This window comes from Thermomicrobiales bacterium (assembly GCA_023954495.1).
Classification (GTDB): domain Bacteria; phylum Chloroflexota; class Chloroflexia; order Thermomicrobiales; family CFX8; genus JAMLIA01.
Genome location: JAMLIA010000021.1, coordinates 1 through 46,950 on the forward strand (window position 1 = coordinate 1; position 46,950 = coordinate 46,950).

Sequence of the window (46,950 nt, forward strand, 5' to 3'; positions counted from 1 at the left end):
GAGCCGCCAACACCCTCGATCGGCACCCGTCCGACGTAGCTTGTGCCCGGCTGTCGTGCCGTTGCCAACCCGACCGGCAGATGAATGCCTGCATGCTGGTGGTCTGGGCGGGCGTATGCAATACGCCCCTACAGCGGCTGGGCCACCTCGCCTGTGTGTTCCGCCGACCGATCAGCTCTCCAGCCGGTCGGTGGGCATGTATCCGGTAGTCCCTCACTACCGTCCTTTGAAATTCGCCTCTCTGCGCTCCAGCGTCGCAGCGAGCCCCTCTTTGGCGTCCTCGGATTTGCCGCAGATCTCGCCGCTGCGGCGTTCGTTGCGCAGGGCGTCCTCGATGGAGAGCTGGGCGTTCTGGCGGATGTTCTCCTTGGCCAGGCCGATGGCGAGCGTCGGGCCTTTGGCGAGGCGTTCGGCCAGCTCCAGCGCGGTCGGCAGGAGGTCGTCCGGCTCGACGAGGCGGTTGAGCAGGCCGTAGCTGTTGGCTTCGTCGGCTTCGATGATGCGGCCGGTGTAGATCATCTCCATCGCGCGGGCTTCGCCGATGAGACGCGGCAGCAGGTAGGAGCCGCCGGCGTCCGGGCAGTAGCCGAGGCGGATGTAGGCTTGGCCGAAGCGTGCCTTGGTCGATGCGATGCGCAGATCGGCGGCGAGGGTCATGTCGCAGCCGGCCCCGACCGCGACGCCGTTTACTGCCGCAACGACCGGCTTCGGCAGGCGGTAGATGCGGCTGATGAGCGCGTGGGCCAGGTCGATCCAGCTGGCGGATGGCTCGTCGTCTTCATGGCCCGCGCCCCACTCCTTGACATCCGCGCCGGAGCAGAAGCCCCGACCCGAGCCGGTGATGACCAGGCAGCGGACGCTGTCGTCGTACCTGGCGCGCTCGACGGCATGGTTCAGCTCGATCAGGTGGGGAGAGTTGAGCGCATTGAGCGCGTCGGGACGATTGAGTGTCAGGATAGCGACCCCGCCCTGCTGTTCCCAGAGGATGTGCTGGTAGTCCATCGTCGGCCTCGTTTCCTGTCGCGTCCGGTTGTTCGGCGTTGGTTGTTGCTGGCGGACACTAGCGCAGCGATGGCGGCGCGGTCAAGCGGTTGGTCTGCCTGTATGCGCATCTGCCGATTGACAGGCTTTCGTCATCCGCACTAGAGTGGTCACCTTGCCGCTACCGGGAGTCTGCGTCCGAAGCCTGCGTCGGAGGAGGGTGCAATGACCGACCCGCACACCGCGTCCAGCCGGAACACCGACGTCGATGTAATCGTCGTCGGTGCCGGGTTCGCCGGGATGTACATGCTGCACCGTCTGCGCGAGCTGGGGCTGACGATGCGCGTCTTCGAGGCGGGTGGCGACGTTGGTGGCACCTGGTACTGGAATCGCTACCCCGGCGCGCGCTGCGACATCGAGAGTCTGGACTACTCGTACTCCTTCTCCGACGCGCTGCAACAGGAGTGGGACTGGAGCGAGCGCTACGCCGCCCAGCCGGAGATCCTGCGTTATGCGAATCACGTCGCTGACCGCTTCGATCTGCGGCGCGACATCATGTTCAACACGCGGGTGACGGCCGCGCACTACGACGAGGCCGGGCGGCGCTGGGCCGTCCAGACGGACACCGGCGAGCGGGTGACGGCGCGCTTCTGCATTATGGCGCTGGGCTGCCTGTCTGCCGCGCAGATACCGCAGTTTCCGGGGCGCGAGTCGTTTCGTGGGCGGACGTACCACACCGGCGCGTGGCCGCATGAGGCGGTCGATTTCAGTGGTCAGCGTGTTGGCGTGATCGGCACCGGCTCGTCGGCGATCCAGATGATCCCGCTCGTGGCGCGGCAGGCGGCGCACCTGACTATCTTCCAGCGCACACCGAACTTCAGCGCCCCGGCGCAGAATCACCCGCTCGATCCCGAGGTGGTGCGCGAGCTGAAGTCGCGCTACCCGGAGTACCGGCAGCAGTTGCGGAAGTCGCGCTCCGGCTATAACGCCTGGCTGTCGGCAAACAGCGAGCGTTCGGCGCTGGCGGTGTCGCCGGAGGAGCGCGAGCGAGAATACATGACGCGCTGGCAGCGGGGTGGCTTCGGCCTGCTGGCGGGCTTCTCAGATCTGTACACCAGCCGGGAGGCGAACGAGACGGCGGTCCAGTTCGTCCACGAGCGCATTCGCGAGATCGTCGACGACCCGGCTGTTGCCGAGGAGTTGCTGCCGCGTACCTACCCGATTGGCACGAAACGGCTCTGCTTCGACACTGGCTATTACGAGACCTACAACCAACCCAACGTCACGCTGGTGAACATCGCGCAGGCACCGATTGAGGCGCTGACGCCGACCGGCCTGCGGACGAGCGCGGCGGACTACGAGCTGGACAGCATCGTCTTCGCGACCGGCTACGACGCAATGACCGGCGCGCTGAGGAAGATCGACATCCGTGGGCGCGGCGGGCTGCGGCTGGCAGAGGTCTGGGAGGACGGGCCGCGCAGCTATCTCGGTCTCGCCGTCTCTGGCTTCCCCAACCTGTTCACGATCACCGGACCCGGCAGCCCGTCGGTGCTGTCGAATATGCTGGTGTCGATCGAGCAGCACGTCGACTGGATCGCCGGCTGCCTCGACTACCTGCACGAGCGCGAAATCGCGGAGATCGAGCCGCAGCCCGAGGCGCAGGATGCCTGGTGCGCGCATGTCGATGAGGTGGCTGCGGCGACGCTCTACCCGTACGCGAACTCGTGGTACATGGGTGCAAACATCCCCGGCAAACCGCTGGGCTTCATGCCCTACGTCGGCGGCGTCGGGCGGTATCGCAGCCGCTGCGACGAGATTGCGGCGGCGGAGTATGAAGGATTCGCGCTATCCAGATGAGCGACCGTTGAGGAGGTTCGATGCGCATTGATGCCCACACGCATTTCCAGCCCGCGGGGTTCCTGCGGGCGCTGCTCGATGCAGGGCGCTACGAGGTCGTGCCGGGCGTCGGCGATCAGCTCATTGTCAAGGAACGCGGCGCACGGTTCCTGACGATCGTGCCGGAGATGGCTGATCCGGCTGAGCGCGTTGCGGCGATGGACGCCGACGGCATCGACGTGCAGGTCCTCACCGTGAGCGTGCCGCAGGTCTACTTCGTGCGCGATCTGGCAGCGGTCGAGCTGGCGCGGGAGTGTAACGATGCGCTGGCCGATGTCGTCGCGCAGCATCCCGATCGGTTCCGCGCGCTGGCCAGCATCCCGCTGACCGCGTCGGCGCACGATGCGACTGAGGAGCTGGTGCGCTGCATGGACGATCTGGCGATGCCCGGCTTCCTGATCGGCGCGAACATCGACGGCACGCCGCTGAACGATCCGAAGCTGGATGATTTCTACGCTGAGGCCAGCCGGCGCGGCGCGGTGATGCACATTCACCCGATGCCGCCGGCCGGGATCGAAACGCTGGATCGCTACGCGCTGGCCCCGCTGGTGGGCTACATGTTCGACACGACGCAGGCGCTGGCGCGGCTGATCTTCTCCGGCTTCTTCGAGCGCTACCCCGGCATCCGTGTTATCGGCTCGCACCTCGGCGGGGCGCTGCCGTTCCTGATGGCGCGGCTGGACGCCGGATACCGCAGCTACCCGGATTGTCAGGGCATCGACGAACCGCCCAGCACGATCGCCCGCCGTCTCTACCTCGACACGACCAACGCCTCCCCGGCTGCGATTGCGCTGGCCGCGCAGGTCGTCGGCGAGGACCACCTGCTGTTCGGCTCTGACTACCCGCACGTGGTGGGCGATCTGGCGAACGGCGTCGCCGCTGTCCAGCAGGCCATCTCCCCGGAGCACGCAAACGCGGTGCTGGGTGACACCGCCGCTGCGCTGTTCGGGTTGGTGACGTAAGGGGACGTCTACATGACGTTGCCGCCGTTGGGACCGAGCATCTGGCCGGTCAGGAAGGCCGACGCGTCCGACGCGAGGAAGAGCGCGCTTTCGGCGACATCACGCGGCGTGCCGAGGCGGCGCAGCGGGAGCTCCCGGGCGCGCTGTTGACGTGACTCCTCGTCGGGATAGATGCCCGTGTTCATGTCGGTAGGGATCGAGCCGGGGCCGATGGCGTTGACATTGATGCCGTGCTCGCCCAGCTCGCGCGCGAGACTCCGCGTCCAGGTCAGCAGGAATCCTTTCGTCCCGCTATAGACCGAGCCGCGGTTCCAGCCGATCAGGGCGAGCTGGGATGATAGATTGATGATCTTGCCGGAGCGCTGCGCGATCATGTGCGGCACGACGGCGCGGGTGACCCGCAGCGGGCCGATAATGTTGACTTCGATCTCGTCGCGCCAGTGCTCCTCGGTCGATTCAGCGAACGGCTCGACAAGCATGATGCCCGCGTTGTTGACCAGGATGTCGATCCGGCCGTATGCGTCGATCGCCTGCTGCACCATCGCGTCGACTGCCGGTCCGTCGGTAACGTCGGCCCGGATCGCCAGCGCCTCGCCGCCGCGCGCTTGCGCCTGCGTGGCGATCTCATCGCAGCCTTGGCGACTGTCCCGGTAGTTCAGGACCAGCGTCGCGCCGGCCTCGGCGAAGCGCTCGGCGATTGCGCGTCCGAACCCGCGCCCAGCGCCGGTGATCAGCGCGACCTTGTTCTCCAGTGCGTCCACGACCGCTCCTCGTCGTTATCGTGTCAAGCTGACTACAGCCGGGGAGCGTCGTCGCCGCTTCCTCCACGCTGCTGTTTGATCGGGCAGTGTCGCACAGGGCGTCAGCGTCGGCGTTGCCACTCGTCCCATGCCTCACGGAGTGCGGCGATGGCGAGGCTGCTCGCCTGGACCGATTCGAGATAGACGCGTGCTGTCGCGTAGGTCGTCGCTTCCGACGGCCATTCCGGGTCGTCCAGCATGTCGCGAGCGCAATCACCGACCGGGTCATCGCGCTGCGCCTGGAGCGCAAGCCAGGTCAGGAATGAGCCGTTCCCAGTCATCCTCCGTCACTCTCCTGCCACATTGGTTCGTCCATGGTCATTGCCCGCCAACTACACAGCGAAACGAAACCTCTGTCAATGCGCGGCGGCGTGATCCGGGTGACGTGGAATTGAACGCGGCGCGGCATCCAGCCGCCCTGCCTGTGAGTATGTGGCTCTGGCAATGGGAACCTCTCAAAGAGAAGAATGAGAGCCACTTCACTGGCGAAAGCGCCACAGGTGGCGCTTTCCGAAGGTGGCACTGCATGCTACGTTGTCGATGGATCAGGAGTGAGACTGACACGGCAGGCAAGGTGATGGCGATGTATAACCCGGCGCACTTCGAGGAATCGCGAGTCGAGATGATGCATCAGCTTATCGCGGACTATCCGCTCGGCACGGTTGTGACGAACGGGCCGGACGGGCTGGTTGCCAACCACATCCCGTTCCTCGTGGACATGCGTGACGGCGGTCGCGGGACGCTGATCGGGCACGTCGCGCGGAACAACGATATGTGGCGCGAGGTGGCGCGGACGCCGGAGGCGCTGGTCGTCTTCCAGGCGGTCGATGGCTACATCACGCCGAACTGGTATCCGAGCAAGCAGGAGACGCACGAGGTCGCCCCGACCTGGAACTACGCCGTCGTGCATGTGTACGGGCCGATCATTGTGCATGAGGAACCGAAGTGGCTGCGCGGCATCGTTGGTCGGCTGACCAAGCACTTTGAGGCCGATGAGCCGATCCCGTGGAAGATGGCCGACGCGCCGTCCTCGTATATCAACACCCTGCTGGAATCGATCGTCGGTATCGAGATCCCGATCAACCGCATCGTCGGCAAGTGGAAGACGAATCAGAACCGGTCCGTCGCCGATCGCGAAGGTGTCATCGCCGGGCTCACCGAGCGCGGCAATGTGGGAGACGCCGAGATGGCCGAAATAGTGCGGGCGACGCTGCCGTCGTAGCGCTGCGCGGTTCGGTCAGGACGGCAGCCGCTCCCTCGCTATGTGTCATCGCGTGTCCGCAGCTGAGAACCTCGCTGGCGTTGGGCTGGGTCTGGCGGGTGGGAGATCTTTCGGTTGCGACCTCAAGATGACAGGAGGCGGGGGTGGCTGTCGGGCCGGGCTGCTCGCCTTTGCTGGTAATGATGGCTCGCTGGATTGGGCTATTCATCGGCTCACCCCGTTGGGTACGAAGCAGCATTGTAGCGGCGGGCGTAGAAGCCGGTGGCGCGGGAGAGGTCGAGGTCGGCGACGAGCAGGCGCGTTTCACCGTAGGGGACGTGCGCGATGCGGTCACCGTCTGGTCCAACGACTGATGTAGCCGATTCCTGGTAGCGCACCGCGTAGTTGACGCTGGCGAAATAGACGGTGTTCTCCAGCGCCCGCACGACCATCGCCTTCTCGTAGTACGGCGCGTCCGGGTCTCCCCAGTAGGCTGGGACGTGGCCGGCGTTGTCGCTGCCGGTCACGTGCGGGTGGAAGACGACGCGCGCGCCGCGTGCTGTCGGCCAGCGGGTTGCCTCGCTGTAGCGCCAGCCTTCGTGGCAGATGGTGACGCCGAACGGCACGCCATCGACCTCGAACAGCCGTCGGCTGCCTTCGGCGACGTAGTACGGCTCCTCCTCTGGTGGGATCTGATTCTTGGGCTGATACCCGTCCACCTCGCCGTCCCGGCCGATGACGAAGGCGACGTTATGCAGACCGATGGCGGTCCCCCACTCCATGCCGACGACGGCAGCCACGCCGTGCCGCCGTGCCGCGTCCTGGATCGTCGCGAGCGCTGCTTCCTGACGCGCCTGATCTGGTGGTGGGACGGGGAAGTCCATGCCGCGCAGACCGGGGATGTACGCCTCGGGGAAGCAGACGATGGCGACCTGCTGCGCTGCTGCTTCGGCGAGCATGCGGTCGATCCACTGCAGCCGTTCGTCGATGGCCGGGACATTCGGGACGGCCGCAAGACCGATGCGCAGCGTCTCGTCACTCACCGTTGGCTCCTCACCTCGGGGCAAATGTGATCAGATGGAGTGAGAGGCCCCGACCAACTTCTGGATTGCCCAGCGCCGAAAGGCTGCCTGTAACCATCGATCGATCGGGACCCGAGTGCATACTAGAGTGCCTGTGACTTCGTATCTAGAGGTGCTGGAGTTGGCTCACCGTGGCCGTCGGGTGATGCTGCCTGCCGTTGCGCCGAGAAGGCTTGTGCCTGCATGGCGTATTCCTCCAGCCGCGCTGCAACCTTGCCGTGGACGCTCTCGGGCGGGTAGTTGCCGTCGGCGTCCATCTCGCCGGCTGGCAGACCGGTGAGCAGCTCGATACCCTCGTCAATTGACTGGACCGCCCAGATGTGGAACTGACCGGCCTCGACCGCCTCGACGACTTCGGGGAAGAGCATCAGGCTGGGCACGTTCGTCGCCGGCACGATCACGCCCTGTTGCCCGGTCAGGCCGCGAGCCTGGCAGACCTTGAAAAAGCCCTCGATTTTGTCGGTGACGCCACCGACCGCCTGCACTGTGCCGTACTGATCGACCGAGCCGGTGACCGCAATGTCCTGCCGCAGCGGGATTTCGCCGATCGCCGAAAGCAGCGCGTAGAGCTCGGTCGATGAGGCCGAGTCGCCATCGACCCCGTTGTAGGACTGCTCGAAGGTGATCGTCGCCCGGATCGCCAGCGGTGCCTTCTTGCCGTACTGGCCGCGCAGGTAGCCGGACAGAATCAGGAAGCCTTTGCCGTGGCTCGGCCCCGACTGGTTGATTTCGCGCTCGATGCTGTCGATATCGCCGGAGCCGAGCGCGACGCGCGCACTGATCCGGCTCGGCTGGCCGAAGGTGTAGTCGCCGATGCTGATGACTGAGAGGCCGTTGATCTGGCCGACCCGGCTGCCGTCGGTTTCCACGTCAATCGTGCCGTCGATCAGGCGTTCCTGGACGCGCTCCTCGATCAGGTTGGCTCGGTGGATCTTCTGCAGAATCGCCTGGGCAACGTCATCGACCGTCACGATCTCGTGCCCGGCATTGCCGGCCCAGTAGCTCGCCTCGGTGATGACGTTGGCGATGTCCTGCATGCGGGTTGAGAGCTTGCGCTGGTCCTCGCGGAGGCGCGCGCTGTATTCGAGCACCCGCGCGACCGCGCTGCGATCGAAGTGGCGCAGGCCGTTGTCGCGGATCTGGCGGCTGATGAACGCAACGTAGTCGGTGGTGTTCTGGTCGTCCCACTGCATGTCGGGCGCGAACTCGGCCTTCACCTTGAACAGTTCCGCGAACTCTTCATCAGTTGCGTAGAGCGTCTGATAGAGCAGCGACGTGCCGATCAGGATGACCTTGATGTCGAGTGGGATTGGCTCGGGCCGCAGCGTGGCCGTTGGCACCATGCTCGTCTGCTCGCCCATGTGCTCAATCCGGATTTCCTTGCCGACCAGTGCACGCTTGAGCGCGTCCCATGCGAACGGCTGGCGCAAGATGTCGGTGATGTGCAGGACGAGGAAGCCGCCGTTCGCGCGATGCAGCGCGCCCGGCTTGATCTCGCGGAAATCGGTCACCATTGAGCCGAACAGCGAGCGGTACTCCATCCGGCCGATCAGGTTGTAGTAGCTGGGGTTGCGCTCGCTGACCACCGGCGCGCCGTGGGTGCCGCCGTTGTCGATCAGGACGTTGACGTTGTAGCGGGCAGCGAACTCGACCCGCCGTGCTGCCTGGACTTGCTGAGCAGGGTCGGCGCTCTGCTGTTGCTCCGCAGGGCGAAACTCGGCGTAGTGAGTCAGGACATCCTCCTGGACCTGGTCGATGAAATGCAGGACCTCGCGATAGTCGTGATAGCGCTCGCGGAGCTCATCGAGCAGCGGGCCGATGGCAAAGAGCGCTACCTCGCGGTTCAGCTCGGAGACGCGCTCGCCAGCCTCGCGATCGAGCTCGCGGGCCTTGCGCATCGTCGATCCAAGCTGCTCCTGCACCAGCTGCCCGCGCTCGTCGATCGCCTTGCGCTCGTCTTCCGGCAGTTGTGCGTACGCCTCGTTCGACAACGGCTGGTCGTTCGCCACCGGGATGGTGGCGATGCCGGTCGGTGTCATCTGGATCGTGAAGCTGTTGGTCGCGGCGAACTGCTGGAGCTCCTCGAAGAGCTGGTCGCGGCGCTGGCCAACGGCCGACAGCGCGTTGCGTTGGCGGCGAGCGTAGTCCTCGCTATCGAACGCGCGCGGGATCTCGCGCTGGGCATCGGCGACGAAGCGCTGCATGTCGGCGGCCAGCGTCGTGCCGCGCCCGGCCGGCAGCCGGATTGCGGTCGGGCGGTCGGAGTCCTCGAAGTTGTGGACATAGGCCCAGTCGTCCGGTGTCGGCATGCGCGGCGCGAACTCGGCGAGCATGTCGATGATGCTCGTCTCACGCCCGGACCCCGGCTGACCGGAGACATAGATGTTGTAGCCGGTGGCGCGAATTTCCAGCCCGAAGGTGATTGCGTCGATTGCTCGTGGTTGGCCGATCGTGCCACGTCCGGGAGGAACATCGGCGGTCGTTTCAAATGGGAGCGACGCGGGATCGACGCGACGGCGCAGAGCGTCCGGCGGAAGCTCACCCGTCACCAATCTGATCTCATTCGACATACTGCAAGCCTTCCCTCACTGTTTCTTGATTTTGAATGCAGGATACGACACACAGATGCCCCATCCGTCGAACGGCATCGCGAATGCGATGCCGCAAGCAGGCTTTTGTGTGATGGTCGGCGTTGTCGTGCCTGCGGGGAACGTTCAATACTGACTTCGTGCCTGTGGTAGTTACGTGGAGGATTCATGCCCAACCGACGATTGCCGATTCCTGCTCGTCTGCGTCTGGGCATCAGCTTGTTGGCCGTTGTGCTGGTACTGGCCGGTTGCGCCTCGATCGGCGCGCCCGACCCGACGGCGACACCGCTGCCCTCCCCGACGCCGACCGCGACACCGATCCCCACTGCCACACCATCGCCGACGCCGTTCGTCCCACCGACCGTTGCCGTGCAGGATGACGACTCGATCCGGCCCTGCCTGGAGCGCAACCTGACGCCGGAGCTGCTCATCAGCCTGTCGATGGACGACACGACGCTGACGAAGGACATCATGCGTACCTGCCTGGAGACGCAGATCCCCGGCCCGCTCGTGTCCCTGATCGATCCGATCATCGAGGACGCCTCCGAGTGTGCGCTGGATGTCAGCAAAACGCTCTCGAACGATGACCTGATCATCCTCAGCGGCGATAACACGACCAGCAAGGACGCCGTTGTCTCACGCGTCGCGAACGGCATTGTTGACTGTCTGGCGAGTAAGTATCACCTCGACTTCTTGCGCTAAGGGCGCGAGACTTGCGTTTGCACAGACGGTCGTCTACGAGACGACGCGAAATCCCATAAGTGGCGTTGAACAGACGCCCAACAATCAAAGGGGGTGACAGGTGGGTAGTCCACGAACTCGTGGTCGGCGTCGCAGTACCGTATTTGTCGTCGCGCTCATCACCATGCTCCTGGGGTCGATGGCCGGGGTGGCGACTGCTGCTGACCCGTCCGAACAGACACTGGTTCCGATCGGCGGCGGATATACAACGACGTCACTCGAAGGCTTTGCCGAGGTCGTCGCGGACCACGCGACCGGCGATACGGTCGACATCCTGGTCGAGCCGTCGTCGTACGGCAATGACCCGGCCGATCTCGATGACAACACTGAGCTGGCGCAGGATCGCACCGATCAGGTCGAGGATGCCTGTAACTCGGTCGTGGATACGGCGGAGTTCCCGGGCGGATGCGTCGCGACACTCCTGCATCTGTTTATGCGCAGCCAGACCGACGGGCCGGAAGGCGAGGCAGCGATTGCCCTGCTGACAGACTCCGAGACGGACGGCGTCTACATCCTCGGTGGCGATCAGACGATCGCGATGGAGGTGCTGGCCAACAGCGACGTTGAGGATGCGATGGAGGCCGCCTATCTCGCTGGTGTGGTCTACGGCGGAACCAGCGCCGGTGCCGCGGTCCAGTCGACGACGATGATCGGTGGCTATACCGATCCGGGTTGGCCGTATAACGCGATGGAGAAGGACAAGGTCATCGTCTGGTGGTCGAACGATCAGACTGGTCCGGATGACTTCACCCGTGGCCTGAGCTTCTCGTCAGATACGGCCATCACCGACCAGCACTTCTACCAGCGCGGACGCTTCGCGCGACTGCTGAATGTGGTCATGCAGTCCGACGAGCAGTTCGCCGGGCAGAGCAAGGTCGGCATCGGTGTTGATTACGCGACCGGTGTCCAGATCACGGACGATCAGTTCGTGCACGGTGTCTTCGGCGACTCGTCGGTTGCCGTCATCGATGCCGAAGCACTGAACGCGACCCATCAGTGGGTTGGCCCGGACGGGACGCTGTCGGTGCGCAACATGCTGACGCACATCATCGGCGCAGACCCGGACATCACCTACGACACGGTGAACCGCACGATCTCCGACGCCAGCGGCGTCCAGTCGATCAACGAGTGGGCGATGATGGAGCCCGAGTTCGACCAGATGCGCATGCGTGCGACGCTGATGCTCGGCGGCGATCTGTCAGATAGCTGGGACGGACCGGCGATGGCCGAGTTCATCCAGCGCATCGAGGCGGCCCGCATGGCGAAGATGATGGTCGTCGCGGTCGGCGCGACCTACGCGGACGGCCAGGCGCTCGCCCGTGAGTATGTCGCCGGCCTGCGGGAGGCGGGGCTGCCGTGGTGGTATCAGGTGCAGACGTTCGTCTACGACCAGAGCACGCTGCGCTACGTCAACTCGATCTCGTTCAACCGCACTGCCGGTGTCGTCTTCGTCGGCGATGATCAGGCGTCGATGACCGCTGCGATGAGCAACCATCTCTTCGGTCGGCTGGTTGAGCGCGCGCTGGACAGCGTGCCGGTTGTCCTGACCGACCAGGCAGTGACGGCGGTCATGGGCGAACGCTACGTCACTAACCCTGACCCGACCGATGACGACGTGCAGGATGTGGCAATCGCCTCGTTCCAGGCCGGCAACATCCAGATCGCCAACGGGCTTGGCATCGTCGCTGGTTCGTTGCAGGGTACCCTGACGTACGACCAGCAATGGGGCCGCCTCTACAGTCTGGCGATGGATTCCCCGGACGCGTTGGTCTACGGCATCAGCGAGATGACCGCACTCGTCATCAGTCACCGTGAGGCGACTGTCGTCGGCGAGCGCTCGGTGGTCACGCTCGATGGCAGCCAGGGCACCTGGTCCGTCGGCACAAACGGCGCGTTCTCGGCGCTGAATGTTGTCCTGAATGCCTATGGTCCTGGTGACGCTGTCGAATAGATACAACGTCTCGACACGACGTCCCCGCTGCTTTTCGAGGCAGCGGGGGCGTTTTCGTGTGCCGTCGCCCACCGATCCCTTCGTAGGGACAGCGCTGGCGCTGTCATCGCCGTGAGGCGACCCTCCCCCGTTGTCATTTCGAGCGCGCACGCGAGAAATCTCTCCTGCGTTTGACTGCGTCGAATGGGTGGGAGATCTCTCACTGCGGTTCGAGATGACAGGTGAAAAGGTAGGCTACCGATCAGACAACTTGACATTGACAACGCACTCAAAGTGTCGGGGCGTATCGCACACGTCCGGCCAGATACGCGACCACCCAACAAGGGCACCCGGACACCGTGGTTGCCGATCTGAGTGGGTTGGGGGCCAAACGGGCGTATGCGATACGCCCCTACATTTCGGGGCCGACACGGTGGGCGATTCTCCAAGGCCGCAATGATCTGCGCGGGAGGGTCGCCTCACGGCGATGACAGCGCCAGCGCTGTCCCTACGAAGGGATTGGCGGCACGTTCCTGTCAAGGGGTTGCCAGATAGTCAATGCGTAGGTACGATGTGTACGTACACTGTTTGGTGCGCCGCGGTGTGGCCGCGATCGGGGGTGATGGGCACGGCCTGTCTGCCCGATGCACGACGACGAAGGAGCAGGCAGCAGTGTCGAGTCGTACGAGCTATCTGCGCGGCCCCCGGGCCGTCATTGTGGCAGTTGTCTGTTTGATGCTGGCGAGCGCCGTCATGTGGATTCCGGCACTCGCCGAGGATGATCCCGTGGTTGGGAGCGCCATGGTGGTGAACACCGATGGCGAGGGCGTGAATCTGCGCGAATTCCCGTGGTTGGAAGCTGACGCGATTATGGCCGTGCCGGAGGGCATGGTCGTTGACGTGTTGAAGACCGCGCTGTTCGACGATAGTGGCACGGAGTGGTGGAAGATTCGGGTTGACGGGCAGGACGGATACAGCGTTGCCCAGTATCTCAATCTGTCCGGCAGCGCTCCACCGACGACCGGAGCCGGGGCAGTCGGCGCTGTCGCCGGGCAGGTGGCAACCGTCACCGCCACCGATGGCCAGGGGCTGAATCTGCGGGAGAACCCGTGGGTCGAGTCGCCGGTGATCACCTCCATTCCGGAGGGTGCCATTGTCACCGTGCTCAAGACCGCGCTCTACGATGACAGCGGCATGGAGTGGTGGAAGGTCAGCTTTGACGGGACCGAGGGCTACAGCGTCGCGCAGTACCTCGCGGTCACTGGCCAGCGGGCCGGCTCGTCTGCGACGCCGGCACCGGCGGTCGGGCTGCGGGTGGGCCAGTCCGTCATGATCAGTGCGACCGGCGATGATGGCGTGAATGTCCGCACTGGAGCGGGCGTCGGGAATGCAGTTGTTGGACACCTCGCCGAGGGCACGATTCTGACAATCGCGGCCGGTCCTGTTTACGACAGCACTGATGTCGGCTGGTATCAGCTGACTGGCGCGGGCGTGGATGGCTGGGTACATGGCGGCTACGTTGCCGCCGCTCCGCCGACTGGTGTCGTGACGATCAGCGCCTCCGGCGTGTCCAGCTCGGATGACTGGCTCGACGCGGGTGATGCGATCGTTAGCGAGGCGATGTCGCACCTCGGCGCCCCGTACCTGTGGGCGGGCACGACGCCGTCCGGCTTCGATTGTTCGGGCTTCGTCTACTACGTCGTCAACCGCGTCCTCACCAACGACTTCCCTCGCGCCATCGAACAGCAGATGGCGCAGGGCACAGCCGTTGACATGCCCGACCTGCGCCCTGGCGACCTCGTCTTCTTCGAGAACACCTACAAAGAGGGCCTGTCGCACGTCGGCATCTATCTCGGCGAGGGCCAGTTCGTCAGCGCTGGTGGTGAAGAGGTCGTGGTCGGCGTCGATAATCTGAACGACACCTACTGGGCGACCCGCTACGTCACCGCCCGCCGTGTTGGTGGGTGATCTGCAGCGCCTGAATCGCAAGCAAGCACGAGCCGCGTCGGTAATCCGACGCGGCTCGTGTAGTGCGTCGAACAGCGCGACGAACGCCTCCGTGTCCGTACGGACAGGACCCGGCCTGTCCTCGCCGTGAGGCGACCTTCCCGGCTTGATCGCCATGTTTTCGGCATCCAATGGCGCGGCGTGGGATCGGCATCGCAAAGCGCGTCCGGCGTGCCAACGCGGGTTTTGCACGTCGATTGCGCAGATTCGAGACGCGAGCGCTCGGCGCGGGAAAGTCGCCTCACGGCGAGGACAGGCCGGGTCCGTGTCCGTACGGAGGTGGAGGCGTTCGTCGCGCTGTTCGACAAGCTGCGCGGTCGCGCGGGAGGGTCGCTTCACGCGCCGAACTGGCGGCTCATCCAGACGAAGAACGTCGCCCAGCTACGCCAGGGACGCCAGCGCTCGGCGATGGCGCGGAGCTCCGGTTCGGTGGCGCGAGCGCCGGTGGCGGCGGTGCCGATCAGGAGTTGCAGGCTGACGTCGCCGGCCGGGATGATGTCCCGGCGGCCCATCCCGCGCATCAGCACATATTCCGCCGTCCAGCGTCCGACGCCGCGCAGGCGCACCAACTCGTCGATTGCCTCGTCGTCGGGAAGCGTTGCCAACTCGTGCAGGTCGAGGCGGCCGGACGTGATCTCTTCCGAGACGCCGATGACATAGGCGGCCTTCTGGCGGCTGAACTGCTGGCCAAGCAGGACGGCGGGATCGAGCGCGGCGACAACCTCGGGACGTGGCAGCAGCGGATAGCGTACGTCGTCGATGACGAGTTCGTGGCCACAGGTCTCGACGAGCCGGTCTTTGAGACGTCTGGCAAAGCCGACGTTGATCTGCTGTCCGAGGATGGCCCAGACGAGCGATTCATACAGATCGGCGACGACGATCGGCCGCATGCCCTCGTAGGACGTGACGATCGGACGGAGGATGTCGTCGGCGTCGGCGAGCGCTGCGAACGCGGCCGGGTCGGTATCGAGCGCGAAGATGCGACGCACCTCGCGTTCGGCGCGGTCGAGCAACTCCGGTGAGACGTGCGGCCCGGCGATTCCCACCGTGAGCGTATCTGGCGTTGTCGACTCCCGGAGCGTCACCAGCAGGTCGTGGCCATCGAGCATGAGTGCCCGCTGCCAGGTGCCGTTCTCCAGATCGACGCGCTCCAGCGTCGAGGCTGTCCAACTGTTGATATAGGTCAGCGCGAGCGGGAAATTGAGCACGCCGGTCGGTCGGATCTCGCGAACCAACCGGCGTGTCACTTGTCCTTCGCCCGTCGTCATGCGTCGGCAGCCACCATTGTGCCCTCGCGTTCGGCAGTCAGGAGTGCCTTCTTGCGATCCACGCCCCAGCGGTAGCCGGAGAGCGTGCCGTCGCTGCGGACGACGCGGTGGCACGGCACGGTGATCGCGGTCGGGTTCTTTGCGCAGGCCTGTGCAACTGCGCGGACTGCCTTCGGCTCGCCGATCATGTCGGCGACCTCCGCATACGAGCGCGTGGTGCCGAGCGGGATCGTGCGCAGCGCTTCCCAGACGCGGCGCTGGAACGCGGTGCCGACGACGTCGACCGGCAGGTCGAGCGATTCGCGTTTGCCGGAGACGTGTTCGAGGACGCGAGCCATCCAGTCGCCAATGCGGGCGTCGTCGCGCTCGAGCTCGGCGGCGGGATACTCGTGATGCAGCGCCGCTTCGAGCGCGTCGTCGTCATCGCCGAGGTAGATCGCCGAGACGCCGCGCTCGGTGGCACCGACCAGCAGGCGACCCAACGGACAATCGCGGATGCTCCACTGAATTTGCATGCCTCGCCCACCCCGCTGATACGCGCGGGGCGTCATGCCGAGCTGACCGGGCGCGCGCTCGTAGACGCGGCTGCTCGATCCGTAGCCGGCGTCGTAGAGGGCGGTCGTCACGTCGTCGCGCTCGCGCAGCTGCGACTTGAGGGTCTCCAATCGGCGCGCATCGGCCCAGGCGCGTGGTGACACACCGGCGACGCGGGTGAACGTGCGCTGCAGGTGGTGCGGGCTCAGCCCGACCGCCCTCCCCAACTCGGCCAGCGTCACCGTACGATCGAGGTTCTCGGTGAGGTAGGCGCAGGCACGCTCGACAATCGTCGCGGCTGGTGCGCGCTCGTCGCGCGGCTTGCAGCGCAGGCAGGCACGGAATCCGGCTGCCTCAGCCTCGTCTGGACCATCGAAGAAGGTCACATTGCGGCGATAGGGACGGCGCGACGGGCAGGTCGGGCGGCAGTAAATGCCGGTCGTCTTGACGGCGACGATGAATGTGCCGTCGAACAGCGGATCACGATCCACCAGGGCCTGCCAGCGCGTTTCGTCAGTCATCACGATAGAGTTGGTTGTTGTCTGCGTCATCTTCATTACCTCCGATCGTATCGTAGATCGGCGGTTCTGTCGTCGCTATCCGAAGGTTGCGCTCAGAGTCGAGCTGCTATTGCGTCGCCGGTACTGGCTCCGGACTGAGCGATTCCACGGGCATCGCCGCCATCTTCATTTCGGCATCGCGCACCAGCCCGATCGCAGCAACGGTTATGACAACCAGAATACCGCCAGCGACCGCGAAGGGTAGCAGTTGCGAGTGTTGATAGAGCACGGTGCCGAGGAAGGCGCTGACCGCCGCTCCGGCTGTGCCGATCGTCGCGTAGGTGCCCTGAATGCGGCCCTGGATGCGCGGGTCGGCGACCGACGCAAGGTAGGCGTCCAGCGCCGGGACAGTGATCGTCGCGACCGCCCCCTCGATCATGCCCATAAACAGGATCAGCGGCACGACGTGAATCAGTCCGTAGCTGAGGATGAGCGCCGCGAGGACGAAGTTTCCAATCAGCAGCTTCCGCCAGCGAAGCCCACGGTCGGCCATGCGACCGCCAATCGGTGTGAACAGCATGAAGGCGACTGAATAGGTCGCGAACGACAGGCCGATCTCCATGTCGCTGGCACCGAGATCGTCCATATAGATCGACCAGACTCCGGCGAACATGCCCTCCAGAATGCGAGCGCCGAAGCCGAGCACGAACGCGCCGATCAGCGCGCTGGTGAAGATCGCCGAAGCCGGTATCTTGACGGCGGCATGGTCGTACGGCTTTCGTCCACCGATGCCGCGTAGCCAGCCAATGGCGAAGACTGCGATGACCAGGTTCAGGACACCAGCGATGACGAAGAGCGGGCTGCGGCCCAGCGGCCCGGCCAGGAACCCACCGACCGGCGGTCCCAGCAGCATGCCGCCGCTGAAGGCGGCAAACATCCAGGCATAGGACTGGCCGCGCCGATGCACAGGCGTGACATCGGCGATCAGGGCTCGCAAGGCAGGCATGATCATCGCGAGGCTGATGCCCTGCAGCACACGCAGTGCGATGAACGTCAGCGCCGAATCGGCGAAGACGAAACCGAACGACGCCAGCGCCTCGACTACGAAGCCGGCCGCGATTGGCGGCGTGCGGCCGATGCGGTCCGAGAGCGACCCGAACGGCAGTTGCAAGACCGTCTGCGCCACCAGGTAGCTGGAGGCCATGATCCCGATGGCGGACAGCGACACGCCGCGCTCGCGAGCGACAAGCGTCAGGAACGGAATGGTCAGGCCGAACGCGCCCCCGGCGAGGCCGGCGAGGATCAGAATCGCGCGCATTGCCGGGTCGCGCATCATCGCTGGCATCGGAATTCTGGACATACTGGATCGTCTTTCTGGTGCGCACGTGCCGCAGTCCATCGATCGCCGGTGGTCGTGTCAATTCTCGCAACGAGTCGACACGTTCGCCAAACCGACCTATTATGCTCGCGCCGAATGAAGGTTCGATGACCCCGTCACGACCAATTTGAAGGAGGAGTCAGGCGTATGGACGAACTCGTACAACGGCTGAACGCGATCTGCGACGACCAGCCGTACTGGACCGGCTGGTATCTCAAGGACCTGCGCACCGGCGCGGAAGCCAACCGCAACGGTGATACCGTCGTGCCGTCGGCCAGCACGCGCAAGATCGCGATTCTGATGACGGCGCTGAAACAAGTGAACGAGGGCATTCTCAGCCTCGATCAACCGCTTGAGCTGACGACGAAGTATCAGTACACCAATTCCGGCGTGTATCAGCATCTGACTGCCCCGACGAAGATCCCGTTCCGCGATGCGCTGGTGCTGATGATCATCGTCTCCGACAACGTCTGCACAGGCACCGTCGCGGACACAGTCGGGCTGGACAAGATCAACGAGCTGAGCCATTCGATCGGCATGGTCGGCACGACGCATCGCCATTCGATCCCGGACGGCATCGCCCGCGATCACGCCGTTGATGCGACCAACGCGACGACAGCCAACGACGTCGGCCTGATTCTCGATCGCATTCTGAAGGGCACGACCGACGCGGAAGCCGCCGCGACGATGGGCTGCACGCCCGAGCTGTGCCAGCTGGCGATGAACATCCTGAGCTGGCAGAAGTTGCGCCAGCGCCTGCCGGCCAAACTGCCACACGGCACCAAGGTCGCCCACAAGACCGGCACCGGCGCGCGGAACAACAACGACGCCGGCATCATCTTTGCCCCGGATGGCAGCCCGGCCTACATCCTGACCGTCTATACCGACGAGCGCCGTTCGTATGCTGACGCCCTGCAACTTCTCCGGCTTCGGCAACGCCGGCCAGACAGATCAGCGCGAAGATGAGTCGCGCATCTTGCTGGGACGCGCTCATTGAGCCGGCGAGGGGAGTCAACGAGCGGCGGCCCTCACCCCCCTGCCCTGTCCCAATCGCTATTTGGGGTTCACTCCAGGTCTCTACCTTCTCTCCCGGACAGTTTGAGAAAAGGGTCTGCTAGGAATCCAATGTGCTGAGTGACTGGTGTTGACCACAGCGCTCATCACGAAAGGACATCCCATGCAGACCCGCCTCAAACTGTTGCACATCTGGACCATCCAACTCCACCAACTCCTGCCCGATCTGCGCGTGACCCGCGTCCGGGTCCTGGCCTTACTGACCCTCGGCCTGATCTGGGCGGAATCGACCACCTTGATCCGCATCGCGGCCGCGCTGCCCCTTGCCGTCCAGGATCTGTCAACCGAACGGCGTCTGCGCCGCTGGCTCGCCAATCGTCAGATGGTCGTTGCCCCCACCTGGCAGGTGTTGCTCGGTGCGTTGCTGGCCCGCCTCGGGCAACGTGACGTCACGCTGGTCTTTGATCCAACGCCCTACGACACCCGGCAGACACTGCTCGTCCTGGGGATCGTCGTCCACCGGCGCGTGCTGCCCGTCGCCTGGCACATCGTGCCCGCGCAGACGACCTGGCCACAGTCGAACCAGCGCTATCTGCGCCGCTTGTGCAGTCGGGTCGCGGCCGTCATGCCGCCCGACACGACCGTCACTCTGCTGGTCGATCGCGGCCTGACCAGCGTGGCGATCATCGATCTGTGTCGGGATCTGGGATGGCACTATGTCATGCGCCTGAGTGTCGATGCGCATCAGGGCGTCCATGTCCGACTAGCCGACGGCACCATCTGTCCGGCATGGGATCTGGTGGCCGGACGTGGGCAGCGTTGGCAGGGAACCGTCGCCGTCTTCCGGGATCACGGTTGGCGGGAGGCTGCGTTGACCATCGTCTGGCCGCACCGCTATCAGGCACCCTGGCTCCTGCTGTCCGATCGGGAGGCGGGTCCGGCACGGGTGGCGGAGTATCGGCGTCGGACGCAGGTCGAAGCGTTCTACGAGGACTGCAAATCGCGTGGCTGGCGGCTCGAAGGGAGTCGGGTGGGTGAGCGCAACCGTCTCAACCGGCTGCTACTGGCCGTCTTCCTGGCAGCCTGGTGGTGTCATCTGCTCGGGCAACAGGTGATTCGTGCTGGCAAGCGTCGCCAGTTCGATCGGGCCGATCGCCGCGATCTGAGCGTGGTGCGGCTGGGTCGCCGCTGGATGCGCGATCGGCTCGATCATCTCCTCCTCCCCGCGCTCCCCTTCCGCTTCCTTGCCGGACGCTGGGTCTGTCGATGGCAATTCTGAAACTGTCCGGGAGAGAAGAGGGCCGCCCCGTCACCCCAGCCGTGCCACCACCCCTTCGTGCCCCCGCAACTCCACTTCTCCCCTATCAACCCGCCCGTCGCGGTCCATGCTGGTCGATAGCATGATCTTTGCATCGTGGAGGTCGGGTAGGTGAATGGCCGTTGGCTGGTCGATGAAGCTGAGCAGGATCAGGTAGCGGTCGTCGCCGGACGAGCGGCGGTAGGCGTAGACGCCGTCTGGTACGTCGTCGGCTGGCTGGTAGGTCCCGACGTTCAGTGCCGGGCTGGAGCGACGGATCTGTAGCAGCGTGCGGGTCAGGTGCAGTATCGAGCGCGGATCGGCCATCTGGGCGGCGACGTTGGTTGTGTCGAGGTCGGGTGCGAAGGGCAGCCACGGCTTGACACCGACCGGGCAGAAGCCGCCGTTCGGGCTTGCATCCCAGGACATCGGTGCACGCGCCGGGTCGCGGCTGAACTGCGCGTCGTTCATGCGGATGCCCCATGGGTCCTGCATGCGATCGGGCGGCACGATGGCGTCGCGCATGCCGAGCTCGTCGCCGTAGTAGAGCGTCGGCGTGCCGCGCAGCGTCAGGAGCAGCATCATCGCCACCCGCGCCTGAGCTGCGCCGATGCGTGACACGATCCGTGGCTCGTCGTGGTTGCCCATGACGTAGTTCGGCCAGCCGCCAGTCGGGATCGCCGCCTCGATCGCATCGACAAGCGCGCGCACGGCGGCTGCGTTCCAGGGCGTGTTCAGCAGGCCGAAGTTGAACGGCAATTGCAGCTCGTCGAGCGCGTCGCCGTAGTAGCGCACCCAGCGCTGCAGATCGAAGATGTGCAGTTCGCCGATCGCCACGCGCGGACTGATCGCCTCGTACTCGTCCAGCACGGAGCGCATGGCGCGGACAGGCTCGTGGATGTCGTCCAGATCGAACTCGTAGATGTGCTGCTGGCGATCGAACTCCTCGCCGTGCGTGCGGTGGGTCGCCAGTGTGCCCTCGTGGGGCGGGTTGTCGCGCAGCTCAGGGTCCTTCATCAGGTTGTGGAGCGCATCGATCCGGAAGCCATCGACGCCGCGCTCCAGCCAGAAGCGCAGGACATTCAGCATGGCGTCGCGCACTTCCGGGTTGCGCCAGTTCAGATCCGGCTGTTCGGTCAGGAAGATGTGCAGGTAGTACTGGCCGGTCGCCTCGTCCCACGTCCACGTCGAGCCGCCGAACGGCCCGATCCAGTTGGTCGGCGGGGAGCCGTCTGGCCGCGCATCGGCCCAGATGAACCAGTCGCGCTTCGAGTTTGTGCGCGACGAGCGGGACTCGATGAACCACGGGTGCTGATCGGAGCAGTGGTTCGGTACGTAGTCGATGATGATCTGCATGCAGCGCGCGTGCGCCTCGCTGACCAGCTCATCGAACGTAGCGAGATCGCCGAAGAGCGGGTCGACGTCGGTGTAGTTCGACACGTCGTAGCCGAAATCGGCCATCGGTGATGGGTAGAAGGGCGAGAGCCAGATCGCGTCGATGCCGAGCGTCTCGTGCAAGTAGTCGAGGCGCTGAACGACGCCGCGCAAATCGCCGACGCCATCGCCGTTGCTATCCTGGAAGCTGCGTGGATAGACCTGATAGACGACGCCAGTCTGCCACCAATGTGGCTCGCCGTGTCTCATCCGCTGGGACCCTTTCGCGCTCGCCAACCTTGTCGGTGTGATAGATGGCCTTTTGCGCTGACCGTCTAGCCCTGTTCGACCGCGTACGTGACAACGACCGACGCCTGGATCGCCATCTCGCCGGCGCTGACTTCCAGCTCAGGTGCGTCCGACATCGTGCGTGCCATCGCGTACGCCTTCATCGGGCGCTCGACTGGCTCGTAGGACAGGCCCGGCTCGGCGATGCTGATGATGACGCCGAGCCGGGCACCCAGCGCTGTGGCGTACGCGTCGGCGCGTGCCTGTGCATTCTGGGCGGCCAGCCGGCAGGCTTCGAGTCGGGCAGGATTGTCGAGCGCAATGCTCCAGTTCGGTCCCTGGATCGTCGCACCAGATCGCGCGACCGCGTCACTCATCAGCTTGCCGATCGGCGCGGGATCGTTCAGCCGCAGTTGGATGCGGTTGGTGGCGTCGTAGCCACGGTGAACCTGCTTGCGGGACGTTTCGTCCCACTCCGTTGCTTCGCTGACGGTCGCGCCGGTCGTCGTGCGGCGTTCTGGCGCGATGGCGAGATCGTCGAGAATCGCGTTGAGCTCTGTCGATCGCTCAGCAACGGTTGCCAGCGCGTTGGCTGCCGCTCTATCCCGATATCCGATGACGATGGTCAGCGTCACTTCGTCGGGTTGGGTGTAGGTGACGGCTGTGCCGCGAACGATTACGGTTGCAGGCATGTTGGGTTCCTTTCGCATTGGCTATCCACACCGCGTGTCTTGCGGAAGATCCTACGACTTCACCACGCTGTCATGTATCACAGGTACCGTTGGCTGCGGCTTGCGCGAGTGTCGCGTCAAGTCGATCTTCCAGGAAAGGATTACTGTCGTCGTGATCTCCCCAACGCACCCACTTGCCCGCTGGTCGCGGATTGGCTTTGTCATTACGGCCTGGCTCTATGCTCTGGCGGTCGTTGGTCAGGTGTTTCTTGCAGGCATCAGTGTATTTGATGATCCTACGCGCTGGCCGGACCATGTTTCGTTCGGCCAGATGATTGGTTCACTGACCGTCCTGCTTGTGATCTTCGCCGTCCTTGGCCGTCTGCCCTGGCTGCTTGTTGGCCTCGCGTTTGTCGTATTCATGTTGTATGGCATGCAGTATCCATTCGCGCTGTCCGACATCGGTACGATGGCAGCGCTGCACGCTGTCAACGCGCTGGTCATGTTCTGGTTGACCGTGACGCTTGCCCAGCGCGCTCAGCCGCTCGCGTTCGGCTCAGCCCGCGCCTGACCTGAGCAGCGCCGGTCCATTGACAGCCGCCCTGCTCTCCTTCACGATGCATGTATCGAGCAACTGAATGGGAATGGAGCGCCCCGATGCGGACGATCATGGCCGGTGTTCTCTACGAACCGAACCAGCCGATCCGTGTTGAGCAGGTCGACCTCGACGATCCGCGGGACAGCGAGGTACTCGTCCGGATCGCCGCCAGCGGCGTCTGCCGCAGTGATCTGCACGCGATCAACGGCGAATGGCGCATGCCGCTGCCGATGGTGCTCGGGCACGAGGCGTCCGGTACGGTCGAGGCCGTCGGCCCCGGAGTGACTCGGGTCGCGCCGGGCGATCCGGTCATCCTCTCCTTTGCGCCGAACTGCGGCCAGTGTCGCTACTGCGTCGCCGGACAGCCGCATCTCTGCGAGACGATGCGCGGCTATCCAGCCGGAACGCTGCCGGGTGGCGGCACGCGTCTCTCCAGCGGCGGGCAGCCCGTCTATCATTTCGCCCGCACCGCCACGATGGCCGAGTATGCGGTCGTTCACGAGAGCGCGGCGATACCGATTCCGTCCGATGTCTCGCTGGAGATGGCAGCGTTGGTCGGCTGCTCGGTGACGACCGGAATCGGCGCGGTGATCAATACTGCCGGTGTTGAGCCGGGCAGCACCGTCGCCGTCATCGGCTGCGGTGGCGTTGGGCTGAACATCGTCCAGGGTGCCAGGCTGGCGAACGCGTCCCAGATCATCGCGGTCGACATCAGCGAGCCGAAGCTGGAGCTGGCGCGACGATTTGGCGCGACCGATGATGTCGACGCCCGCGAAGCCGATCCGGTTCGGCGCATTCGTGAGCTGACCGGCGGTGGTGTCGACTACGCCTTCGAGGCGCTTGGGACCGGGCCGACCGTCAGGGTGGCGTTCGACTGCCTCCGCCCGGGCGGCACGGCGGTGGTTGCCGGCATGGCTCCAGATGGCGTCGTGGCCGAGATCGATGCCCGTATGATCGCCCTGACCGAGAAGAAGTTGAAGGGCAGCTTCTACGGCTCGGCGCGCGTCTCGATTGACATGCCGCGCCTTCTGACGCTGGCCAAAGCCGGCAAGGTCGACCTCGAGAGCCTGGTGACCCGCCGCTATCCGCTCGACGAGATCAACGAAGCCTACGCCGCGCTCGACCGTGGCGATGCCGGCCGTGGCCTGATTGTGTTCGACTGAGGCGACCCTCCGTTGTGGATGTGCAGAACGCCGCAGAATAGACGGCCCGCAAACCCATCGTAGAGACATGACCCGGCTTGTCCATCGTCGTGAGGCGATCCCTCCCGTACAGGGGGACAACGATCTCGGCGAATTGACACCAGGTCGGCCTCAAAATGTAGGGGCGTATGCAATACGCCCCTACATTTCCACGTGCGCAATGTGCGTGGATCGTGCGCAAATATCTCCGGGTCATTTCCCTACGAACGTATCGGTAGCGGCTCACTCGCCTGACAGATTCACTGAAATGCTGCCACTTGGAAACATTGGTGCTGACGACTTACTCAGGGCAGACTACTCACCACCGCGTCACTTCACCACCCCGAGCGCAGTTCCGGCCTGTTCCAGCTCCAGCGCACGCTCCCTGTCTTCGGCGATTCTGCCCGGCGATTTCTGGGAGATCGGATCGAGCCGCAGGGTCAGGAAGAAGGTGAAGATGGCGAAGCCGCAGGCGATCAGGAATGGCACCTGATAGCCGACATAGTTCAGGATGAAACCGGTTGAGACCGGCACGATGATCGCGGCGGTGTGTTGCAGCGTGACACCCATCGCCAGCGACGGCGCGATCTCGTTGGTCACGGCAATCTTGCGCAGGTAGGTCGCCGAGCCGATCGACGAGAGCGGCATGATGAATGAGTAGGCGACGTATGACAGGCTGGCGATGTAGACGTTGTCGACCAGCGCGTAGCCGCCGAGCGCCAGCACGTAGGCGATGTTGACCATCGAGAGCATGCGCTTCTCGCCGAAGGTGTCGATCATCCGACCGATCGCCGGGCTGGCAAACATCCCACCGGTTCGTACGGCGATCAGCAGCGCCGAAATCTCCGGCACACCGAGATGGTATTGGTGGACGAGTACCCAGAGGCCGAACGAGAAGAAGATCTGCTGCCGACCGCCGTCGAGCATACAGAGGTAGTAGTACATCTTGTATGGCTTGCGGAAGACGATTGGGTCGCGTCTGCCAAGGAATGCGCGCTCCTCGCCGTCATGCAGATTGGGGAAGTTGTAGATCGCAATGGCGGCGAGGATGCCGAAGATGCCGGCGATGATGAACATGGGCCGGAACGAGAGCAGATCGAAGTAGAAGACCAGAAAGACCATCACCATTGCAATCAACGCGCCGGCGCTATTGATCGCGCCCATCTTGCCCAGGATGCTGCCGCTGCGACGCTCGGTCGTCAGGCTCATGCCCAGCGCGTATTGGGTCTGCAGGACGGTGTGATAGCCCATCGACGAGATGATGACCCACGGCGCGACGGTCCAGAACGAGTTCGACAGACCGAAGAGCATGTAGCCGACGCCCATCACGACCAGCATCATTGAGGTCAGGCGTGGAACTGACATGCGATAGAAGATGGCGGTCAGGAAGATGAGCAGGAAGCCTGGCACTTCGCGAATGGCAGTGATATAACCAAATTGTGGCCCTTGGAGATTGAGAACGTCCTCGAAATAATTGGTTACTATGTTTTCTTGAATAGACATCGCCAGCCCGAAGCAGAGCGTCATGATCGCCATGAGGAAGAATCCGCGATGCGCTGCTGGTGATGAAAGTTCTGAAAAACGCTTGATCTGCTGCACGTTACCCCCGCTGCCCGAGTAACCCTGACTGACCACCCCGCCCCCACGGCACGGCGGTCAAGATCGCAATCATACGCCCATTCTCGGTAACTGTTGACGATGCGTTGCCCAACTGCGACGATCTGCGCACTGAAACAGGCGAAGGGAGCGCGCGAGCATGGCGTCATGTCGTCGGGCTGTGGTCGGTCTGTTGTTGCTGGCAATCACCGTGTTGCTCGTGCCCAGCGCCGCGGCTGCGCCAATCGAGCACACTGCCTTCAACCGCACCTGGGCACGCACCGACATGCCGCTGGTCACCTACCAGACATCGCGCACCTGGATGTGGGGTCCGCTGGCCGCGTCGGAATTGCTGACTGAGCCGTACGCTGAGGCTCCCGGCGGGCATCGCCTCGTCCAGTACTTCGACAAATCCCGCATGGAGATCAACGACCGCAACGCCGATCGCTCGTCGCCGTGGTACGTGACGAACGGGCTGCTGGCCAGCGAACTGATCTCGGGCCACATGGCGGTCGGCGACCGCGCCTGGCTGGTGCGTGATCCGGCTGTCGTGAACGTCGCTGGCGATGCCGATGACCCGAACGGGCCGACCTACGCGACCTTCGCAACGCTGCTCGATGTTCGCCGGACTGAGGCTGGTGCGTCGATCGTCGCGACGCTTACCCGCGATGGTCAGGTCGGCGCGGATCCGGCGCTGGCGCAGTGGGGCGCGACAGATGCCGAGTGGGTTGCGCAGACTGCTCACTGGGTCGCGAGCCCCTTCTGGGCGTTTATGCAGAGCGAAGGCGTTATCTATGAGGATGGCGTCTACGCGCAGGAAGCGCTCTTCGAGAACCCGTTCTACGCGACCGGCTACCCGATCAGCGATGCGTACTGGAGCCAGGTGCTGGTCGGCGGTGTTCAGCAGAATGTGCTGATGCAGTGCTTCGAGCGGCGCTGCCTGACCTACACACCGCTGAACGCGCCGGAGTGGCAGGTCGAAGCCGGTAACATCGGCCTGCATTACCTCACCTGGCGCTACGGGCAGGCAGGAGAGACGCCGGAGCCGGCCAAGGTCAGCACCGGCGATCTGCGCATCGACTACATCCTGCCGGACCCGAGTTGGGAAGCAGGTGCGGAGTATGAGTACGTCCTGATCCGCAACTACGATGAGGTCACGATCCATCTGGAAGGCTGGCAGGTGCGCGACGAGTCCGGCACCACCTTCACCTTCCCGGATGTCGTGCTGCTGCCCGGGGCGTCTCTCCGACTCCACGTCGCCAAGGGCTTGAACACCGGAACGGACATCTTTTGGGGTCGGACGGGAGCGGTCTGGAACAACGGCGGTGACTCCGGCTACCTGATTGATCCAACTGGCAAGATCGTCGCGGGCTATTTCTATTGAGCGAGATGAGCGCGCCGTTGCGCTCTGGCCACACCCGTCGCCGTTGACGGGCGCAGCCGATCGCTATACCCGACGTTGCCGTGGGTCCAGAGCGTAGCGGAGGCCATCACCGATCAGGTTGAAGCACAGTGCAGTGATGGCGATGATGACGCCCGGCAGCGACGAGACGTGCGGCGCGACGCTGAGTACGCGGCGGCCCTCGTCAACCATCAGGCCCCACTCGGCCGTCGGTGGCGACACACCCAGCCCGAGAAAGCTCAGGCTGGCGGTGAACACGACGAGCAGACCGATGATTGTGGTGGCATAGACCAGCACGGGTGCCATCACGTTCGGCAGCATGTGCCGGCCAATGATGCTGGTAAACGGCGCACCGATCGCGCGGGCGGCAGTGACGTACTCCGAGTGGGCCTGCTCGCGCGTCGCCGTGTACGTCATCCGGGTGAGCGGCGCGATCGTTACCAGCGTCGTAGCCAGAATCACCGAGCGTGATCCCGGGCCCATCGCGGCGGCGATCGCAATCGCGAGGATCACGCTCGGCAGGGCGAAGAGCACGTCCATCAAGCGCATGATGATCGTATCGATGAATCCGCCGAGATACCCGGCGGTCAGGCCGAGGAACAGGCTGATGACCGATGCGATCGCGACCGGGATCAGCGCGTTCGGCAGCGAGACACGCCCGCCCCAGATCAGGCGGCTCAGCATGTCGCGTCCCTGAAAGTCCAGCCCGAGGATGTGGCCCTCGGTGCCCATCGACTTGAGCCGCATCGTCGAGTCGCTGGTGATCGGGTTATAGGGACTGATGATTGGTGCGAAGATCGCCGCCAGTGCAATCAAGAGGATGACGATTGCCCCAGCCACTGCGGCCTTGTCCTGCGAAAACCCGCGCAGCGCGGCGCGCCAGCCGGACTGCGAGGGTCGAAGAGTGTCGGAGACGAGCGCGCGCGCGTCGCGATCATCATCCTCGATGGTTGCGCTACGACTAGAGCTAATGCTCACGCATGTCCTCCTCCTACATCAATCGGATGCGCGGATCGATGACCCCCTGGAGGACATCGGCGAGCAAGTTCAGGGACGTGAAGACGAGCGCGATGAGGACAGTGATCGTCATGATGACCGGCACATCCCGCGCGCCGATGCTCGTGTAGAGCTGCTGGCCCATCCCCGGCCAGGAGAAGACCACCTCAGTGATGAGCGACCCGCCCAGCAGATACCCGGCCTGCAGCGCAACGATCGTGATGAACGTCGGCATCGCGTTGCGCAGTGCGTGGCGCAGGACGACGACGTGCTCGGCCAGCCCCTTCGCGCGTGCCGTCCGCACAAAATCGAGATTCATGATCTCCAGGATCGACGAGCGCACCTGCCGTGCGATGACGGCCGCCGGTACTGCCGCTGTCGCGACGGTGGGCAGCACCAGGTGGCGGGCGAGATCTCCCAATCCGCCGTCACCACGAACGTCGTACATGCCAACTGCCGGGAACCAGCCCAGCTTCAGCGAGAAGATGATCAGCAGCATGATCGCCAGCCAGAACGACGGCAGGCTGGCACCGATGATCCCGAGGATCGTCGCTGTCCGATCGGTCCGTGAGTTCGGTCTCGTGCCGGCGATGACACCGACTGTCAGGCCGATGACGACTGCAACGACCAGTGATGATCCGGCGAGGATGACCGTATTCGGGAAGCGATCCTTCACGATGCCGAACGCGCTGATGCGATGCTGGTACGAGCGCCCGAAGTCACCCTGCACCGCGTTGCGCAGCCAGTAGAAGTACTGGACCGGCATCGGCTTGTCGAGGCCCATGGCCCGACGAATCTGCTGAATCTGATCTTCCGGCGCGTTAGACGGCAACTGTGCCCGCGCCGCGTCTCCGGGTGTGAGATGGACGATCGTGAAGATCAGGATGGAGACGCCGAACAGGACGGCGACCGTTGCGATGAGTCGACGAATGATGTATCTGCCCATACGTCACACGACCTTTCCGTCTGGATGTTCGGTGCGCACCGCATCTGCGATGCGCACCGGCATGGCTATTCGTCGATCCAGAGCTTGGTCAGGTCATAGTTGACGTTGACCGAGTGGACGAATCCCTTCAACGAGGGCTTCATCAGATGCGGCAGCTTGTCGTGGGTGATGGCCACGAAGGCACAGTCTTCGACCATGGCCTTCTCGTTGGCCTTGCGATACAGCTCGTTCGACGTGGCGGTATCCGTGGCCTCCGAGCCGGCGACGAGGAACTCGTCCAGCTCCACGTTCGGGTTCTCACGGTTGGTGTAGCCCGCATCCCCGGCGTCCTGCTCGGAGCGATAGCGCGACTCGGCCTGGATATTGACAAAGAAGTTCGTCGGCATACCCCAGGCGGTGCCCCACATGATCATGTCGGTGCGCTCGCGGAAGATGATGCCGAGGTAGGTGACCCACTCGGTCAGCTCCAGCTCAAGGTCGATGCCAACCTCCGCGAGGTTGTCCTTGATGAACTGCGCGACCGCCCCGGCTTGTGGCCAGCCTGAAGCTGTTGGAACGCCCAGCAGTTTCGTCTTGAAGCCATCCGGGTAACCGGCTTCGGCGAGCAGCTCGCGCGCCTTGTCGGGATCGTAGGGGAACGGCTTCCAGTCCGGATCGTAGGCCGGCGCACCCGGAGAGAGCAGGCCGTAGGCCGGGATCGCCGAGTCGCGAAACAGGTCGCGCGCGATCGCCTCGCGGTTGATCGCGTAGCTGATCGCCTGGCGAATGCGCACGTCCTTGCCATATTCGTTGCGGAACTGGAACCGGTAGTAGGCGACCTGTGGCGTCATGCCGTCCGACAGGGTGAACCCCTCGTCGATGAGGCTCTGGATGACGTCGGGCGGCGGGTCACTCATCAGGTCGATCTCGCCCGTTTGCAGGGCGACGACACGCGCCTGATCTTCCAGGATCGGGCGGATGATGACTTCATCGAGATAGGCTTTCTCGCCCCAGTAATCCTCGTTGCGCTCGAACTTGGTCCGCTGTCCCTCGACGCGCTCGACAAAGCGGAACGGTCCGGTGCCGGACGGGTTGGCCGCCAGGTTCTCGTTGCCGACCTTCTCGATCTGCGTCGGGCTGGCGATGCCGAACCAGTAGTAGTCGCCGATGGTCGACAGGAACTCGGCGACCGGTCGATCGTGCGTGATCGTCCAGGTGAATGCATCCGGCGCTGTCACCTCGGTCGCATACTGAAACGCGAACTGCCCGTGCCAGGCGGTCTCGTAATAGAACTTCGAATCTGCCACCGACATGCGCTCGTAGTTCGCCATGACCGCGGCGGAATCGAAGTCAGTGCCGTCGTGAAACTTCACGCCTTCACGCAGCTTGAACGTCCAGGTCAGCCCGTCCTCGGTCGCTTCCCAGCTCTCGGCGAGCAGCGGGACGATCTCCGGGGTGCCTTCGGTGACGGAGAGATCTTTCCGGACGAGGCTCTCGTACATCATCGTCGACTGTCGCCAGGCTGCCCAGGCGTTGGTTGTGTGTGGATCGAGCGCGTCGGCGTCGCCGCCCATGCCCCAGACGAGTGTGCCGCCCGACTTCGGGTCTCCGGCCTCAGCTTCGCCCTGCGGTGCTGTTGCTTCTGCGGCGGGCGTGCTGCCGGGATTCGTGTTGGTGTTATTGCCAAAGTCGTCGTCGCCACCGCAGGCGGCCAGCAGGCCTGGCAGGACGACGCTGCTGATGCTGGCGAGTGCACCCAGCCGGAGCATCGTACGGCGTGTTATCCGGTGTGACGACAAGGTGTGGAGTTCCACAGGTTAGCTCCTCACATCTGTGCGATGGTGTTCGGTGGCTACGACAGGGATTTCCAATAGGCCTTTTGCGCGTCCCGGATCCTGGCGATGGCGGCCTCGCCGCTCTCCCCGACCGTGCTGTACTGCGGCTGGTTCTTGAGTCCCTCCAGCGCCAATGGCTCGTCAATATTCGTGCGCTGTTCGGCCAGCGTCTCGACGATCGCCAGCGTGCAATAGGGCCCGTACAGCTCGCTGTAGCCGCCCTCCTGCAGGATGACGAGACGTCCGTTGGCGTGCTGCTCGGCGATGTCGATCATCGCCTGCGTCATGCGCCGATACCCCTCGGTCGTCACGCACATGCGCCCGAGCGGGTCCATCGTACTGGCGTCCTGCCCGGCTGAGACGAGGACAATCTCCGGATTGAACTCGTCGGCGATCGGACGAATGATCCGCTCGAACGCGGCCAGATAGGTCGCATCGCCACTGCCCGGCGGCAGCGCGACGTTGACGGTATAGCCCTCGCCCGCGCCGCTGCCGGTCTGGGCGATCTCACCGAAGCCCGGCGGGTAGAGTTGATCCTGATGCAACGAGACGAACAGCACATTCGGATCGTCATAGAACGCGTCCTGCGTCCCGTTGCCGTCGTGGACATCCCAGTCGAGCACCATGACCCGCTTCAGTCCGTGGCGGTTCTGTGCGTGCCGGGCGGCGATAACAACGTTGTTGAAGATACAGAAGCCCATGCCTTTTTCGGCCATGGCGTGGTGGCCCGGTGGGCGGATGTTGGCAAACGCGCGTCGGACGCTCCCTTCGACAACGGCATCGACTGCGGCCATGCCGCCACCGGCGGCCAGCAGCGCGATGTCATACGAATCGGGGCTGGCCGGGGCACCCTCGCCAGTGTCCCCGCCACCCTCAGCGCAGATCTGCTTCACGCGCTCGACGTACTCCGGCGTGTGATAGACGGTGATGTCCGATTCCTGCGCCGGACTGGCCGCGATCTGTGTCAGATCCTTCGACAGTCCAGTCATGTCGACCAGATGCTTCGTCCGCATGACGAGGCGATAGTTCGACGGGTGCATGGTTGGCTCAACGAACGGCACCTGTCTGCCTGATCCCCAGGCAGTCTGCAGACCCGGGTTGTGCTGGAGATAGCGATCGTCGTAGACGAAGCCGATGGCTGGTTTCGTTCCCACTGTTTCATTCCCCTCAATGCCACATACACGGTCCCTCAAACCGCTTCGATCTGCCGCAGGTATCCGCGTTCCTTTCACGTTGCGCGTATGCCGAATATGTCGATCTGGGCACGATCAACCGAGATGCACCTGCACATTCGTTGGGCATGTGATGAGCGGCATTGCGCTGGCTCGCGGCAGCGCGAGCGTCCTCAGCATTGAGGCGATGCGATCGTTAAGACACCGAGCGACACCAATGACGGGAGACAGGGGACTCCGCAGGCGCGGGTGAAAACAGCTATCCGAGTGCTTGCGGTGTCAGTGACACGTACAAGCTTCCTGATCCCGACTCACGAATGTTGCTGGTTTCAAGGCGACGCAGGCGGCAGCATCACATGGGTGTGCATGCTTGTCAATACCTCGGAGAACGCGAAAATCTTTGCAAAGCTGTGATACCGGGTATGGCATAGAGAGCGTGTGAACAATATCACGGGTAGGGTTGGAATGGCTGCACACCTGGCGACCAATATGTAATCTTCGGTGGTCAACCAAGCAACTGGAACGATGTATCGCGCACGCGGGAACGCTCTCCTGTGTCCGGATGTGTCGAACGAGTGGGAGATCTTTCGCGTGCGCGCTCAAGATGACAGGTGAAGATGGTGGCTGCCGGTTGGACAACTTGACATTGACAACGCACTCAAAGACAGGGGAAGCGGGCGGCTGCAGATCCAGCTTGCCGCGCCGAATATTGCGGTTGGCGGATTGCTGGCACCAGCAATGGAAGCGTCTCGGTCCGGCAGCCATCCTCTTCACCTGTCATCTTGAGCGCGCACGCGAAAGATCTCCCACCCGTTCAAGGCATCCGGACGCAGGAGAGCGCTCTCGACAAGGACATCTCCGCGAGAGAAGCGCGGCATACTTCCCTGACTTGTTGATGACGAGCGAGCGAGAGGACAGTGGTTGTGTGTGCAGACGAGGCACTGGGGCGATGTACGTGGGCGGGTAATGATCCGCTGTATACGCGCTACCACGATGAAGAGTGGGGCGTGCCCTGCCACGACGACCAGAAGCTGTTCGAGATGCTAATCCTGGAAGGGTTCCAGGCGGGGCTGGCCTGGATCACGATCCTGCGCAAGCGCGAGAACTTCCGCCGTGCATTCGAGGGCTTCGACCCGCAGCACATCGCGGCCTACGGCGAGGCCGATGCGGCACGCCTGCTGGCTGACCCGGGGATCGTGCGTAATCGGCTGAAGATTGCAGCAGCGTCGCGGAATGCGCGCGCGTTCCTTGCCGTCCAGGACGAGGTCGGCTCCTTCGACCGCTACCTGTGGAGCTGGACCGATGGCGAAACCATCCGCCACCCCGAGGGCTACACGATGGAGACGATCCCGGCGACAACACCGCTTTCCGACGTGATCTCCCGCGACCTGAAGCGCCGCGGGTTCACGTTCGTTGGCTCGACAATCATCTACGCCTATCTGCAGAGCGTCGGCATCGTCGATGACCACATGCGCGGCTGCTTCAAGTTCGTCGAGCGTTGAGCGAGCGGTCGCGCGCCAGCCGTCGCAGCACCGCCGTCGCGGCGTGGTAGCCGCACATGCCGTGGACACCGCCGCCTGGCGGTGTGGCCGCTGAGCAGAGGAAGATGCGCGGATTCGGCGTTGTGTATGGATTGGTGCGCAGGATCGGGCGAGTGAAGGTCTGGCGCAGATCCGGGCGGCCGACCGAGATGTCGCCGCCGATGAAGTTGGCGCTGACCGCCTCGATGTCGGCTGGGTACATGACCTGCCGGGCGATGATGCGCTCGCGGAAGCCGGGCGCGAAGCGTTCGATTTGGGTGTCGATGGCGGTGGTCATGTCGAGCGTTGAGCCGTTCGGGACGTGGCAATAGGCCCACAGCGTGTGGATGCCGTCCGGCGCACGCGATGGATCGAACAGCGTCGGCTGTGCGGCGATGATGAACGGCGCGTCCGGATGCCCGCCGCGCGAGACGGCGCGCTCAGATGCGGCGATCTCCTCCAGCGTCCCGCCCAGATGCAGTGTCCCGGCCTCGCGACACTCGTCCGCCGCCCACGGCACCGGACCGTTGAGCACGTAATCCATCTTGAAGACGCCGGGTGCCTGCCGCATTCGTGTCAGTTGCCGCCGGTACCCACGCGGTAGCTGCGGCTCGGCGATTTGCGCCAGTGCCGACGCCGATGTATCGAACAAATAGGTCCGCGCCGGTGGCAGGTCGGCCAGGCGCATGACGGTCGTGTCGGTCACGATTTCGCCGCCGAGTGCTGTGAGGTAGCCGGCTAGCGCGTCGCTCAGGCGCTGGGCTCCGCCGCGTGGGAACGGCCAGCCGGTTGCGTGCCCGAGCACACCGAGGACGAGGCCGAACGCGGCACTGACGTGCTCTTCTAATGGAAGAAACGAGTGCGCAGCCAGCCCGGCGAAGAGCGCTCGCGCCTGCGGACTGGTGAACGTCGCTGACGCGAACGACGCTGCCGGACGGAGTGCCTGAATGCCGAAGCGCGCCAGCAAGCCTGGGTGATCGGGCAGGTGCGCCGGCGCGAGGGCGTCCTCCAGCAGGTCGTTCGCATCGTGGACCAACGGTTCAAAGAGCGCACGCCAGCGCTCGCCATCGCCGCCGAGTGTCTGGCCGGTGGCCGCGATGTCGCGCCGCAGCAGCACCGCTTCGCCGGAATCGAGCGGGTGCGCCAGTGCGACCGGTGGATGCACCCACTCCAGACCGTAGCGGTCGAGCGGCAGGGAGCTGAGCCACGGCGAGGCGAACGCCAGCGGGTGGATCGCTGCGCCGAGGTCATAGGTCACGCCGGGAACGCTCGCCTCAGCCGAACGTGCCCCGCCGCCGGGACGGTCGTGCGCCTCGTAGACGCGCACCGAATGCCCCTGCTCGGCCAGCCGGATCGCTGCTGCCAGCCCGTTCGGCCCCGCGCCGATGACGATTGCATCGAGCACCGACGCCGCTCCTTTCCTTCGTTCATCGCGACCATGCTACGCTGCCGACAGCATAGTGCCCCGCAACTGGTGAGCCGGGACCCTGCCCGGATGAGCAGGTCGCCCCTGCCGACCCGGCTGATGCCGTCGGGATCGGCGCTCGGCACACTTGATACATGACACATTCGCCTGAACGAAAGGGGCATATACCAATGAATGCGAATGATGGAACGATGATTCCACAGTCTGGCTTTGCTGATGTCGTCGCCGGTGTCGGCGCATGGACGGTCGGTGTTGACGCGCGGCGGCGCTACGGTGCGACTGGCATCGTCTGGGCCGAGGGCGTCGTCATCACCGCCGATCATGTCGTCGAGCGGGATGAGGACATCGTCGTCATCCTGCCGGATGGCAGCGAAGTATCGGCGACCGTCGCTGGCCGCGACCCGGCCAACGATCTCGCGGTGCTGCGCGTCGATGGTGCGACCACGGTCGCGCCGCGCGCCGATGCGACGCGGGTTGGCGACATCTGTCTGGCTGTCGGTCGGGCCGGTGGCAACCTGAGCGTGTCGCTTGGCATCGTGTCGGCAATCGGCACGATCTGGCGGCGACGGCGTGGCGGGATGCGGCGGCAGGTCGTGCGACCGGATGTCACCCTCTACCCCGGCTTCTCCGGTGGCCCGCTGATCAACGCGACTGGCGAGATGATCGGCATGAGCTCGTCTGGCCGCGGCGGCGTTGTTGCCGTTCCGGTCGCCGAGATCGAGCCGATTGTCACCGAGCTGCTGACCCACGGTCGGCGTCGACGAGCCTTCCTCGGCATGACGAGCCAGCCGGTCGCACTGCCGACCGCGCAGTCGTCCGGCCAGGAGAGCGGTCTGCTCGTCGTCGGTGTCGCACCGGAGTCTCCGGCGGCAGCCGGCGGTCTGATCGTCGGGGACATTGTGATCGGCATCGGTGATGCTGCGATCCGCGACACCGACGATCTGCGCGAGGCGCTCTCGTCCGACCTGGCTGGGAAGTCGGTGCAGATCCACCTGCTGCGCGGTGGTGCCGAGCAGATGCTCGACGTCACTGTCGGCGAGCAGTAAGGAATGACGAGCGCGCGTCAGGTCGCCCGCGTCGCGATCGCGTCACCCTACCCGTCTGTGCGGGCAGGCTTGCGAGCGATGCTGACGCCGCTCGAAGCGGTCGAGGTCGTTGCCGATATCATCGGCGGCGATCTCGATCCATCCGATGCTGTCGATGTGCTGGTCATTGATATCGCGCAGGGCGAGCTTGCCGAATTCGAGCATATGTCGACCACCTTGGCGCACGCCGCGATCGTTGCGCTCGTCGATGATTCCGACGCTGGCCGTCGGGTGCTGACCTCAGCCGGTCGCCCAATTGCGATTCTGTCGCGTGAGGCGGGGCCGTCTGAGATCAGTGCAGCCGTCCTTGGTGTGCTGTCCGGCCTGATCGTCCTCGATCCGACCGTTGCGCCAATGGACACGAAAGCCTCTCCGCTGACCGACTACGACCAGACGCTGACCGAGCGTGAGCGTCAGGTGATCGAGCTCGTCGCGCTGGGCCTGCCCAATAAGTCGATCGCCGTCGAGTTGGGCATCAGTGAGCACACCGTGAAATTTCACGTCGCCTCGATCCTTGACAAGCTGGACGCCGCCAGCCGCACCGAGGCCGTCGCCATCGCCGCGCGCCACGGGCTGCTTGCGCTCTGAGCAAGACGCCAGTGCCAGCAATGGCGAGCAGTCCGATCCGACAGTTAACGCCGCCGCTTGCCATTTCGAGCGCGCACGCGAGAAATCTTCCCCGCGTTGGACTGTGTCGGACGGGTGGGAGATCTTTCGCTGCGGTTCAGCGGTCGATTGAAGGTGACAGAGACAGGGGCTGGACTGCGACTTCATTGGCGCTGACAGCCCGCAGAAATCCTCGATCCTCCACAATGCCCGATCTTCCCGTATCCTGCTCGCATTGAGCGGCAATGGTGAAGGGAACATGGCAAACGATGGCAATTCATAAGTTCTCCCCGGACCACTACTTTTCGACGATGGGCAGCCACGAGGCGGTGCTGCGCATCGCAGACGGCGACACGGTCGTCACGACGACGATCGATGCCGGCGGGCGCGACGCGTCCGACACGGTGATCCATCAGGGTGGCAACGGCCAGACCGGCCCGTTTTATGTTGAGGGCGCCGAACCGGGTGATGCGCTGGCCGTCCGGCTGGATAGTTTCGCGCCGAACCGTCGCCGTGGCTGGAGCGCCTCGGTGATCGCCGAGCGCATCCTCGATCCGGAGTTCGTTCGCGACCTCCCGGCCCGAAAGACGATCGACTGGGATGTCGATGTCGAAGCTGGCACGGTCACGCTGGCCGACGCGGGCACAGCGCTCGGACAGCTCGTTCTGCCCCTGGCTCCCATGCTCGGCTGCTTCGGCGTCGCACCGGCCGGTGGGCAGGCCATCTCAACAGCAACATCCGCATTCCACGGCGGCAACATGGACTACCGCGGGCATCGACCGGGCGTGACAGTCATCTTTCCGGTTGCGGTGTCGGGTGCGCTGTTCCACCGCGGCGATGGCCACGCGGTGCAGGGCGACGGTGAGATCGTCGGAACCGGCGTCGAGATCTCGATGGATGTGCAGTTCACCGTCTCGGTCATTAAGCAGAGCAACATCGTTTGGCCACGCACGATCGACGACGACTACATCATGGCGCTCGGCAACGCCCGCCCGCTGGACGAAGCGCTGCAGGCCGCGACGACCGAAATGGTGCGCTGGCTGTCCGCCGACTACGGCCTCGACACCCGCAGCGCCTCAACCCTGCTCGGCCAGACGATCGAATACGACATCGCCAACGTCTTCGACCCGGCCTACACGGTCGTCGCGAAGCTGAACAAGCGCTGGTTGCCGTAGCGGTAGAGCTGCGTCATGTCCCTATACAGGGATCGGCGGCGTCTCCCTTATCCAAGTCACGCATCAATCGCCGGGCGGTGGATTTCATACTGGTCGGCGGTGGGGCAGTACCAGTCGCCGGTGAGGCGACCCAGGGCATCAAGGCGCTGCAGGTCGATGCGGTTGTTGGCGATCAGCAGGTCGTCGCGGATGTGGATGCGCACGACTTCGGCGATGACCAGGTGCGCTCCATACGGCAGACCACCGACCGGAAAGACCTGCCGGACGACGCATTCGAGATTGGCCGGTGCCTCGGCCACGCGGCGCGGCTGGACGACCTCGCTGGGCACGGCGGTCAGGCTGCTGGCATCGAACTCGTCGATTTCCTGCGGCCACTCAGCAGCGGTGATCGCCATCTGCGGGCCGAGTGCGGCGCTGACGGTGTTGATGACCAGCTCACCGTTCGCGCGAATGTTCTGCAGCGTGTCCTTCTCCTCGCCGTCGCGCGCGCCGATTGACAGGGCGATGTGTGGCGGTGTCGAAGTGATCATCATGAAGAAGCTGAACGGTGCGAGATTGTCTTTGCCGTTGGCATCGATTGTCGATGTCCAGCCGATCGGACGCGGCACGACCAGGCTGGCCATCAGCTTGTAGGCGAGTTGTGGGTCAAGTTCGGCAGGGTCGAATTGCATGGCCCATCCTTTCGGAATGCGCGTATTGTAGTCGCGATGTGTTGCGGCTGGGCAACCTCACTCACTAAAGGTTGCCCGCGAATCCGTAATTTCCCGGATGTGCCGCCGGTTGCATGACGCTACTCTGTCCGTGTGGGCGCTGGAATGCCCAGCGCCGGTCACTGATGGAGGCTTGATATGGACCAGATCTGCTTCGCGGTTCCGATCCTCCCGGGGAAGGTCGATGTTGCCCGAGCTTTCATGACCGAACTTGAAACCGAGCGGAAGGCCGACTACGACCGCTCGGAACGGCGGATAGGCATTACGAAGGAAGTGTGGTTTCTGGCGAACCTGCCGTCAGGCGAGCATTTCGTTGCTTACATGGAGAGCGAGAACTTCGCGCAGGCACTGCAGATGTTCAGCCAGTCCCAGGATGCGTTCGACCGCTGGTTCAAGGAGCGGCTGGCTGAGGCAACCGGTCTCGATCTCGCTAATCCTCCGACCGACATGAGCTTGCCAGAGATGCTCTCCAGTTATCAGACGTAACGCACACTGCCTGATTGCGGGTTGTGCGTGCAGCAGGAGCGCCTGACCATTGCCCGACTGTGGCGAGGTCAGGCGCGATTCCGATCCCTGGCGAAGGCGCGCAGTTCGTCGCGGACGCTGGGGTGGGCTATCTGGATCAGTGCCTCGGCGCGCTCGCGCAGGTTCTTTCCATAGAGATGAGCAATGCCGTACTCGGTGACGACGTAGTGGACGTGCGCCTGGTCGGCGTCACCATCGCGCCCTCGTTGAGCCGCCCGACGATGCGCGAGACCGCCTCTTTCGGCCGCCATCGGGGGCGGCGCGATGATCGCCTTGCCGCCGTCGGCCAGCGCCGCGCCGCGGATGAAGTCGGTCTGCCCGCCGAAGCCGCTGTAGACGCGATCGCCGATCGACGCGGCACAGACCTGCCCGGTCAGGTCGATCTCGATGGCCGAGTTGATTGCGACCATGCGGTGGTTGCGGCGGATGACCGACGTGTCGTTGTGCGATCGCGGCCATCTCCACTTGCGGGTTGTCGTGGACGAAGTCGTACAGCCGCTGCGTGCCCATCGGGAATGATGTCTGTTACCGGGATGGATCGGGTTGCGCGTGCCGGTGATGACTCCTGCCTCAACCAGGTCGATGACGCCATCGGAGAACATCTCCGTGTGCAGGCCGAGATTACGGTGGCCACCGAGTTGAGCCAGCACGGCGTTCGGGATGCTGCCGTGCCCAGTTGCAGGGTCGCCTCGTCCTCGATCAGCGTCGCGACGTGCTCGCCGATCCGGTGTTCGGCTTCGTCCGGGTTGCGGCATCCGGATTTCCGGCAGTGGCGTATCGACCTCGACGATTGCGTCGATCTGATCAACGTGGATGAAGCCGGCCCCATGCGTCCGCGGCATCGCCGCGTTCACCAGTGCGATGACCGAACGTGCCTGGTGGATGGCTGCCATCGTGACATCGACCGAGACGCCGAGCGAGCAAAAGCCGTGCGCGTCCGGTGGCGAGACGTGGATCAGCGCGACGTCAATCGGCAGGAGTCCGGAGGCGAACAGACGCGGTACTTCTGAAAGGAAGATTGGGATGTAGTCCGCCTGCCCGCTGTTGACCGCCGCGCGGAGGTTCGCGCCGACAAAGAGCGCTTCGTGGCGAAAGCCCGACAGCACCGCTGGCTGCAGGAACGGTGACGCTCCCTCGGTATGGAGATGAACGAGGCGGACTCCAACCAGTTCGCTGGCGCGTTCCGCCAGTGCGGAGAGCAGCAACGTCGGTGTCGCACTCGCTCCCTGGATGAAGACGCGTTGGCCGCTTCGGACGAGCGCGACTGCTTCGGCGCTCGTCCGGAGCTTGAGGCTGTAGCGATCGAGCCAGCCATCTAACGCCATCGTTTGTGGCTAGCTTGCGAGAGCGGATGGTTGCGTCTGCTTCGCCTCGCGGACGTGGGCTCGTGGCGGGATTGCCAGCACCGGCGTCTTGCTACGATGGAGCACCTCGTTGGTCACGCTGCCGAACGCCCAGCGCCGGATGCCGCCGCGTCCGTGCGTCGAGATGACAATCAGGTCTGCGTCGGTTGTCTCGGCAACACGAGCGATCTCATCGGCTGGCCGACCGGTGCGGACTTCCCAGACTACGCGTAGCCCTTCGCCGCGCAAGCGCGTGGCCAGCGTATCCAGGTCGCCGCGTGCTTCAGCGTGGGCCTGCTCCTCCAGATCGTCAATCTGCGATTGCGAGAGATAGACCGCTTCGGGCGTCTCGGCGATGAACGCCGATTGCCAGTACGGCTCGACAACACGCACCAGCGCGAGCGTTGCGCCGGTGCCCTGGGCCAGTTCGACTGCGTATGGCAGAGCGGTCTCAGATAGTGCCGAGCCATCGAGCGGCACGAGGACGGTGCGCAGCACGTCGTGCGGCTGCTCGTGCTCGTCGCGCACCAGCACGACCGGCACGGTCGAGCCGCGCACGATCTTGTCGGCGACGCTGCCGAAGACCATCCTGCCGAAGCCGCTGCGCCCGTGCGTGGACATGACGATCATCGAGTCGGGCGTGCGGTCGGCCAAGCACGTAAACACCGCCAGTCGGATCGCCGGAGAGGACGCGGACCTCGGATTCGATATCGTCGGACACAACTTCAGCAACCGCGTTGAGATAGTCCGTCGCATTCTCGCGATCCTCGACGGACATCGCCGGTGGGAGGTCAGTGAACGCGGGTTCGTCGATGACGTGGACGATCGTCAACCGTGCGCGCTGACCTCGTGCGATCGTCTCGCCAAGGCTGATGGCATATCGGGAAAGGTCGGAGCCATCGAGTGGAACGATGACTGTCTTCATTCTGCGTCCCCCTATAGATGACCGTCGCGCCGAGCACGGCGCAGACGATCGATGCGTGCGGGTGATTCGTTTCTCAACGTAAGCCTAACGGAGAACGTGTCGCGGGCGTATCACTGACATCGCGGCGGTTGTTACAGAATCGTGTACGTTTTTGCACTTCAGGCTCGGGTCGGCAGGACTCGCAGGTTAGTTTGGGCTACCATTGCTGTGGTAGTTGCCTGCCAATCGCGTGCATCATGGAGAGATCGTATGCGCAAGCATTTGATCCTCGTCGCGGACGACGACGCTCCGATACTACGGCTGGTACGAGCGAAACTGCAGACCGACGGGTATGCCGTCGTCACAGCGACGAACGGCGCGGAAGCTGTCGAGACAGCCGAGCGCGAGCGCCCCGACCTCGTGATTCTCGACATCATGATGCCGGTGATGGACGGCCTGGAGGCGATGAAGCACATTCGCCAGGTCTCGACCGTCCCGATCATCCTCCTCACCGCACGCGCCAGCGGATCGGACAAGATCCGCGGTCTGGATCAGGGCGCGGATGATTATGTGACGAAGCCGTTCGATCCGGACGAGCTGTCTGCGCGCGTCGCCGCAATCATGCGCCGCGTCAGTGGAAGCGGCTCATCGTCGCTGCAAATCCTGAACTACCCCAATGTCACCGTCGACCTGACCAATCGCAGCGTCACCGTCAATGGTGACGAGATGCAGCTCAGCCGGACCGAGTGGGAGGTGCTCTATCAGCTCGCCTCGAACGCCGGTCGCGTCATGCTGCACAGCGAGCTGCTCTCTCGCATCTGGGGGCCTGAGTTCCGCGACGAGACGTATTATCTGCGAACCTGGGTCAGCCGTATTCGGAAGAAGCTCGGCGATCAGGACAATGAAGCGCCGCTCATCCGCACGTTCCCCGGCGTTGGCTACCGGATGGAGCTTCCCAGCGAGGATTCCTGATGCCGCTTAGTGTGATCAAGCCGGTCACGGAAGCGCTCTCGAAGGCGATCGGCGTGCCGGTGTCGCTTGTCGCCAGCGCGCCATCGCCGGTGCGCCGCGCAATGATGGCCGCGACTGAGCAGCACGGCGTTGGCGCGGTCGCCGTGCAAGTCAATCACCATCGCTACCTTGCCTGTCGCTACGACACGGCGCGCGAATCGGTCGTCGTCCTCGGCCCCTATCGGAAAACCGACGATCCGCCGCAGGAGATCGCCACGCTTGATGCTGACGCTGAGGGGCGCGCAATCGCCGCACTGCATGTCGCGTCGGTCGGATTTCGTTCGGCGCTGGAAAACGAACGCAACCGGCTCAATCTCGCCTCGCAACTGGAGGTCGTCAGTCGTTCGGTGCTGGCCGTCACGAGCGAGCTGGAGCTGAACACTGTTCTGCGCCGGATCGTCGATCTGGCAGCGGAGCTGGCCGGCGCGCGCTACGCCGCGCTGGGTATCCCCGGGTCGGACGGCGAGCTCGTTTCCTTCATTACTGCCGGGGTAACGGCAGAGGAAGAGGAGCGCATTGGGGAGCGGCCGCATGGCCACGGCATCCTGGGCTTGCTCCTGCGCGAGCAGCAGACGATCCGGCTGCCTGACCTGACGTTGCATCCGGAGTCGGTCGGCTTTCCCCCGAACCACCCGCCGATGCGGACGTTTCTGGGCGTCCCGATCGTTGCCCGCGGCACCGTGCTCGGCAATCTCTACCTCACCGAGAAACGCTATCGCAGCGAGTTCACTGACGACGATGCCCGACTGGTCGAGCTGCTGGCGCGCCACGCAGCGGTGGCGATCGAGAACGCCCGCCTCTATGCGGCGCTTGATGAGCAGCAGGTACGGCTGCGGACGATCATCGACAAGCTACCGGAGGCGATCCTGGTGATCGAGCCGGGGGCGGAAGAGACGATCACGATGGCGAACTCGCAAGCCTCGGCGCTCGTGGGCTGGCCGATTACGCCGCCGATTAGCGTCGATCACTTTCTGGCGCAGAATCCGCGCTTCGATAGCCAGGGTGGTCGGGTCGACCGCAGCAGCATCCCGATGGTGCGCTCGCTGCAGGCTGGCGAGACGATTTCGCGGCACGAGCTGCGGCTGCTCCGGCCCAGCGGCGAGATGATCACGATTCTGGTCAACAGCACGCCCGTGCATGACCAGACCGGCGCAGTGAGCGCTGCCGTCGTCGTGTTTCAGGACATCACCCAGATCAAGGACGCCGAGCAGCTGAAGGACGACTTTCTGTCGCTCGTGTCGCACGAGCTGCGTACGCCGCTGACAACGATCCAGGGCGGTGCGGCGATGCTCCTGCGCGACTGGGATGCGCTGGACGATGAAAGTCGCCACGCGTTCCTCAGCGACATCGCGTCGGAGAGTCGCCGCCTGGCGAGCCTGATTGAGAACATGGTCCAGCTCTCGAACATCCGCGCCGGACGCCATCCACTGGCAACTGAGCCGGTCCTCGTCCGTCCGCTCGTGCAGCACACGATCCATGCCGAGAGTCGGCTGGTGACTGACCGCGAGTTTCGCATGGCGCTTGAGCCGAACCTGATGCTCGATGCTGATCCGGAGTGGGTCGACCAGGTGCTGCGCAATCTGATACATAACGCGGTGAAGTACACGCCGGACGGCTTGCCGATCGAAGTTGAGGCGCGCAGGCAGGATGGCTGGGTCGAAATGGCGGTGCGCGATTACGGCCCCGGCATCGAGGAGACCGATCTGCCGTATGTCTTCGAGCGCTTCCATCGCTCCTCCGGCGCTCGCCGATCCAGCAAGCCGGGCATGGGGCTCGGACTCTATCTCGCCCGTGTCGTCGTCGAGGCGCACGGCGGCCGCATCTGGATCGAAAGCCCGGACGACGGCGGCCTGCGCGTCGCCTTCCTGCTGCCAGGTATTGATGAAGACGAACTGGACTGATCGAGCAGTAGCCGGCAGCACAGTGGGTCGTCATTGCCAGCAATGGCGAGCAGTCCGATCCTGTCCCACTCAGCGGAGATTGACACACGGCTGTAGCACTATTGCGCTGCTTCACCACGCCCCTGCCACCAAACGCAGACCATACTGACACTGGCTGGCGCGTGGCGCGCCGACGCCGCCTTGTGATGCACAAACAGGAGGGCCACATGTCACTGCCACAGATATTTGACCTGACCGATCGCGTCGCCATTGTGACTGGCGCTGGCTCCGGGCTGGGCGTCATATTCAGCGAAGCCCTGAGCGAGGCCGGTGCGACGGTCGTCTGCGCCGACATTCAGCTCGATGCTGCCGAGAAGACGGCTGCAAGTCTCCGTGAAGTGGGGCGTTCGGCAGCGGCGGTCGGGGCCGATGTCTCCGACGCCGGGGCGGCGCGTGCCATGGTCGACGAGGCGGTGCGGCAGTTTGGGCGGCTGGACATCATCGTCAACAACGCCGGTATTGCCGCCGTTGGTGCGCCCGAGGACGTCGATCCGGCTGAGTGGGCGCAGGTGATCGCCGTCAATCTCAGCGGCGTGTTCTACTGCGCACAGGCTGCGGCCCGCGCGATGATCGAGCTTGGCAACGGCGGCAGCATCATCAATATCGCGTCGATCCTCGGCGACGGCGCATCGCTGCCGGTGGCCGCGACCGCCTACGCAGCCAGTAAGGGCGGCGTCGTGAACCTGACGCGCGACCTGGCGGTCCACTGGGCAGAGCATGGCATTCGCGTAAATGCGATCGGCCCGGCCTACTTCCCGTCCACCATGACTGAAGGCATCTTCGCCGAGCCGCAGATGCTGCAGGCAATTGAAGAGCGCACGCCACTCGGCCGCGTTGGTCGCCCGGAAGAGCTGCGCGGCCCGATTGTCTTCCTGGCCTCCGACGCCGCGTCGTATGTCACCGGCCAGACGCTGTACGTTGATGGCGGCTGGACGTCCTGGTAGGACGAAGCCGTCACATCGCCGTCGCATCCACTATGCTTACGGGATAATTTGCGTGGGCAGAATCGCGCCCGGTAGACGAGCATGTGGAGTGACGGCGATGGCGAGGACGACGGAGCGCTCGACGGATATTGCACGACAGGCGGGGATGAACCCGCTGGACTACCTGCGCCAGCGCGGGTACGTGCATGATGTCACCGATGAAGCTGGGCTGCGAGAAGCGTTCGACACCGGAGCCGTGACCCTCTATAACGGCTACGACGCCACCGCGCCCAGCCTGCACGCCGGAAACCTCGTCTCGATCATGATGCTCTCCAGCCTGCAGCAGTTCGGCCATCGCCCGATTGCCCTCGCCGGTGGCGGTACGACAATGATCGGCGATCCGTCCGGTAAGGACGAGATGCGCAAGATGCTCACGGTTGAGGCGATCAACGAAAACCTCGTCGGCATCAAGGAGCAGTTCGCGCGCTACATCGACTTCGAGGGCGCTCGCTTCGGTACGAACGAGCCTGCGATGCTGATCAACAACGCCGACTGGCTACTGGAGTTGCGGGTGATCCCGTTCCTGCGTGACATCGGCCGTCACTTCTCGGTCAACGAGATGCTCACGGCCGAGACCTACCGGCAGCGCCTGGAGACGACCGGCCTCAGCTTCATCGAGTTCAACTATCGTGTGTTGCAGTCGTACGACTTCCTGCACCTGTTCCGTACCGAAAACTGCATCCTGCAGACGGGCGGTTCGGACCAGTGGGGCAACATCACCGCTGGCGTCGACCTGATTCGCCGTGCCGATGGCGGCAAGGCGTTCGGGCTGGTGACGCCGCTGATTACGACCAGCGACGGCCGCAAGATGGGCAAGTCGGTCAGCGGTGCGATGTGGCTAGACGCCGATATGCTCTCACCGTTCGACTATTACCAGTTCTGGATCAACACGACCGACGATGATGTCGCCCGATTCATGCGTCTCTATACCTTCCTGCCGGAGGACTACATCAACGACCTGACGTCCGTTTCCGGCGAAGCACTGCGTGAGGCGAAGGCGGTCCTCGCCTGGGAGGCGACGGCCCTGACACACGGCGACGCAGCAGCGGACTCTGCTGCCGAGCGCACCCGCATGCTGTTCACCGCCGCCAGCGGCACGATCTCCACCGACGAAGCTGCCGCCATCGCCGACGACCTGCCGCTCGCAGCCGACGCAACCCTCGCCGATGTCGTCATCGGCGCAGGCCTGGGCAAGTCACGCAATGAAGTACGTCGCCTGGCGGCGCAAGGCGGACTCAGCGTAAACGGCGAGCGTGTCGAGAACGTTGACGTTCCAGCGAGTGACCTGGATGATGTCCTCGTCCTTCGCGCCGGCAAGAAGCGCTTCCGAACGGTGCGTCTGGTTCGCGAGGGCTAGCACGCAGGCAGGATCAAGATATCAGCAGGGCAGGCTCAGCAGCCTGGCTTTTTCCGTGTCATCGCCGTGAGGCGACGCCCCCGCGCAAGGTCGATGGCGGCTTCGGCGTATCGCATACGCCCGGCCGGAAACACGACCATCCAGCATG

At 64.3% G+C, this 46,950-nt stretch carries 39 protein-coding genes and 1 pseudogene; 20 read left to right on the top strand and 20 right to left on the bottom strand.

Annotation, left to right across the window (positions count from 1 at the left end):
- Nucleotides 1-216: 216 nt before the first annotated feature.
- On the bottom strand, nucleotides 217-1,002 hold the full coding sequence (locus tag M9890_06050) for an enoyl-CoA hydratase/isomerase family protein (protein MCO5176517.1): 786 nt from the start codon (nucleotides 1,000-1,002) through the stop codon (nucleotides 217-219).
- Nucleotides 1,003-1,206: 204 nt separating this feature from the next.
- Here M9890_06050 and M9890_06055 point away from each other — a divergent pair, with 204 nt between their 5' ends.
- On the top strand, nucleotides 1,207-2,838 hold the full coding sequence (locus M9890_06055) for an NAD(P)/FAD-dependent oxidoreductase (protein ID MCO5176518.1): 1,632 nt from the start codon (nucleotides 1,207-1,209) through the stop codon (nucleotides 2,836-2,838).
- A gap of 20 nt (nucleotides 2,839-2,858) precedes the next feature.
- Nucleotides 2,859-3,839 (top strand): amidohydrolase, encoded by a 981-nt coding sequence (locus tag M9890_06060; protein ID MCO5176519.1) that lies wholly within the window; start codon nucleotides 2,859-2,861, stop codon nucleotides 3,837-3,839.
- An 8-nt stretch (nucleotides 3,840-3,847) separates the two neighbouring features.
- On the opposite strand, the gene M9890_06065 is transcribed toward M9890_06060, so the two are convergent.
- A complete protein-coding gene (locus tag M9890_06065) occupies nucleotides 3,848-4,600 on the bottom strand; it encodes a 3-oxoacyl-ACP reductase FabG (protein MCO5176520.1) in 753 nt (250 codons plus the stop codon).
- Nucleotides 4,601-4,701: 101 nt separating this feature from the next.
- Nucleotides 4,702-4,920 (bottom strand): sterile alpha motif-like domain-containing protein, encoded by a 219-nt coding sequence (locus M9890_06070; protein MCO5176521.1) that lies wholly within the window; start codon nucleotides 4,918-4,920, stop codon nucleotides 4,702-4,704.
- A gap of 245 nt (nucleotides 4,921-5,165) precedes the next feature.
- Between M9890_06070 and M9890_06075 the strand changes: the two genes are divergently transcribed.
- Nucleotides 5,166-5,861, top strand: a complete 696-nt coding sequence (locus M9890_06075; GenBank protein MCO5176522.1) for an FMN-binding negative transcriptional regulator — start codon at nucleotides 5,166-5,168, stop codon at nucleotides 5,859-5,861.
- Between the two features lie 212 nt (nucleotides 5,862-6,073).
- On the opposite strand, the gene M9890_06080 is transcribed toward M9890_06075, so the two are convergent.
- Entirely contained in the window at nucleotides 6,074-6,883 is an 810-nt protein-coding gene (locus M9890_06080; GenBank protein ID MCO5176523.1) for a carbon-nitrogen hydrolase family protein, read from the bottom strand.
- 122 nt (nucleotides 6,884-7,005) lie between these two features.
- Nucleotides 7,006-9,471, bottom strand: coding sequence for an AAA family ATPase (locus tag M9890_06085; GenBank protein MCO5176524.1), 2,466 nt, complete (start codon nucleotides 9,469-9,471; stop codon nucleotides 7,006-7,008).
- 207 nt (nucleotides 9,472-9,678) lie between these two features.
- Between M9890_06085 and M9890_06090 the strand changes: the two genes are divergently transcribed.
- The 3 genes from M9890_06090 (at nucleotide 9,679) to M9890_06100 (ending at nucleotide 14,149) form a co-directional block, all read left to right on the top strand.
- Nucleotides 9,679-10,212: a hypothetical protein gene (locus M9890_06090; GenBank protein ID MCO5176525.1), complete on the top strand. Its 534-nt coding sequence runs from the start codon at nucleotides 9,679-9,681 to the stop codon at nucleotides 10,210-10,212.
- 100 nt (nucleotides 10,213-10,312) lie between these two features.
- Nucleotides 10,313-12,202, top strand: coding sequence for a Type 1 glutamine amidotransferase-like domain-containing protein (locus M9890_06095; protein ID MCO5176526.1), 1,890 nt, complete (start codon nucleotides 10,313-10,315; stop codon nucleotides 12,200-12,202).
- Nucleotides 12,203-12,853: 651 nt separating this feature from the next.
- Nucleotides 12,854-14,149, top strand: a complete 1,296-nt coding sequence (locus M9890_06100; GenBank protein ID MCO5176527.1) for an SH3 domain-containing protein — start codon at nucleotides 12,854-12,856, stop codon at nucleotides 14,147-14,149.
- 374 nt (nucleotides 14,150-14,523) lie between these two features.
- On the opposite strand, the gene M9890_06105 is transcribed toward M9890_06100, so the two are convergent.
- From M9890_06105 to M9890_06115, 3 genes are all read right to left on the bottom strand, one after another.
- Nucleotides 14,524-15,456, bottom strand: coding sequence for a hypothetical protein (locus M9890_06105; protein ID MCO5176528.1), 933 nt, complete (start codon nucleotides 15,454-15,456; stop codon nucleotides 14,524-14,526).
- Nucleotides 15,453-16,541, bottom strand: a complete 1,089-nt coding sequence (ada, locus tag M9890_06110) for a bifunctional DNA-binding transcriptional regulator/O6-methylguanine-DNA methyltransferase Ada (protein MCO5176529.1) — start codon at nucleotides 16,539-16,541, stop codon at nucleotides 15,453-15,455. The genes M9890_06105 and ada overlap by 4 nt, the downstream gene beginning before the upstream one ends.
- A gap of 76 nt (nucleotides 16,542-16,617) precedes the next feature.
- Nucleotides 16,618-17,850 (bottom strand): MFS transporter, encoded by a 1,233-nt coding sequence (locus M9890_06115; protein ID MCO5176530.1) that lies wholly within the window; start codon nucleotides 17,848-17,850, stop codon nucleotides 16,618-16,620.
- A 165-nt stretch (nucleotides 17,851-18,015) separates the two neighbouring features.
- On the opposite strand from M9890_06115, the gene M9890_06120 reads away from it, so the two are divergent.
- Together M9890_06120 and M9890_06125 are read left to right on the top strand one after the other, a co-directional pair.
- A complete protein-coding gene (locus M9890_06120; GenBank protein ID MCO5176531.1) occupies nucleotides 18,016-18,834 on the top strand; it encodes a class A beta-lactamase-related serine hydrolase in 819 nt (272 codons plus the stop codon).
- A gap of 211 nt (nucleotides 18,835-19,045) precedes the next feature.
- Nucleotides 19,046-20,161, top strand: coding sequence for a transposase (locus tag M9890_06125; GenBank protein ID MCO5176532.1), 1,116 nt, complete (start codon nucleotides 19,046-19,048; stop codon nucleotides 20,159-20,161).
- 30 nt (nucleotides 20,162-20,191) lie between these two features.
- On the opposite strand, the gene M9890_06130 is transcribed toward M9890_06125, so the two are convergent.
- Nucleotides 20,192-21,823, bottom strand: a complete 1,632-nt coding sequence (locus tag M9890_06130) for an alpha-amylase family glycosyl hydrolase (GenBank protein MCO5176533.1) — start codon at nucleotides 21,821-21,823, stop codon at nucleotides 20,192-20,194.
- Nucleotides 21,824-21,888: 65 nt separating this feature from the next.
- Nucleotides 21,889-22,533 (bottom strand): SIMPL domain-containing protein, encoded by a 645-nt coding sequence (locus M9890_06135; GenBank protein MCO5176534.1) that lies wholly within the window; start codon nucleotides 22,531-22,533, stop codon nucleotides 21,889-21,891.
- A gap of 151 nt (nucleotides 22,534-22,684) precedes the next feature.
- Here M9890_06135 and M9890_06140 point away from each other — a divergent pair, with 151 nt between their 5' ends.
- Both M9890_06140 and M9890_06145 read left to right on the top strand, forming a co-directional pair.
- The gene (locus tag M9890_06140) at nucleotides 22,685-23,083 is read left to right on the top strand and encodes a DUF6220 domain-containing protein (GenBank protein MCO5176535.1); all 399 of its coding nucleotides are present in this window, start codon (nucleotides 22,685-22,687) and stop codon (nucleotides 23,081-23,083) included.
- An 86-nt stretch (nucleotides 23,084-23,169) separates the two neighbouring features.
- Entirely contained in the window at nucleotides 23,170-24,273 is a 1,104-nt protein-coding gene (locus tag M9890_06145) for a Zn-dependent alcohol dehydrogenase (protein ID MCO5176536.1), read from the top strand.
- Nucleotides 24,274-24,621: 348 nt separating this feature from the next.
- Here the strand turns inward: M9890_06145 and M9890_06150 are convergent, their stop codons facing one another.
- A complete protein-coding gene (locus tag M9890_06150) occupies nucleotides 24,622-25,890 on the bottom strand; it encodes an MFS transporter (GenBank protein ID MCO5176537.1) in 1,269 nt (422 codons plus the stop codon).
- Between the two features lie 157 nt (nucleotides 25,891-26,047).
- Here M9890_06150 and M9890_06155 point away from each other — a divergent pair, with 157 nt between their 5' ends.
- Complete coding sequence (locus tag M9890_06155; protein ID MCO5176538.1) at nucleotides 26,048-27,271, top strand: lamin tail domain-containing protein; 1,224 nt, start codon at nucleotides 26,048-26,050, stop codon at nucleotides 27,269-27,271.
- Between the two features lie 63 nt (nucleotides 27,272-27,334).
- On the opposite strand, the gene M9890_06160 is transcribed toward M9890_06155, so the two are convergent.
- From M9890_06160 to M9890_06175, 4 genes are all read right to left on the bottom strand, one after another.
- Entirely contained in the window at nucleotides 27,335-28,267 is a 933-nt protein-coding gene (locus M9890_06160) for an ABC transporter permease (GenBank protein MCO5176539.1), read from the bottom strand.
- Between the two features lie 13 nt (nucleotides 28,268-28,280).
- Nucleotides 28,281-29,231, bottom strand: coding sequence for an ABC transporter permease (locus M9890_06165; GenBank protein ID MCO5176540.1), 951 nt, complete (start codon nucleotides 29,229-29,231; stop codon nucleotides 28,281-28,283).
- A 65-nt stretch (nucleotides 29,232-29,296) separates the two neighbouring features.
- Nucleotides 29,297-31,024 (bottom strand): ABC transporter substrate-binding protein, encoded by a 1,728-nt coding sequence (locus M9890_06170; GenBank protein ID MCO5176541.1) that lies wholly within the window; start codon nucleotides 31,022-31,024, stop codon nucleotides 29,297-29,299.
- A gap of 38 nt (nucleotides 31,025-31,062) precedes the next feature.
- Entirely contained in the window at nucleotides 31,063-32,199 is a 1,137-nt protein-coding gene (locus tag M9890_06175; GenBank protein MCO5176542.1) for a class II histone deacetylase, read from the bottom strand.
- Nucleotides 32,200-33,134: 935 nt separating this feature from the next.
- Between M9890_06175 and M9890_06180 the strand changes: the two genes are divergently transcribed.
- A complete protein-coding gene (locus tag M9890_06180; GenBank protein MCO5176543.1) occupies nucleotides 33,135-33,719 on the top strand; it encodes a DNA-3-methyladenine glycosylase I in 585 nt (194 codons plus the stop codon).
- Here the strand turns inward: M9890_06180 and M9890_06185 are convergent.
- The gene (locus M9890_06185; protein MCO5176544.1) at nucleotides 33,700-35,142 is read right to left on the bottom strand and encodes an NAD(P)/FAD-dependent oxidoreductase; all 1,443 of its coding nucleotides are present in this window, start codon (nucleotides 35,140-35,142) and stop codon (nucleotides 33,700-33,702) included. The two genes, M9890_06180 and M9890_06185, sit on opposite strands and share 20 nt — an antisense overlap.
- 191 nt (nucleotides 35,143-35,333) lie before the next feature.
- On the opposite strand from M9890_06185, the gene M9890_06190 reads away from it, so the two are divergent.
- The 3 genes from M9890_06190 (at nucleotide 35,334) to M9890_06200 (ending at nucleotide 38,029) form a co-directional block, all read left to right on the top strand.
- On the top strand, nucleotides 35,334-36,209 hold the full coding sequence (locus M9890_06190) for a S1C family serine protease (protein MCO5176545.1): 876 nt from the start codon (nucleotides 35,334-35,336) through the stop codon (nucleotides 36,207-36,209).
- A gap of 3 nt (nucleotides 36,210-36,212) precedes the next feature.
- A complete protein-coding gene (locus tag M9890_06195; protein ID MCO5176546.1) occupies nucleotides 36,213-36,836 on the top strand; it encodes a response regulator transcription factor in 624 nt (207 codons plus the stop codon).
- A gap of 287 nt (nucleotides 36,837-37,123) precedes the next feature.
- The gene (locus M9890_06200) at nucleotides 37,124-38,029 is read left to right on the top strand and encodes an acetamidase/formamidase family protein (protein ID MCO5176547.1); all 906 of its coding nucleotides are present in this window, start codon (nucleotides 37,124-37,126) and stop codon (nucleotides 38,027-38,029) included.
- Between the two features lie 56 nt (nucleotides 38,030-38,085).
- Here M9890_06200 and M9890_06205 read toward each other — a convergent pair whose 3' ends face one another.
- Entirely contained in the window at nucleotides 38,086-38,700 is a 615-nt protein-coding gene (locus M9890_06205; GenBank protein ID MCO5176548.1) for a flavin reductase family protein, read from the bottom strand.
- 177 nt (nucleotides 38,701-38,877) lie between these two features.
- On the opposite strand from M9890_06205, the gene M9890_06210 reads away from it, so the two are divergent.
- Nucleotides 38,878-39,225, top strand: coding sequence for a DUF6176 family protein (locus tag M9890_06210; GenBank protein MCO5176549.1), 348 nt, complete (start codon nucleotides 38,878-38,880; stop codon nucleotides 39,223-39,225).
- Nucleotides 39,226-39,293: 68 nt separating this feature from the next.
- On the opposite strand, the gene M9890_06215 is transcribed toward M9890_06210, so the two are convergent.
- From M9890_06215 to M9890_06225, 3 genes and pseudogenes are all read right to left on the bottom strand, one after another.
- The gene (locus M9890_06215; GenBank protein ID MCO5176550.1) at nucleotides 39,294-40,589 is read right to left on the bottom strand and encodes a hypothetical protein; all 1,296 of its coding nucleotides are present in this window, start codon (nucleotides 40,587-40,589) and stop codon (nucleotides 39,294-39,296) included.
- A gap of 9 nt (nucleotides 40,590-40,598) precedes the next feature.
- Nucleotides 40,599-41,195, bottom strand: coding sequence for a universal stress protein (locus M9890_06220; protein ID MCO5176551.1), 597 nt, complete (start codon nucleotides 41,193-41,195; stop codon nucleotides 40,599-40,601).
- Nucleotides 41,190-41,532 (bottom strand): annotated as a pseudogene (locus M9890_06225) (universal stress protein). Before M9890_06225 ends, M9890_06220 begins: the two are co-directional and overlap by 6 nt.
- A 249-nt stretch (nucleotides 41,533-41,781) precedes the next feature.
- On the opposite strand from M9890_06225, the gene M9890_06230 reads away from it, so the two are divergent.
- The 4 genes from M9890_06230 to tyrS all read left to right on the top strand — a co-directional run bounded on the left by M9890_06230 (nucleotide 41,782) and on the right by tyrS (nucleotide 46,802).
- The gene (locus M9890_06230) at nucleotides 41,782-42,483 is read left to right on the top strand and encodes a response regulator transcription factor (GenBank protein MCO5176552.1); all 702 of its coding nucleotides are present in this window, start codon (nucleotides 41,782-41,784) and stop codon (nucleotides 42,481-42,483) included.
- Nucleotides 42,483-44,423, top strand: coding sequence for a GAF domain-containing protein (locus tag M9890_06235; protein MCO5176553.1), 1,941 nt, complete (start codon nucleotides 42,483-42,485; stop codon nucleotides 44,421-44,423). The genes M9890_06230 and M9890_06235 overlap by 1 nt, the downstream gene beginning before the upstream one ends.
- 206 nt (nucleotides 44,424-44,629) lie before the next feature.
- Nucleotides 44,630-45,406 (top strand): glucose 1-dehydrogenase, encoded by a 777-nt coding sequence (locus M9890_06240; protein ID MCO5176554.1) that lies wholly within the window; start codon nucleotides 44,630-44,632, stop codon nucleotides 45,404-45,406.
- Nucleotides 45,407-45,503: 97 nt separating this feature from the next.
- Nucleotides 45,504-46,802, top strand: a complete 1,299-nt coding sequence (gene tyrS, locus M9890_06245; protein MCO5176555.1) for a tyrosine--tRNA ligase — start codon at nucleotides 45,504-45,506, stop codon at nucleotides 46,800-46,802.
- Nucleotides 46,803-46,950 lie beyond the last annotated feature (148 nt).

Bases quoted from the DNA above. Each gene is read 5' to 3' on its own strand.
- M9890_06050 (MCO5176517.1), bottom strand. From the start codon at position 1,002: ATGGACTACCAGCACATCCTCTGGGAACAGCAGGGCGGGGTCGCTATC.
- M9890_06055 (MCO5176518.1), top strand. From the start codon at position 1,207: ATGACCGACCCGCACACCGCGTCCAGCCGGAACACCGACGTCGATGTA.
- M9890_06060 (MCO5176519.1), top strand. From the start codon at position 2,859: ATGCGCATTGATGCCCACACGCATTTCCAGCCCGCGGGGTTCCTGCGG.
- M9890_06070 (MCO5176521.1), bottom strand. From the start codon at position 4,920: ATGACTGGGAACGGCTCATTCCTGACCTGGCTTGCGCTCCAGGCGCAG.
- M9890_06075 (MCO5176522.1), top strand. From the start codon at position 5,166: ATGCTACGTTGTCGATGGATCAGGAGTGAGACTGACACGGCAGGCAAG.
- M9890_06090 (MCO5176525.1), top strand. From the start codon at position 9,679: ATGCCCAACCGACGATTGCCGATTCCTGCTCGTCTGCGTCTGGGCATC.
- M9890_06105 (MCO5176528.1), bottom strand. From the start codon at position 15,456: ATGACGACGGGCGAAGGACAAGTGACACGCCGGTTGGTTCGCGAGATC.
- ada (MCO5176529.1), bottom strand. From the start codon at position 16,541: ATGACGCAGACAACAACCAACTCTATCGTGATGACTGACGAAACGCGC.
- M9890_06115 (MCO5176530.1), bottom strand. From the start codon at position 17,850: ATGTCCAGAATTCCGATGCCAGCGATGATGCGCGACCCGGCAATGCGC.
- M9890_06120 (MCO5176531.1), top strand. From the start codon at position 18,016: ATGGACGAACTCGTACAACGGCTGAACGCGATCTGCGACGACCAGCCG.
- M9890_06125 (MCO5176532.1), top strand. From the start codon at position 19,046: ATGCAGACCCGCCTCAAACTGTTGCACATCTGGACCATCCAACTCCAC.
- M9890_06130 (MCO5176533.1), bottom strand. From the start codon at position 21,823: ATGAGACACGGCGAGCCACATTGGTGGCAGACTGGCGTCGTCTATCAG.
- M9890_06135 (MCO5176534.1), bottom strand. From the start codon at position 22,533: ATGCCTGCAACCGTAATCGTTCGCGGCACAGCCGTCACCTACACCCAA.
- M9890_06145 (MCO5176536.1), top strand. From the start codon at position 23,170: ATGCGGACGATCATGGCCGGTGTTCTCTACGAACCGAACCAGCCGATC.
- M9890_06155 (MCO5176538.1), top strand. From the start codon at position 26,048: ATGGCGTCATGTCGTCGGGCTGTGGTCGGTCTGTTGTTGCTGGCAATC.
- M9890_06165 (MCO5176540.1), bottom strand. From the start codon at position 29,231: ATGGGCAGATACATCATTCGTCGACTCATCGCAACGGTCGCCGTCCTG.
- M9890_06190 (MCO5176545.1), top strand. From the start codon at position 35,334: ATGAATGCGAATGATGGAACGATGATTCCACAGTCTGGCTTTGCTGAT.
- M9890_06195 (MCO5176546.1), top strand. From the start codon at position 36,213: ATGACGAGCGCGCGTCAGGTCGCCCGCGTCGCGATCGCGTCACCCTAC.
- M9890_06200 (MCO5176547.1), top strand. From the start codon at position 37,124: ATGGCAATTCATAAGTTCTCCCCGGACCACTACTTTTCGACGATGGGC.
- M9890_06205 (MCO5176548.1), bottom strand. From the start codon at position 38,700: ATGCAATTCGACCCTGCCGAACTTGACCCACAACTCGCCTACAAGCTG.
- M9890_06210 (MCO5176549.1), top strand. From the start codon at position 38,878: ATGGACCAGATCTGCTTCGCGGTTCCGATCCTCCCGGGGAAGGTCGAT.
- M9890_06215 (MCO5176550.1), bottom strand. From the start codon at position 40,589: ATGGCGTTAGATGGCTGGCTCGATCGCTACAGCCTCAAGCTCCGGACG.
- M9890_06220 (MCO5176551.1), bottom strand. From the start codon at position 41,195: ATGGTCTTCGGCAGCGTCGCCGACAAGATCGTGCGCGGCTCGACCGTG.
- M9890_06230 (MCO5176552.1), top strand. From the start codon at position 41,782: ATGCGCAAGCATTTGATCCTCGTCGCGGACGACGACGCTCCGATACTA.
- M9890_06235 (MCO5176553.1), top strand. From the start codon at position 42,483: ATGCCGCTTAGTGTGATCAAGCCGGTCACGGAAGCGCTCTCGAAGGCG.
- M9890_06240 (MCO5176554.1), top strand. From the start codon at position 44,630: ATGTCACTGCCACAGATATTTGACCTGACCGATCGCGTCGCCATTGTG.
- tyrS (MCO5176555.1), top strand. From the start codon at position 45,504: ATGGCGAGGACGACGGAGCGCTCGACGGATATTGCACGACAGGCGGGG.